The organism is Mesorhizobium sp. M0870 (assembly GCF_040319775.1).
Classification (GTDB): Bacteria; Pseudomonadota; Alphaproteobacteria; order Rhizobiales; family Rhizobiaceae; genus Mesorhizobium.
Genome location: NZ_JAMYOI010000006.1, coordinates 1 through 56561 on the forward strand (window position 1 = coordinate 1; position 56561 = coordinate 56561).

The 56561-nt window shown below is 63.0% G+C and carries 52 protein-coding genes (1 of these 52 running past the window's edge); 32 read left to right on the plus strand and 20 right to left on the minus strand.

Features of this window, described 5'->3' with window-relative positions:
- Positions 1 to 153: 153 nt before the first annotated feature.
- From NKH97_RS09090 to NKH97_RS09115, 6 genes are all read right to left on the minus strand, one after another.
- Positions 154 to 1170: a zinc-binding alcohol dehydrogenase family protein gene (locus tag NKH97_RS09090; RefSeq protein WP_352796268.1), complete on the minus strand. Its 1017-nt coding sequence runs from the start codon at positions 1168 to 1170 to the stop codon at positions 154 to 156.
- Between the two features lie 66 nt (positions 1171 to 1236).
- Complete coding sequence (locus tag NKH97_RS09095; protein ID WP_023812479.1) at positions 1237 to 2202, minus strand: ABC transporter permease; 966 nt, start codon at positions 2200 to 2202, stop codon at positions 1237 to 1239.
- The gene (locus NKH97_RS09100; RefSeq protein WP_352796272.1) at positions 2199 to 3752 is read right to left on the minus strand and encodes a sugar ABC transporter ATP-binding protein; all 1554 of its coding nucleotides are present in this window, start codon (positions 3750 to 3752) and stop codon (positions 2199 to 2201) included. The genes NKH97_RS09095 and NKH97_RS09100 overlap by 4 nt, the downstream gene beginning before the upstream one ends.
- 183 nt (positions 3753 to 3935) lie before the next feature.
- Positions 3936 to 4928 carry an ABC transporter substrate-binding protein gene (locus NKH97_RS09105; RefSeq protein WP_023812481.1) on the minus strand — a complete coding sequence of 331 codons (993 nt, stop codon included), beginning with the start codon at positions 4926 to 4928 and terminating at the stop codon, positions 3936 to 3938.
- Between the two features lie 300 nt (positions 4929 to 5228).
- On the minus strand, positions 5229 to 6227 hold the full coding sequence (locus NKH97_RS09110) for an aldo/keto reductase (RefSeq protein ID WP_023812482.1): 999 nt from the start codon (positions 6225 to 6227) through the stop codon (positions 5229 to 5231).
- 61 nt (positions 6228 to 6288) lie between these two features.
- The gene (locus tag NKH97_RS09115; RefSeq protein WP_352774966.1) at positions 6289 to 7794 is read right to left on the minus strand and encodes a UxaA family hydrolase; all 1506 of its coding nucleotides are present in this window, start codon (positions 7792 to 7794) and stop codon (positions 6289 to 6291) included.
- A gap of 229 nt (positions 7795 to 8023) precedes the next feature.
- Between NKH97_RS09115 and NKH97_RS09120 the strand changes: the two genes are divergently transcribed.
- The 6 genes from NKH97_RS09120 to gnd all read left to right on the plus strand — a co-directional run bounded on the left by NKH97_RS09120 (position 8024) and on the right by gnd (position 14021).
- Positions 8024 to 8926, plus strand: a complete 903-nt coding sequence (locus tag NKH97_RS09120) for a GntR family transcriptional regulator (RefSeq protein WP_352774964.1) — start codon at positions 8024 to 8026, stop codon at positions 8924 to 8926.
- Positions 8927 to 9122: 196 nt separating this feature from the next.
- Complete coding sequence (locus NKH97_RS09125) at positions 9123 to 9479, plus strand: DUF2946 family protein (RefSeq protein ID WP_023812485.1); 357 nt, start codon at positions 9123 to 9125, stop codon at positions 9477 to 9479.
- Positions 9480 to 9576: 97 nt separating this feature from the next.
- Positions 9577 to 10116: a copper chaperone PCu(A)C gene (locus NKH97_RS09130; protein WP_023812486.1), complete on the plus strand. Its 540-nt coding sequence runs from the start codon at positions 9577 to 9579 to the stop codon at positions 10114 to 10116.
- 30 nt (positions 10117 to 10146) lie between these two features.
- Positions 10147 to 10665, plus strand: coding sequence for a YcnI family copper-binding membrane protein (locus NKH97_RS09135; RefSeq protein WP_023812487.1), 519 nt, complete (start codon positions 10147 to 10149; stop codon positions 10663 to 10665).
- Between the two features lie 53 nt (positions 10666 to 10718).
- Complete coding sequence (locus NKH97_RS09140; RefSeq protein WP_023812488.1) at positions 10719 to 12359, plus strand: copper resistance CopC/CopD family protein; 1641 nt, start codon at positions 10719 to 10721, stop codon at positions 12357 to 12359.
- Positions 12360 to 12593: 234 nt separating this feature from the next.
- The gene (gene gnd, locus NKH97_RS09145; protein ID WP_023812489.1) at positions 12594 to 14021 is read left to right on the plus strand and encodes an NADP-dependent phosphogluconate dehydrogenase; all 1428 of its coding nucleotides are present in this window, start codon (positions 12594 to 12596) and stop codon (positions 14019 to 14021) included.
- A gap of 9 nt (positions 14022 to 14030) precedes the next feature.
- Here the strand turns inward: gnd and NKH97_RS09150 are convergent, their stop codons facing one another.
- On the minus strand, positions 14031 to 15086 hold the full coding sequence (locus NKH97_RS09150; RefSeq protein ID WP_023812490.1) for a LacI family DNA-binding transcriptional regulator: 1056 nt from the start codon (positions 15084 to 15086) through the stop codon (positions 14031 to 14033).
- Positions 15087 to 15488: 402 nt separating this feature from the next.
- Here NKH97_RS09150 and NKH97_RS09155 point away from each other — a divergent pair, with 402 nt between their 5' ends.
- From NKH97_RS09155 to mgrA, 7 genes are all read left to right on the plus strand, one after another.
- Positions 15489 to 16727, plus strand: a complete 1239-nt coding sequence (locus NKH97_RS09155) for an ABC transporter substrate-binding protein (RefSeq protein ID WP_023812491.1) — start codon at positions 15489 to 15491, stop codon at positions 16725 to 16727.
- An 81-nt stretch (positions 16728 to 16808) separates the two neighbouring features.
- Positions 16809 to 17696 (plus strand): carbohydrate ABC transporter permease, encoded by an 888-nt coding sequence (locus NKH97_RS09160; protein ID WP_027037757.1) that lies wholly within the window; start codon positions 16809 to 16811, stop codon positions 17694 to 17696.
- Positions 17693 to 18631, plus strand: coding sequence for a carbohydrate ABC transporter permease (locus tag NKH97_RS09165; protein ID WP_023812493.1), 939 nt, complete (start codon positions 17693 to 17695; stop codon positions 18629 to 18631). Before NKH97_RS09160 ends, NKH97_RS09165 begins: the two co-directional genes overlap by 4 nt.
- A gap of 5 nt (positions 18632 to 18636) precedes the next feature.
- Positions 18637 to 19734, plus strand: coding sequence for an ABC transporter ATP-binding protein (locus tag NKH97_RS09170; RefSeq protein WP_023812494.1), 1098 nt, complete (start codon positions 18637 to 18639; stop codon positions 19732 to 19734).
- Positions 19735 to 19787: 53 nt separating this feature from the next.
- Positions 19788 to 20534: a sugar phosphate isomerase/epimerase family protein gene (locus tag NKH97_RS09175; RefSeq protein ID WP_128303236.1), complete on the plus strand. Its 747-nt coding sequence runs from the start codon at positions 19788 to 19790 to the stop codon at positions 20532 to 20534.
- Between the two features lie 11 nt (positions 20535 to 20545).
- Entirely contained in the window at positions 20546 to 21688 is a 1143-nt protein-coding gene (locus NKH97_RS09180; RefSeq protein ID WP_023812496.1) for a Gfo/Idh/MocA family protein, read from the plus strand.
- Positions 21689 to 21808: 120 nt separating this feature from the next.
- On the plus strand, positions 21809 to 22855 hold the full coding sequence (gene mgrA / locus NKH97_RS09185; protein ID WP_023812497.1) for an L-glyceraldehyde 3-phosphate reductase: 1047 nt from the start codon (positions 21809 to 21811) through the stop codon (positions 22853 to 22855).
- 72 nt (positions 22856 to 22927) lie between these two features.
- Here mgrA and NKH97_RS09190 read toward each other — a convergent pair whose 3' ends face one another.
- Positions 22928 to 24025, minus strand: coding sequence for a S1 family serine peptidase (locus NKH97_RS09190; RefSeq protein WP_023812498.1), 1098 nt, complete (start codon positions 24023 to 24025; stop codon positions 22928 to 22930).
- Positions 24026 to 24422: 397 nt separating this feature from the next.
- Between NKH97_RS09190 and NKH97_RS09195 the strand changes: the two genes are divergently transcribed.
- Positions 24423 to 25517, plus strand: a complete 1095-nt coding sequence (locus tag NKH97_RS09195) for a trypsin-like serine peptidase (RefSeq protein WP_352761591.1) — start codon at positions 24423 to 24425, stop codon at positions 25515 to 25517.
- 60 nt (positions 25518 to 25577) lie between these two features.
- Here the strand turns inward: NKH97_RS09195 and NKH97_RS09200 are convergent, their stop codons facing one another.
- The 3 genes from NKH97_RS09200 to NKH97_RS09210 form a co-directional block, all read right to left on the minus strand.
- A complete protein-coding gene (locus NKH97_RS09200; protein WP_023812500.1) occupies positions 25578 to 26285 on the minus strand; it encodes a DUF4760 domain-containing protein in 708 nt (235 codons plus the stop codon).
- Entirely contained in the window at positions 26282 to 26662 is a 381-nt protein-coding gene (locus NKH97_RS09205; protein ID WP_031213534.1) for a hypothetical protein, read from the minus strand. Before NKH97_RS09205 ends, NKH97_RS09200 begins: the two co-directional genes overlap by 4 nt.
- Before the next feature lie 110 nt (positions 26663 to 26772).
- Positions 26773 to 28968: a caspase family protein gene (locus tag NKH97_RS09210; RefSeq protein ID WP_023812502.1), complete on the minus strand. Its 2196-nt coding sequence runs from the start codon at positions 28966 to 28968 to the stop codon at positions 26773 to 26775.
- Between the two features lie 245 nt (positions 28969 to 29213).
- Between NKH97_RS09210 and NKH97_RS09215 the strand changes: the two genes are divergently transcribed.
- On the plus strand, positions 29214 to 29618 hold the full coding sequence (locus NKH97_RS09215; protein WP_013529546.1) for a Fur family transcriptional regulator: 405 nt from the start codon (positions 29214 to 29216) through the stop codon (positions 29616 to 29618).
- Between the two features lie 82 nt (positions 29619 to 29700).
- Here NKH97_RS09215 and polA read toward each other — a convergent pair whose 3' ends face one another.
- Positions 29701 to 32652: a DNA polymerase I gene (polA, locus tag NKH97_RS09220; RefSeq protein ID WP_352796601.1), complete on the minus strand. Its 2952-nt coding sequence runs from the start codon at positions 32650 to 32652 to the stop codon at positions 29701 to 29703.
- A 415-nt stretch (positions 32653 to 33067) separates the two neighbouring features.
- On the opposite strand from polA, the gene NKH97_RS09225 reads away from it, so the two are divergent.
- The 7 genes from NKH97_RS09225 (at position 33068) to NKH97_RS09255 (ending at position 39404) form a co-directional block, all read left to right on the plus strand.
- Positions 33068 to 34453 carry a M20/M25/M40 family metallo-hydrolase gene (locus NKH97_RS09225; protein ID WP_352610150.1) on the plus strand — a complete coding sequence of 462 codons (1386 nt, stop codon included), beginning with the start codon at positions 33068 to 33070 and terminating at the stop codon, positions 34451 to 34453.
- Between the two features lie 124 nt (positions 34454 to 34577).
- A complete protein-coding gene (locus NKH97_RS09230; protein ID WP_031213535.1) occupies positions 34578 to 35198 on the plus strand; it encodes a ribonuclease D in 621 nt (206 codons plus the stop codon).
- A 100-nt stretch (positions 35199 to 35298) separates the two neighbouring features.
- On the plus strand, positions 35299 to 35502 hold the full coding sequence (locus tag NKH97_RS09235; protein WP_023812506.1) for a hypothetical protein: 204 nt from the start codon (positions 35299 to 35301) through the stop codon (positions 35500 to 35502).
- 110 nt (positions 35503 to 35612) lie between these two features.
- On the plus strand, positions 35613 to 35867 hold the full coding sequence (locus tag NKH97_RS09240) for a GlsB/YeaQ/YmgE family stress response membrane protein (protein WP_013529551.1): 255 nt from the start codon (positions 35613 to 35615) through the stop codon (positions 35865 to 35867).
- A gap of 25 nt (positions 35868 to 35892) precedes the next feature.
- Positions 35893 to 36039, plus strand: coding sequence for a hypothetical protein (locus tag NKH97_RS09245; RefSeq protein WP_013529552.1), 147 nt, complete (start codon positions 35893 to 35895; stop codon positions 36037 to 36039).
- A gap of 18 nt (positions 36040 to 36057) precedes the next feature.
- The gene (locus NKH97_RS09250; RefSeq protein WP_023812507.1) at positions 36058 to 36972 is read left to right on the plus strand and encodes a hypothetical protein; all 915 of its coding nucleotides are present in this window, start codon (positions 36058 to 36060) and stop codon (positions 36970 to 36972) included.
- A 170-nt stretch (positions 36973 to 37142) separates the two neighbouring features.
- Positions 37143 to 39404 carry a transglycosylase domain-containing protein gene (locus NKH97_RS09255; protein ID WP_023812508.1) on the plus strand — a complete coding sequence of 754 codons (2262 nt, stop codon included), beginning with the start codon at positions 37143 to 37145 and terminating at the stop codon, positions 39402 to 39404.
- Positions 39405 to 39413: 9 nt separating this feature from the next.
- On the opposite strand, the gene NKH97_RS09260 is transcribed toward NKH97_RS09255, so the two are convergent.
- A complete protein-coding gene (locus NKH97_RS09260; RefSeq protein ID WP_023812509.1) occupies positions 39414 to 39776 on the minus strand; it encodes a nuclear transport factor 2 family protein in 363 nt (120 codons plus the stop codon).
- Positions 39777 to 39940: 164 nt separating this feature from the next.
- On the opposite strand from NKH97_RS09260, the gene NKH97_RS09265 reads away from it, so the two are divergent.
- Positions 39941 to 40693 carry an SDR family NAD(P)-dependent oxidoreductase gene (locus NKH97_RS09265; RefSeq protein ID WP_023812510.1) on the plus strand — a complete coding sequence of 251 codons (753 nt, stop codon included), beginning with the start codon at positions 39941 to 39943 and terminating at the stop codon, positions 40691 to 40693.
- 13 nt (positions 40694 to 40706) lie between these two features.
- Here the strand turns inward: NKH97_RS09265 and NKH97_RS09270 are convergent, their stop codons facing one another.
- On the minus strand, positions 40707 to 41627 hold the full coding sequence (locus NKH97_RS09270; RefSeq protein ID WP_023812511.1) for a zinc-binding dehydrogenase: 921 nt from the start codon (positions 41625 to 41627) through the stop codon (positions 40707 to 40709).
- 198 nt (positions 41628 to 41825) lie between these two features.
- Between NKH97_RS09270 and NKH97_RS09275 the strand changes: the two genes are divergently transcribed.
- Positions 41826 to 42635 (plus strand): AraC family transcriptional regulator, encoded by an 810-nt coding sequence (locus NKH97_RS09275; RefSeq protein ID WP_023812512.1) that lies wholly within the window; start codon positions 41826 to 41828, stop codon positions 42633 to 42635.
- Between the two features lie 70 nt (positions 42636 to 42705).
- Here the strand turns inward: NKH97_RS09275 and NKH97_RS09280 are convergent, their stop codons facing one another.
- Together NKH97_RS09280 and NKH97_RS09285 are read right to left on the minus strand one after the other, a co-directional pair.
- A complete protein-coding gene (locus tag NKH97_RS09280; RefSeq protein WP_352610164.1) occupies positions 42706 to 44502 on the minus strand; it encodes a cation:proton antiporter domain-containing protein in 1797 nt (598 codons plus the stop codon).
- Positions 44503 to 44725: 223 nt separating this feature from the next.
- Positions 44726 to 45175, minus strand: coding sequence for a baeRF12 domain-containing protein (locus NKH97_RS09285; RefSeq protein WP_023812513.1), 450 nt, complete (start codon positions 45173 to 45175; stop codon positions 44726 to 44728).
- Between the two features lie 420 nt (positions 45176 to 45595).
- Between NKH97_RS09285 and cysG the strand changes: the two genes are divergently transcribed.
- The 6 genes from cysG to NKH97_RS09315 all read left to right on the plus strand — a co-directional run bounded on the left by cysG (position 45596) and on the right by NKH97_RS09315 (position 52136).
- A complete protein-coding gene (gene cysG / locus NKH97_RS09290) occupies positions 45596 to 47047 on the plus strand; it encodes a siroheme synthase CysG (RefSeq protein ID WP_023812515.1) in 1452 nt (483 codons plus the stop codon).
- Positions 47044 to 47337, plus strand: coding sequence for a DUF2849 domain-containing protein (locus NKH97_RS09295; protein ID WP_023812516.1), 294 nt, complete (start codon positions 47044 to 47046; stop codon positions 47335 to 47337). Before cysG ends, NKH97_RS09295 begins: the two co-directional genes overlap by 4 nt.
- A gap of 43 nt (positions 47338 to 47380) precedes the next feature.
- Entirely contained in the window at positions 47381 to 49051 is a 1671-nt protein-coding gene (locus NKH97_RS09300; protein ID WP_023812517.1) for a nitrite/sulfite reductase, read from the plus strand.
- Positions 49026 to 49790 (plus strand): phosphoadenylyl-sulfate reductase, encoded by a 765-nt coding sequence (locus NKH97_RS09305; protein ID WP_023812518.1) that lies wholly within the window; start codon positions 49026 to 49028, stop codon positions 49788 to 49790. The genes NKH97_RS09300 and NKH97_RS09305 overlap by 26 nt, the downstream gene beginning before the upstream one ends.
- Positions 49791 to 49901: 111 nt before the next feature.
- Positions 49902 to 50435, plus strand: coding sequence for a DUF934 domain-containing protein (locus NKH97_RS09310; RefSeq protein WP_023812519.1), 534 nt, complete (start codon positions 49902 to 49904; stop codon positions 50433 to 50435).
- Between the two features lie 96 nt (positions 50436 to 50531).
- The gene (locus NKH97_RS09315; RefSeq protein ID WP_023812520.1) at positions 50532 to 52136 is read left to right on the plus strand and encodes a GMC family oxidoreductase; all 1605 of its coding nucleotides are present in this window, start codon (positions 50532 to 50534) and stop codon (positions 52134 to 52136) included.
- Positions 52137 to 52253: 117 nt separating this feature from the next.
- Here NKH97_RS09315 and NKH97_RS09320 read toward each other — a convergent pair whose 3' ends face one another.
- The 3 genes from NKH97_RS09320 to NKH97_RS09330 form a co-directional block, all read right to left on the minus strand.
- Positions 52254 to 53276 carry a fatty acid desaturase gene (locus NKH97_RS09320; RefSeq protein ID WP_023812521.1) on the minus strand — a complete coding sequence of 341 codons (1023 nt, stop codon included), beginning with the start codon at positions 53274 to 53276 and terminating at the stop codon, positions 52254 to 52256.
- Positions 53277 to 53404: 128 nt separating this feature from the next.
- Positions 53405 to 53782: a hypothetical protein gene (locus tag NKH97_RS09325; protein WP_023812522.1), complete on the minus strand. Its 378-nt coding sequence runs from the start codon at positions 53780 to 53782 to the stop codon at positions 53405 to 53407.
- A 97-nt stretch (positions 53783 to 53879) separates the two neighbouring features.
- Positions 53880 to 54080 (minus strand): hypothetical protein, encoded by a 201-nt coding sequence (locus tag NKH97_RS09330; protein ID WP_023812523.1) that lies wholly within the window; start codon positions 54078 to 54080, stop codon positions 53880 to 53882.
- A 239-nt stretch (positions 54081 to 54319) separates the two neighbouring features.
- On the opposite strand from NKH97_RS09330, the gene grpE reads away from it, so the two are divergent.
- Positions 54320 to 54955: a nucleotide exchange factor GrpE gene (gene grpE / locus NKH97_RS09335; RefSeq protein ID WP_352610173.1), complete on the plus strand. Its 636-nt coding sequence runs from the start codon at positions 54320 to 54322 to the stop codon at positions 54953 to 54955.
- A 134-nt stretch (positions 54956 to 55089) separates the two neighbouring features.
- Entirely contained in the window at positions 55090 to 55722 is a 633-nt protein-coding gene (locus NKH97_RS09340; protein WP_352440853.1) for a trimeric intracellular cation channel family protein, read from the plus strand.
- Between the two features lie 148 nt (positions 55723 to 55870).
- Here NKH97_RS09340 and olsB read toward each other — a convergent pair whose 3' ends face one another.
- A protein-coding gene (gene olsB / locus NKH97_RS09345; protein ID WP_023812526.1) for a l-ornithine N(alpha)-acyltransferase crosses the window boundary here: on the minus strand, positions 55871 to 56561 show its 3' portion. Its footprint extends 185 nt past the window's final position; 691 of the gene's 876 nt are visible here — the last part of the coding sequence; its start codon lies beyond the right edge, outside the window; its stop codon occupies positions 55871 to 55873.

A 56561-nucleotide genomic window follows, 5' to 3' on the forward strand; every position in this document is an offset into this window, starting at 1 on the left:
CTCGTCGAAACCATCGAGGCAGCCGAATGCAAGAACTACTTCGAAAACGCAGGCTACGCTTCCGTCAAAATATGAAACGCTCTAGTCGCCAAAGCATCAGATCTATCAAGTTGGGCGCTCAACGATCTCCGAATTCGTGTCGAACAGGCGCCTCTATCCGACCTCGATCACAGCCTTGATCAGGCCGGATTTCTCGTGTGCCCAACGAGCCAGATCATGCGGCGTGCCGGCGAGTGTGGTGCGGTGGGTGACGAGCTTAGCCAAGGGAACGGTGCCGTTGCGGATCGAGGCGGCGACGTGATCGAAGTCGGCGCGCAAGGCGTTGCGGCTGCCGATCAGCGTCATCTCGCGCTTGTGGAATTCCGGATCGGAAAAGCTGATGTCGTCCTTGACGACGGAGACCAGCACCAGCGTTCCGCCATGCGCGACATGGGCGAAAGCCGACTGCACCGATTGGGTGTTGCCGGTGGCGTCGAAGACGACATCGAAGCCTTCGCCTGATGTCGCTCCCTTGACCAGATCGGGCACCGCGCCGCGCGACCCGTCGAGGGTCTGGAAACCAAGCTCATTTGCGGCGAAGGCGAGCCTTTCACTGCTCATGTCGAGCAGCGTCACGTCGAGCCCGGCGATGCGGGCGAAGATGGCGGTGCCGAGCCCGATCGGGCCAGCGCCGATGACCAGCGTGCGGGCGCCGGGGTCGGCGCGGGCGCGCCGCACTGCATGCGCGCCGATGGCCAGGAACTCGACTGCGGCGGCGTCGGCCAGCGAAAGGCCGTTGGCGGGATAGAGATTTTGCGCCGGCACCAGAATCCGTTCGCACATGGCGCCGTCTCGATGCACGCCCAAGACCTCGATCCTGACGCAGCAATTGGGCTTGCCGTGCCGGCAGGCGATGCACTTGCCGCAGGAAAGATAGGGGTTGATCACCACGGGCTCACCAACGGCAAGATCGACGCCGTCGCCGGTCTCGACGATCGTTCCCGACACCTCATGGCCCATGATGCGGGGATAGGCGAGGAACGGGTGCTTGCCCTCGAAAATGTGGTAGTCGGTGCCGCAGATGCCGACATGGCTGACCGCCACCAGCGCCCAGCCGGCAGGCGGTGCCTCTGGTGCGGGCCGGTCTTCAAGGACAAGATCGCCGGGCGAACGGCAGAGGACGGCTTTCATGCGCTAATCCAGTCATGAAATCGCCGGCCCGTTGGTGTGGCGGGCCGGCGGTTGATTGCGGGATCGCTACTTGCCGCGGCGGCGCAGGCCGTCGAAGTAGACGATGATGATGATCAGCGCGCCAGTGATGATGCGCTGCCAGAACGAGTTGACGTTGAGCAGGTTGGCGCCGTTGTTGATGGTGGCCAGGATGAAGGCGCCGAGCAGCGGCCCATGCACCGAGCCGACGGCGCCGAACAGCGAGGTGCCGCCGATGACCGAAGACGCGATCGCCTGCAGCTCCCAGCCCTCGGCCTGCGTCGGGTTGCCGATGCCGATGCGGGCCGCCAGCAGCACGCCGACAAAGGCGGCGCACAGGCCCGACAGCGTGTAGGCCATGTAGATGGTGCGCTGGACATTGACGCCGGACAGGCGCGAGGCCTCGGCGTTGGAGCCGACCGAAAACAGGTATCGGCCCCAGCGGCTGTGGTGCAGGAAAATATAGGCCGGAATGCCGACCAGGATCACCATCCAGAACAGGTTGGGGATGCCGATGAAGGAATTGCGCGAGAAGGCGGTGAAGGTGTCGCTGTTGATGTTGATCGAATTGCCGTTGGTCATCAAAAGGCCGATGCCGCGCAGCGAGGTCAGCGTTGCCAGCGTGATGATGAAGGGCGGCAGGCCCATCTTGACGATGCCGAAGCCGTGGAACATGCCGATGGCGACACCGACCAGCAGCGTCACCAGAATGGCGAGCCAGATGGGGAAGCCGGCATTGATCATCATGGCCACGACCACGGTGGCGAAACCGACCACGGCGCCGACCGACAGGTCGATGCCGCCGGTGATGATGACGAAAGTCTGGCCGACCGCCATGATGGCGATCATCGAGCCCTGGCGCAAGAGATTGGCCATGTTGTTGGCGGAGGCGAAGCTCGTCGTCGCCACGGAGAGAAGGATCCAGAGCAGAACCAGCAGCGCCAAAAGCGTCAGCCCAAACAGGACATTATAGTTGCGCTTCGGTTTTTCGACGGCAATCGCCTCGGTGCTCATATTTGTCCTCCCAGCTTTTCTTGTTTCTCGGCGAGCGCCTGAGTAAGAATATCCTCGTGGCTGGCGGCGTGAAAACCGTGCGTCGCCACCAGTTTGCCGCGCCGGAACACATGCAGCGTGTCGGCGAGTTCATAGACTTCCGGCAGATAGGACGAGATCAGGATGATGCCGGCGCCCTTTGACAAAAGTGCGCCGAACAGGCGGTAGATCTCGGCCTTGGTGCCGACATCGACGCCGACCGTCGGCTCGTCGAAGATGAACAGCTTGGCGCCGTGCGCCAGCCATTTGCCGATGACGATCTTCTGCTGGTTGCCGCCCGACAGGCTGGATGCCAGCGCGCCGCGCGTCGGTGTCTTGATGCGCAGATCGGCGATCTGGCGATCGGCCTGCGTCTTCTCCTGCGCGCTCGAAATCAGCAGATTGTTCGAGATTCGCTTGTAGATCGGCAGGTTGAGGTTGAAGCCGACCGGCAGGTTGAGGCAGAGGCCCTGGTCGCGGCGGCTTTCCGGCGCCAGCGCCATGCCGAGCTTGATCGCGTCATGCTCGGAATTGACCTGCACCTCCTTGCCTTCCCAGAGGATCTGGCCGGCGGATTTGCGGTGGCGGCCGTAAAGCGTGGTGACGAACTCGCTGCGTCCGGCACCGATCAGGCCATAAAGCCCGACGATCTCGCCGGCGCGAACCGTCATCGAGACATTTTCGAAGCCCTTGCCGGACAGGTTCCTCGCCTCGATAATGGCGGCGCCCGGCGTGAAATGCTCCTTGTGATATACCTGCTCGATCGAGCGGTTGATCATCATCTTGACCAGCTCGGCATCGTTGGTCTCGGCGATGTTGCGGGTGCCGACCAGCGTGCCGTCGCGCAGCACGGAAACACGGTCGGCGAGCTCGAACACTTCCTCCATGCGGTGGCTGATGTAGATGATCGTCACGCCTTCGCCCTTCAGCCGACGGATTAGGGTGAAAAGCTGGTCGGCCTCCTTGCGGGTGAGGTAGGCGGTCGGCTCGTCGAAGATCAGGAATTTGGTGCCGCGCACGGTGGCGCGGGCGGCGGCAATCAGCTGCTGCTGGCCGATGGTCAGGTCGCCAAGCGTGACATGCGCCGGCAGGTCGAAGCCGAGGTCGTCGATGATCGTCTGTGCTTGCCTGACCATGGCGCGCTGCTGCAGGATGCCGAAGCGTGAATTCTCCTCGCCGAGGAACATGTTGGCGGCGACCGTCAGGTGACGGCACAGCACGACTTCCTGGTGCACGGCATTGATGCCGAGCGCCATCGCCTCGTGCGGTGTCGCCAGGGCGGCCGGCTGGCCCTCCCAGGCAATCTCTCCGGAGGTGCGCGGCATGACGCCGGTCAGAAGCTTGATGAGCGTGGATTTGCCGGCGCCGTTCTCACCGACGATGGCGTGGATCTCACCGGACTTGAAGGCGAGGTCGACCGGCTTCAGCGCGTGGGTGCCGGGATAGCGCTTCTCCAGCCCGCGCAATTCGAGGATGGTCCGCCCCGGTTCCAGAACGGGTGTGGGATGCAGTTCCTGCGCCGTCGAAATCATGACAATCCTCCCAGATTGGCCTCCCGGATTGGCTTCCCAGGCTGGCCTCACGATTGGCACGCGGCGAGGCAAGGATATGCCTCGAAAACAGCCTAGCTCAGGCGTGCGGATTGCCAAGCCGTTTGTGCGGCAGCTTGTGTCTCCGGGGCGAGGTGCCCCGGAGACGATTGCGGATGCGACGGCTCAGAGCTTCGGATTGAGCAGCGCGTCGATCTTGGGGTCTTTCATGTTGTCCTTGGTCACCAGATTGGCGCCGGTGTCGACATTGGCTTCGACCTTCTCGCCTTTGGAGGCGGCGAGTGCGGTCTTGATGCCGTCATAGCCCATCCGGTACGGATCCTGGACGACGAGGGCGGAAATGACGCCGTCGTTGAGGAACTTGATCAGCTTCTCGTCGCTGTCGAAACCGACCAGCGCCAGTTTGCCGCCAAGGCTGTTTTCCGCGACAGCCTGGCCGACGCCCTGCGCCATGATCAGGTTGGAAGCGAAGATGCCCTTGAGGTTCGGGTTGGCGGTGATCAGGTCGGTGGCGATGTTGAGGCCGGTGGTGGCCTGGCCGTCGGCGTATTTATCGGCGACCAGCTTGAGGCCCGGATATTTGGCGGCCAGCTGTTCGGTGAAGCCCTGCTTGCGCTGTTCGAGCGAGCCGGCGCCCGGTGCGTTGGTGATCAGGGCGACGTCGCCCTCGATCTTGCCGCCGTTGGCGGCGCCGATGGCGGCTGCGAGGCCGTCGGCAGCGACGCGGCCGCCCTGGACGTTGTCGGTGGTCAGGAACGAGGTGAAGGCCTTGGAGTCGGCGCCGGAGTCGATGCCGATGACCTTGACCTTGGCAGCGGCTTCATCGATCGGCTTGCCAAGCGCCTTGAACTCGGTCGGCGCAATGACGATGGCCGCCGGGTTGCTGGCAACGGCGTTCTCGAGGATCGAGACCTGGCCGTTGACGTCGGTTTCAGCCTGGGCACCGAGTTCCGGCACGTTGACGCCGAGATCCTTGCCAGCCTTGCGGGCGCCGGCCAGAACGATCTGCCAGTAGAACGACGTGGTGTCCTTGACGATGATCGGAATGGTGACGTCCGCCGCCGAAACCGGCGCCGAATGCATAACGCCGGCGAGCATCGAAGCTGCTGCCAGCGCCATGACGGCGCGGCGGTTGAGAATGCTGGTCGCGAATTTCATGAGGTTTCCTCCCTAAAGTCGCCCGGTGAACGTTACGGAAGCTCCGTCCGGATAGGCGTGGCCCAAACAGAACTTTATCAATAAAAAACAATTGCCATGTTTTGATAATGCATCGAACAGATCGATGCAAGCGGTGTTTGATCAGTCCTTGCGAGGTCTGGCAGAAGCAAATCCACCGCGCTGCTCCCCATTGACGCCGTCACGCTTCCGTTCCGTTCTGGGAATGTATGGAATATTAATTCCACCATTTCGTCAATATGGAATATCCATTCCTTCGTGTGACCGCAAGAATATGAAGTTTCACGCCAGCTCCTGCACCAGCGTGTGGGGACGATATCTGGCGTATTCCGTCTCCGGCACGTCGATGTCGAGCAGTTGGAGGTTACGCGTCAGGTTCGCCAGCTTGGCGGTGCCGGTCAGCACGGTGGCGACGGCAGGTTCATGCAAGGGGAATTGGAACGCGGCGGCGGCGAGCGGATAGCCACCCTCGGCGGCGATCCTTTCCATTGCGCCGACGCGGTCGAGCACGTCATGGCTGGCAGGGCGGTAGTCGAAATGTGCGCCTTGCACCGGCCCGGTCGCCAGGATGCCGGAGTTGAACACGCCGCCAATGACCAAGGAGGTCTGCCGCGCCCGGCATAGGGGCAGCAACTCCGCTTCGGCACTGCGGTCGAGCAAGGAATAGCGGCTGGCGAGCAGGATGCAGTCGAGCGGCGCCTCGCGCATCACGTCCAGACAGATCTGCACCTCGTTGACGCCAAGCCCATAGGCGGAAATGACGCCGGACCGTTTCAGCTCTTCGAGTGCCTTGAGGCCGCCGTCCATCAGGTCGCGAAAGTGCAGCTTGGTCTTCTCGACACCATGGGTGTAGGCGCCGATGTCGTGGACAAACAGGATGTCTATCCTGTTTAGGCCAAGCCGCGCATAGCTGAACTCGACCGACCGCATGATGCCGTCATAGGAATAGTCGTAGTCGAGCGCGAAGGGCAGCGGATCGACATAGGAGTGATCGGGAACCTGATCCTCCGACACCGGGCGGAACAGCCGGCCGACCTTGGTCGACAGCACATAGGAATCGCGCGGCTTGTAGCGCAGGAAGTCGCCGAAGCGGCGCTCCGACAGTCCGAAACCGTAAAAGGGTGCGGTGTCGAAATAGCGCAGGCCGGCATCCCAGGCGCCCTGCAGCGTCTCCATCGCCGCTTCGCGCGAACAGGCGCGGTAAAGGCCGCCAAGTGCAGCGCCGCCAAAGCTGACCTCGGTGACTTCCAGCGCTGTCTGGCCGATGCGGCGTCTTTCCATGCACAACCTCCCCGTGGCCAGCCAACTGGCCGGCGCGCAGTCTACTTTATATCAGTAAAATCTAAAGTGTTGCGCCCAGATGCCAGGGCACGAACTCGTTGTCGCCGTAGCCGAAGTCCTCGCTCTTGGTCTTGCGGCCGGAAGCCGTTTCGACGATCAGTTCGAAGATCTCGCGGCCCATGCCGGCGATGGTCTTTTCACCCGAGGCGATGACGCCGCAATTGACGTCCATGTCCTCCTCCATCTGGTGGTACATCGTCGAGTTGGTGGCGACCTTGATCGACGGCGTCGGACGGCAGCCGAAGCAGGAGCCACGGCCGGTGGTGAAGACGATGACGTTGGCCCCGCCCGCCACCTGGCCGGTCGCCGAAACCGGGTCGTAGCCGGGCGTGTCCATGAACACCAGGCCGCTGCCAGTGACTTTTTCGGCGTAGCCGAAGACGCCGTTGAGCGGCGTCTGGCCGCCCTTGGCGACCGCGCCGAGCGACTTCTCCAGGATGGTGGTGAGGCCGCCGCGCTTGTTGCCGGGCGAGGGATTGTTGTCGATCGAGGCGCCGTGCTTGGCGACATGGTCCTCCCACCATTTCACGAAGCCGTCGAGCTTCTGCGCGATCTCCGGCGTTGCCGCGCGGTAGGCAAGCAGATGTTCGGCGCCATAGATCTCCGTCGTCTCGGAGAGGATGCCGATGCCGCCGACGCCGGCCAGGATGTCGACAGCCGCGCCCAGCGCCGGATTGGCTGTGATGCCCGACATGCCGTCGGAGCCGCCGCATTGCAGGCCGACGATGATCTCGCTGACCGGGATCGGCTCACGCTTCAGCTGGCCGACTTCCTCGGCGATCTCGGCCAGCACGCCCATCGCCTTTTCCACCGATTTGCGCGATCCGCCGGCGTCCTGGATGTTGAAATGGCGCTTGCCGGCAGCGACGCCCTTTTGGCCGTAGAGGGTGAGCTGGTTGACCTCGCAGCCGAGACCGACCATCAGCACGCCGCCGAAATTCGGGTGGCGGGCGTAGCCGGCGAGTGTACGGTGCAGCACCATCATGCCGTCGCCGGTGCCGCTCATGCCGCAGCCCTGGCCGTGCACGATCGGCACGAAGCCGTCGATGCCGGGATATTTCGGCAAAAGCGTGCGGTTGGCGGTGTCGGCGATGGAATGGCAGACGGTGGCCGAGCAATTGACGCTGGCGACGATGCCGATGAAGTTGCGCGTGCCGGCGCGGCCATCGGCGCGGCGATAGCCCATGAAGGTGCGGGTGCGGTCGGCCTCCGTCGCGTGCTCGGCCTCGCTCGGCGGCACGACCGGCAAGCGGCCGGATTCGAACACCAGATTGTGCGAATGCACGTGCTCGCCCGGCGCGATGTCCTGTGTCGCGCGACCGATCGCCTGGGCGTATTTCACCACGGCCTCGCCGGCGGCGATCGGCTTGATCGCCACCTTGTGGCCGGGCTCGATCAACACACTGGCGACGGCACCGCCCGGCAGCGCGGTGCCGATCTCGATGCGGCCGTTGGCGACGGCGACATTGTCGGCGGGGGATAGAAGAATGCAGTTGGAGGCGTTCACGGGCGGTTTCCTGGGTGATCCTGGGTTGCGCGGACGGATTGACACGCGTCTGTTTAGAGATATTGTCTTTTATCGTGAAAAAACAGTTTTGCGTCAATGGTTTTTTCACTGGGGAGTTCCGCATGTCTCCGGGTTGTTCCGGGAAGCAATTTCGCTTCTCAGAGCCATGCGAACGTCATATTGCGCTTCAAACCGTCCGCCGCAAGCGACGGCGTGCAACGGGTCAGGGATGTCGAAGAGCAACAACGTCTACAAGGATGCCTACAACCGCTGCCTGCGGCAGCTCGACGAAACGCGCAGCCTGCCTTCGGAGCCGGAACTGGGTACCTTGCTTGGCGTCAGCCGTACCACGGTGCGCACCATTCTCGCGCGCATGGAAGAGACTGGGCTGATCGCCTGGAACAAGCGCGCCAAGACGGTGCTGCGCGAGACGCGTCCCGATGATTTCTTCCCCGAGGAAGAGACCGACACGCTGGCCGAGATCATCGAACGGTCGTTCATGCGTCGGTTGCTCGCCGGCGGCGCCGAAGCCGGCATGCAGATCAACGAGCTCGAACTGGCGCGTGAGATCGGCGTCGGCACCACCAGCGTGCGCGAGTTCCTGATCCGCTTCTCCCGCTTCGGCCTGATCGAGAAGCGCCGCAACAGTCACTGGGTGCTGAAGGGCTTTACGCGTGCCTTCGCGCTGGAGCTGACCGAAATCCGCGAAATGTTCGAACTGCGCTCGGCGGCCGCCTTTGCCGTTTTACCGCAGGACAGCGCGGTCTGGACCGATCTCGACCGCCTGGAAGACGAGCATCGCCAGTTGGCAAACGACATCGCCACCCGCTTCACCGAGTTCTCCGAACTCGACGAGCGCTTCCACCGGCTGATCCACCGGGCGTCGCGCAACCGCTTCATCGTCGATTTCTACGATGTCATCGCCATGATCTTCCACTATCATTACCAGTGGAACAAGGCGCAGGAACGCGAGCGCAACGAAGTCGCCATCGGTGAGCATCTGGTCTACATAGAGGCGCTGAAATCACGCGATCTCGGCAAGGTCGACGCCGCTTGCCGCAAGCACCTGAAATCGGCGCGCCAGACATTGCTGACCTCGATCCCGGAGAGCCGGTCGCTGCAAAAATCCTGAGCCGCATCGCGGCTTGGAGCCTTGTTTCATGCATGTCGTTGTCCCAAAACCGCTATACGCTTTTGGGCGGCATGCGTTGAGCCTGCCGCGTCGGCGCCGCGGCGATTTGGCGATTTTCCACCCGCCAGCCCCGTGCTAGATATGGTTCGTTGCTGCGAGAGGCAGGGCTTTGGGCGTATCGAGGAGACGATGGAGCATGCCGGTCGCGCTTGTCGCGGCCTATCTGCTGTTGCTCCAGTCGACGCTTGGTGCATTCGCCTTCGGCGCCGGTCCCAATGCATCGCAGCTCGACGCCTTCGGCAACGTCATCTGCACCCATGAGGGCGCAACCCAGCTTCCCGGCGACAACCAGCCGCCGTCCCATCTTCCGGCATGCTGCGTGCTCGGCTGCAGCATGGTTTCGGCGGCCTTTGCGCCGCCGCCCGGTGCTGGCCTGGCGCTGGGCAGCCTTTCCTTCAAAACGGTCGCCTTTGTTTTTCCGGCGGCCATCCATCTCGACTTTGCGCGTGAGCGCTCGCCGTCGAACCCGCGCGCGCCGCCGCTGACGGCCTGAGCCTGTTTGCCCGGCGGAACCTTTCGTGGGCGTACCCATCCAAAGATCAAACTGCTCGCGACCGGCAACGGCGCGACCTTCACTTCATGGAGCAACCATGTCCTATTTTTTCCCCGACGCGGCGCGTCTTATGCCCGGCGGCATTCTACGCGGCATCGAAGAGCGTGTCGGCATTGCCGTGCTGGCTCTTGCGCTGCTGTTCACAGGCGCCCAGTCCGTCCTCGCGCATGAGTTCAAGGTTGGCGATCTCGAGATCGGCCACCCCTGGTCGCGCGCCACGCCGGCCGGCGCCAAGGTCGCCGGCGGCTATTTCACCATCACCAACAACGGCAGTGCGCCGGACCGGCTGGTGTCGATTTCCTCCGATGTCTCTGAAAAGGCCGAGCTGCATGAGATGGGCGTCAAGGACGGCGTCATGACCATGCGTCCGGTTGCCGGTGGCCTGGAAATTCCGGCCGGCGGCAAGGTAGCCCTTGCGCCTGGCGGCTATCATTTGATGTTCATCGGCCTGAAGCGACAACCCAAACAGGGTGAAAAGTTCTCAGCCGTCCTGACCTTCGAAAAGGCCGGCGCCGTCAGCGTCGATTTCGCTGTCGAAGGCATGGGCGGTGGCGCCATGGACGATCACGCCAATTGACCCGGCCAGTTTGAAATTTGAGGGACCATCATGAACAAGTATCTTTTGTCGGCCGCAGTACTTCTCGTGCTCGGAACCAGTGCCGCCTTCGCGCATATCACGTTCGAAACGCAGGAAGCGGCCGTTGGGTCGACCTACAAGGCCGTTTTGCGCGTGCCGCATGGTTGCGAGGGCAAGGCGACGATCGCCGTGCGCGTGCAGATTCCGGAAGGGGTGATCGCGGTGAAGCCGATGCCGAAGCCTGGCTGGACGCTGCAGACCAAGAAGGGCAAGTACGACAAATCCTACCAGCTCTATGGTCAGGCGGTTGCCGACGGGGTCAAGGAGGTCGACTGGAGCGGCGGCAGCCTGCCAGATGAATTCTACGACGAGTTCGTCTTCCGCGCGACGCTGACGGCGGATCTCCCTGTCGGCCAGAAGCTTTACTTCCCGGTTGTGCAGGAATGCGATGGGGCCGCCGACCGCTGGATCGAAATCCCGGCAGCCGGCCAGGATGAGGACGCGCTGGAAAACCCGGCACCCGGCATCAAGCTGTTGCCGAAGAAATGATCTCCAAGGCGGCGCGCTAATTCGCGCGCGCCGCTCTTTTTCGTGGCGGTGACATGAGCACGACCCCCCTCCTGCAAACGGCTTCCATGGCCTGCAAACCTGCCGGCCGGCTTGCCGCCGGCCTGTTGGCCGTGATCGTGTTTCTTGCCAGCCTTGCCGTGTCAGATCAGGCCTTTGCCCATGCCGCGCTGATCAAGACCGATCCGGCCGACGGCGCGGTGCTGGAACAGGGGCCGGCACAGTTCTCGCTGACCTTCAGTGAGCCGGTCTCGCCGCTGGTGCTGACCTTGGTGAAGCCCGACGGCACGCCGGTTGCTCTGACGTCATTCCGGCTCAGCGACCAGACGCTCGAGATCGACAATCCGCAACCGCTCAAATCCGGTACGCATGTCTTGAGCTGGCGCGTCATCTCCGCAGACGGTCATCCCGTCGGCGGATCGCTGCTGTTTTCCATCGGCGCGCCCAGCGAGCCGCCCGCCGTGTCCGAAGCCGTCGACTGGCCGTTGCGGTCGGCGATCTGGCTCGGCAAGGTTTTTCTCTACCTCGGCCTTTTTCTCGGCGTCGGCGGCGCTTTCGCCCTCGCCTGGCTGTCCCAAGGTGGCCGCGCCGGACAGCGCTTCGTTGCAGCCGCAATCCTGGGCGGACTTGTCGCGGCGCCCTTGTCGCTCGGCTTGCAGGGGCTTGATGCGCTCGGGGCACCGCTCTCCCATCTGGCACAGGCGGTTATCTGGCGGACCGGACTCGGCACCAGTTTCGGCTGGACGGTGCTGGTCGCGCTGATTGCGCTGGGGCTTGGCCTGCTGTCGCTGGCCGGCCCCCGCGCCACCGCCAAACCACTTGCGCTGGCAGGTCTGGCCGGGGTGGGGGTTGCCCTTGCCGCCAGCGGCCATGCCAGTGCCGCCGAACCGCAATGGCTGACGCGGCCGATGGTGTTCCTGCACGGCGTAGGCATCGCGTTGTGGGCCGGCGCATTGGTCCCACTCGGGCTGGCGCTGAAGGGGCAATCGGCGGGGGCCACGCCATTCCTGCGGCGGTTTTCTTGGGCGATCCTGCCGGTGGTGGCCGTGCTTGCCTCTGCCGGCATCGTGCTTGCCGTCATCCAGGTGCAAACACCCGCGGCATTGGTCGACACCGCCTATGGAAGGCTGCTGCTGATCAAACTCGGGCTGTTGGTCTTTCTGTTCACGCTCGCCGCCGTCAACCGCTGGAAACTCACGGCATCGGCCGAGGCGGGATCGACGGAAGTTCAACGCAGGCTGGTCCGCTCGATCGGCGTCGAGATGTTGATCGTGTTGGCGATTTTCGGCGTTGCCGCGGGCTGGCGCTTCACGCCGCCGCCACGAGCCCTCGCGATTGCGGCAGCGCAACCGGTGTCGGTCCATATCCACGCGCTGAAAGCGATGGCCGATCTCAGCATCACGCCGGGCCATGCCGGACCGGTCGTCGCCTCGATGATCATCATGAGCGGCGATTTCGGCCCGCTCGACGCCAAGGAGGTGACGCTTGTGCTGTCGAAACCCGATTCGGGCATCGAGCCCTTGAAGCGCGCGGCGGCCAAGCCCGGCGACGGCAGTTGGCGTGTCGACAACCTCGTCATCCCGGTGGCCGGCCGGTGGACGGTGCGCATCGACATACTGGTCTCGGACTTCGAGATGGTGAAGATCGAGGCGCCCGTCGACATCCGCGCCGAGTGATATTCAGGTGATGCCGGCCTGCGAACGGCGGCTTCCTGCGCTTCCGGTGCTCACGTACTTTAAGTACGCTCCGCTCCGGTTCTCGGAAACCACCATTCTCGACTCGGCCTGACCTGAATCTCACACGCCGCGGCATCAACACAATTCGGCGGGGCGGTTGACGCAGCCCGAAAGGCCCGTCAATCATCGCGGCAAAACGCGATCTCAACAAAATCCGAAGGCAGGAAAAAAACGATGGAAAAAGCCGAAATCGGCCTGATCGGCCTTGGCACGATGGGCTCCAACCTGGCGCTCAACATCGCCGAGCACGGGCATCGCATCGCCGTCTTCAACCGCACCAGGGCGCGCACGGACGCTTTCATCGAGAATGCCGGCGCGCTCAGGGACATGGTCGTGCCCTGCTACAGCCTGGAAGAGCTTGCCGCCGCGATCCGGCCGCCGCGCCCGATCATCATCATGGTGCTGGCCGGCAAGCCGGTCGACGAACAGATCGCGGCTCTGCGCGGCGTGCTGTCGGCCAACGACATCGTCATCGACGCCGGCAACGCCAATTTCCGCGACACGATGCGGCGCTTCTCCGAGCTTTCCGGCTCGGGTCTCACCTTCATCGGCATGGGCGTGTCCGGCGGCGAGGAGGGTGCGCGCCACGGACCGTCGATCATGGTCGGCGGCACGGAGGACTCATGGAAACGCGTCGAGAAGGTGCTGACGGCGATCTCCGCCAAGTTCAAGGACGAACCCTGCGCGGCATGGCTCGGCACCGACGGCGCCGGACATTTCGTCAAGACCATCCATAACGGCATCGAATATGCCGACATGCAGATGATCGCGGAGATCTACGGCATCCTGCGCGACGGCCTGGGCATGGACCCGAAGGAGATCGGCACGGTGTTCGCCAACTGGAACAAGGGCCGGCTCAATTCCTACCTGATCGAGATCACCGCCAAGGTGCTGGCATCAGACGATCCGAAGACCGGCAAGCCGGTGGTCGACATCATCCTTGATCGCGCCGGCCAGAAGGGCACCGGCAAATGGTCTGTCATCGAGGCGCAGCAGCTCGGCATCCCGGCCACCGCGATCGAGGCGGCGGTGGCGGCGCGCGTTCTATCGTCGATCAAGGACGAGCGGCTGGCGGCGGAAAAGGCCTATGGCAACATCGGCGTGACGAAGATTTCCGGTGACAAGGACGCCTTGCTGAAAGATCTGGAACTGGCGCTGTTCGCCGGCAAGATCGCCGCCTACGCCCAAGGTTTTGCGGTGATGAGCGGCGCCTCCAAGGAATTCAACTGGAACCTGCCAATGCCGACCATCGCCAGGATCTGGCGCGCCGGCTGCATCATCCGCTCGCAGATGCTCGACACCATGGCGGAGGCCTTCAGCAAGGGCGGCGCCTCGACCAACCTGCTGATGGCCCCGGCCTTCATTGCGCTGATGCAGGAAGCGCATCCGTCGCTGCGGCGCATCGTGGCGAGGGCTTCGGAGGCCGGCTCGCCGGTTCCGGCGCTGTCTTCCGCACTTGCCTATTTCGACAGCTACCGCCAGGGCCGCGGCACGTCGAACCTGATCCAGGCGCAGCGCGACTTTTTCGGCGCGCACGGCTTCGAGCGTATCGACGACAAAGGCGCGTTCCATGGGCCGTGGGGAAGCGGTGCGGCTGGTTAGCCCAAGGGCCTAAACGGAAACCGGCGGGCTGAACGCCCGAACCTCGCTGGTGGCGACCAGGCGCTGCAACGAGCCGGGTGCGGCGCCGCCGATCCAGCCGAGCACGGAGCGGGCGAGATCGGAGCCGGCCAGGCGGAAGTTCTCGTTGACGACGAGCAATTCCGGCCGGAACAGGTGCAACAGGTCCGACGACTGCTTGGACACGACATCGACGTCGCGGCCAAGCTTGAGGCCGGCATCCTCGATGCCGGCGACGATCGCCAGTGTCGCGGCGGCAGCGCTGCTGACGAAGCCGTCCGGCCTGTTCTCGCGGCGCATCACCTGCGCGGTTCTGGTCCTGATCTGCTCGATCGTGTGATCGATGGAAACGGTGTTGAACGGAATTTCGCTGGCTCCGACCTCGCTTAGCGCATCGGCAAAGCCGTTCAGCGTGTGGCCATAATAGGTCAGCCCGGGCGGCGGCGACAGAAGCGCCAGCTTGTGCCTGCCCATGCTCGCCAGGCGGCGCACGGCTTCCATCGCGAAAACATGGTTGTCGAAGTCATGGTAGGGATGGACGAGGCCCATGTCGGTGCGCCCATGCGTGGCAAAGGGCATGCCGTGCTCGAGCATGTAGCGGGCGCGCGGATCGTTCGGTTGGGTGCGCGAAATGATGACTCCGTCGGCCGAGCCGGTCTCGACGAGATAGCGGATCGGCTCCATCGGATCCTGCGAGCGGGAATAGGGCGTGACGATCAGGTGATAGGGCGTTTCGGCGAGCACTTCCGAAACGCCGTAGATGATGTCCGAGACGAAGCTCATGATCTCGCGGTCGGTGTTGAGCACGAGGCTGATGACATTGGTCCTGCCGGTGCGCAGACGCACGCCGGCGCGGTTCGGCCGGTAGCCGATCTGCTTGGCGACGAGCTGGACGCGACGCCTGGTTTCGGCGCCGATTTCCGGGGCATCCTTCAAGGCGCGTGACACAGTGGTGACGCCGAGCCCGGTCATGAAGGCAAGCGTCTTCAACGTCGGCCGTCCCTGTGCCGAGGTCTCCCCGTTCTTGTCCGTACGCTGTCTGTCCATTCGTCCCGCCCGTCAGGCGCATAGCAGCCGCGAGCCATGTCGGCAATCGCCGCCATAGCGGTACGATATGCGTTCCAGCCCCGGCAAAGCTCAATATACTGAAACGTTACAGATTGCCATATCGAGTTACATGTCCATCGCCACGAGGTGGATGGTTCTTTTGCGAAACGCATTGGGATTCCAGGAGAAATCGCCTCTGCCGCCGCCTTTTGTCCGTATCAGGCGGCATTTCGGTGTTTGCGCCGCAGCAAACCATGCTGCAGTGCATGGGAAGCGCGATCATTCATGCGAATTTGTTCGCGGTCCGAAAAAATATCGAGGGCGCTTCGTTGATGGGTTGCACAGCCCGCGCAATTGCCGTATCGAAAATCTGTAACGTTTCAGATTCTGGGAGGAGCCGAAATGCGATACAAACTTTTGACCGCTGCGCTGGCAGCGACGGCCGCGTTGCAGTTTGCCGGCCAGGCGGCCGCGACGGACCTGGAAGTCACCCATTGGTGGACGTCGGGCGGCGAGGCGGCGGCGGTTGCGGAACTTGCCAAGGCATTCGATGCAACCGGCAACCACTGGGTGGATGGCGCCATTGCCGGCTCCGGCGGCACGGCGCGGCCAATCATGATCAGCCGCATCACCGGTGGCGATCCGATGGGCGCCACGCAGTTCAACCATGGCCGGCAGGCGGAGGAACTGGTGCAGGCCGGCCTGATGCGCGACCTCACCGACGTCGCCACCAAGGGCAAGTGGACTGATGTCGTCCGGCCGAAGAGCCTGCTCGACGGCTGCACCATCGACGGCAAGATCTACTGCGTGCCCGTCAACATCCATTCCTGGCAGTGGCTGTGGCTGTCCAACGAAGCCTTCGCGAAGGCCGGCGTGCCGTTGCCGAAGGACTGGAATGAATTCGTGGCGGCAGCGCCGGCGCTGGAAAAGGCCGGCATCATCCCGCTCGCCGTCGGCGGTCAGGCCTGGCAATCCTCCGGTGCCTTCGACGTCCTGCTTGCGGCTGTGGGCGGTACGGACACATTCCTCAAGGTCTACAAGGACAAGGATGCCAAGTTCGCCGCCGGGCCCGAAGTCGCCAAGGTCTTCAAGGCCGCGGACGATGCCCGCAAGATGGCGAAGAACACCAATGTGCAGGACTGGAACCAGGCGACCAACCTGGTCATCACCGGCAAGGCCGCTGGCCAGATCATGGGCGACTGGGCGCAGGGCGAGTTCCAGGTTGCCGGCAAGACCGCCGGCAAGGATTATACCTGCCTGCCGGGCCTTGGGCTGAACGAGGTCATAGCCACGGGCGGTGACGCCTTCTATTTCCCGCTGCTCAAGGATGCCGACAAGAGCAAGGCGCAGGAGGTGCTGGCCGAGACGCTGCTCGATCCCAAGACGCAGGTTGCCTTCAATCTAAAGAAGGGATCCCTGCCGGTGCGCGGCGACGTCGATCTCAATGCGGCCAACGACTGCATGAAGAAGGGCCTCGCCATTCTTGCCAAGGGCGCCGTCATGCCGTGGACGGACCAACTGCTTTCACAGGACACCCAGAAACAGAAGGAAGACCTTTTCGCCGAATTCTTCGCCAAGCCGGAACTGACCATCGAAGACGCGCAGAAGCGCTTCGCCGACCTCATCGCTTCGGCGGACTGACGCTGGAGGCAACCCGCCTCATTCCCGGCCTTGCGAATGCAGGGCCGGGAATGCACCGCCCTTACCCAGCCGGCTGACGAGATGAGCAAGAGCGAACGCCCCAACCTTCTGTTCCGCAACCTCAATGCGAAGGTCGCCTCGATCCCGATGATCCTCACCGCCATGGTGGTTTTCGTCGGCGGCACCGTTTGGACGGTGCTCTATTCCTTCACCAATTCGAAGCTCCTGCCGCGCCTGAATTTCGTCGGGCTCGACCAGTATTACCGCCTGTGGGCGGCGCCGCGCTGGCTGATCTCGATCGAGAACCTGTTGATCTACGGCGCGATCTCCCTGGTGTTCTCGCTGGTCATCGGTTTTCTGCTTGCCGCGCTGCTCGATCAGAAGATCCGCTTCGAGGACACGTTCCGCACGATCTTCCTCTATCCTTTCGCGCTCTCCTTCATCGTCACCGGCCTGGTCTGGCAGTGGTTGCTCAATCCGGATTTCGGCATCCAGCATGTCGTGCGGGACTTGGGCTGGACGAGCTTCAGCTTCGACCCGCTCTACAATTCCAGCATCGTCATCTACGGCATATCGATCGCTGCGCTGTGGCAAGGCACCGGGCTCATCATGTGCCTGATGCTGGCCGGCCTGCGCGGTATCGACGAAGACATCTGGAAGGCGGCGCGCGTGGATGGGATCCCGATGTGGAAGACCTATCTGTTCATCGTCATCCCGATGATGCGGCCGGTCTTCATCACCACGCTCGTCATCATCGCTTCCGGCATCGTCAAGGTCTATGACCTGGTCGTGGCCCAGACCAGCGGCGGCCCGGGCATCGCATCCGAAGTGCCGGCCAAATACGTCTACGACTATATGTTCTTCGCCCAGAACCTCGGCCAGGGTTTTGCCGCCTCGACCATGATGCTGCTCTCGGTGGTGATCGTCATCGTGCCTTGGGCCTATCTCGAGTTCGGGCGACGCAAATGAGCATTGCAGACATCACCGCTCAAGCAAGCACTGCCGCCGGCGCGCGCCAGGACATCGCCGGGCCCTACGGTCCAAAGCCGCGCCGCGTGATTTCGCGCCGCAACGTCTTCCTCTACGGCACATTGTTCGTCATGGCGGTCTACTACCTCTTGCCGCTCTATGTCATGGTCGTCACCTCACTCAAGGGCATGCCGGAGATCCGGCTCGGCAACATCTTCTCACCGCCGCTCGAGATCACCTTCGAGCCGTGGGTCAAGGCGTGGTCAACGGCCTGCACCGGCCTTAACTGCGACGGGCTCTCGCGCGGTTTCTGGAATTCGGTGCGGATCACCGTGCCGTCGGTGCTGCTGTCGATCGCCATCGCCTCGGTGAATGGTTATGCACTGGCCAATTGGCGCTTCAAGGGCGCCGACACGTTCTTCATCATCCTGATCGTCGGCGCCTTCATTCCCTACCAGGTGATGATCTATCCGATCGTCATCATCCTGCGCGAAATCGGCCTCTACGGCAGCCTCAGCGGGCTGGTGATCGTCCATTCCATTTTCGGCATGCCGATCCTGACGCTGCTGTTCCGCAATTATTTCGCATCGATGCCGGAAGAGCTGTTCCGGGCGGCACGCGTCGACGGCGCCGGCTTCTGGGGCATCTTCCTGCGCATCATGCTGCCGATGTCGCTGCCGATCTTCGTCGTCGCCATCATCCTGCAGGTGACCGGCATCTGGAACGACTTCCTGTTCGGCGTCGTCTACACCCGCCCCGACACCTATCCGATGACGGTGCAGCTCAACAACATCGTCAATTCGGTGCAAGGCGTGAAGGAGTACAACGTCAACATGGCCGCAACCATCCTGACCGGGCTTGTGCCGCTGATCGTCTACTTCATTTCCGGCAAGCTTTTCGTACGCGGCATCGCCGCCGGCGCGGTGAAGGGGTGATGGCGATGACGGCAGCCAACGATACCAGCGTTTCGATCCAGGACCTGTCGCTGAATTTCGGCGCGGTGACCGTCCTGGAGACGCTCAATCTCGATGTCGCCGATGGCGAGTTCATCGTGCTGCTCGGGCCGTCCGGCTGCGGCAAGTCGACCTTGCTCAACTGCATTGCCGGCCTGCTCGATGTCTCCGAAGGCCGCATCTTCATCAAGGGCAAGAACGTCACCTGGGAAGAGCCCAAGGACCGCGGCATCGGCATGGTGTTCCAGTCCTATGCGCTCTATCCGCAAATGACGGTGGAGAAGAACCTGTCCTTCGGGCTGCGTGTCGCCGGCACGCCAAGAGAAGAGATCGCCAAGCGGATCGCGCGGGCGGCTGAAATCCTGCAGATCGAGCCGCTGCTGCAGCGTAAGCCGGCCGCACTTTCCGGCGGCCAGCGCCAGCGCGTCGCCATCGGACGGGCGCTGGTGCGCGATGTCGACGTGTTCCTGTTCGACGAGCCGCTGTCCAATCTCGATGCCAAGCTGCGCGCCGAACTGCGCGTCGAGATCAAGCTGCTGCATCGCAAGCTGCAGAACACCATGATCTACGTCACCCACGACCAGATCGAGGCGATGACGCTGGCCGACCGTATCGCGGTGATGAAGGGCGGCGTCATCCAGCAGCTCGATGCGCCGCAGACCATCTACAACCGTCCGGTCAACCGCTTCGTCGCCGGCTTCCTCGGCTCGCCCGCAATGAACTTCGTCGATGGCCGTCTGGAAGACGCGGACGGCGGCTGGCGGTTCGCGGCCGAGGATATCAAGATCCCGCTCGGCACTTACGACTTTGCCAAGCCTCCGGCTCCAGGCCCCGTCACATTCGGTATCAGGCCCGAGCATGTCAGCCTGAACAGTGGCACCGGCTGGCCGTTCTCGATAGCCGCCAATGTCGAGGTGGTCGAGCCCATGGGCTCCGACACGCTGGTCTGGCTGAAGCTTGCCCAGCAGAATTTCAGCGTCCGGGTGACCTCGGAACGCACGCCCAAGAACGACGAGGCGGTGACGCTTGGCTTCGATCCGATGCGCGCCTCGCTTTTCGACACGGCAACCGGCACACGCATCTAGCTTCCGAGAACCAACCTTCCAACGACAATCCCCAAGCGAAACGGACAGAGACGATGAATTGGTCATTCCAACTTTACAGCGCCCGCAATTTCCAACCCTGGGACGGTGTGCTCGCCACGCTCGGCAAGCTCGGCTACGCTCAGGTCGAAGGTTTTGGCGGCGTCTATGATGATCCCGAGGCATTCCGTGCCGAGCTCGACAAGAACGGGCTTGCCATGCCGACTGGGCATTTCTCGATCGACGCTCTCGAGAACGATTTCGACGGCGTGCGCAGAACCGCCGACGCACTCGGTATCACGCTGCTCATCTGCCCTTTCCTGATGCCCGACCAGCGGCCATCCGACGCCGCCGGCTGGAGCGGCTTTGGTGAGCGTCTGGCAAAGGTCGGCGACGCCGCGAAAAAGGCCGGCTACGGCTTTGCCTGGCACAACCATGATTTCGAGTTCAAGAAACTTGCCGACGGATCGGTGCCGCAGGACCACATCCTGTCATCCGCGCCCGATGTCAGCTGGGAGATGGACGTGGCCTGGGTGGTGCGCGGCGGCGATGATCCGTTGCCGTGGATCGAGAAACACGGCAAGCGCATCAGTGCCGTCCACGTCAAGGACATGGCCAAGCCGGGCGAGGGGCTGGATGAGGATGGCTGGTCGGATGTCGGCCATGGCACCATCGACTGGGCCGGTCTGATCAAGGTGCTGCGTGCCAAGAGTGCTGCCCAATACTACGTCATGGAACAGGACAACCCCAACGACATCGAGCGTTTCGCCCGCCGCTCCATCGCAGCCGCCAAAACCTATTAGGAGCAATCAGCATGGCAAAGAAACTTGGCATCGGCGTCATCGGCTGCGGCAACATCTCGAAAGCGTATTTTTCGCTGGCGCCGCTGTTTCGCGGCATCGAGATGCGTGCCTGCGCCGACATCAACATGGAGGCGGCCAGGGCTCGGGCGAAGGAGTTCAAGCTGCGCGCCGAGACCGTCGAAGACCTGCTCAGGGCCGACGACATCGACATCATCGTCAACCTGACCATCCCGGCGGTGCATTATGAGGTGTCGAAGCAGATACTCGACGCCGGCAAGCACGTTTATTCGGAAAAACCGTTCGTGCTGTCGGTCAAGGAAGGGCTCGACCTTAAGAAGCGGGCGCAGAAAAAGGGTCTTCGGATCGGCTCGGCGCCAGACACTTTCCTCGGCGGCGCGCACCAGCTGGTGCGCAACCTGATCGACACCGGCAAGCTTGGCAAGGTCACGAGTGGTACCTGTCATGTCATGGGCCACGGCATGGAGCATTGGCACCCCAATCCGGATTTCTTCTTCCAGCCGGGCGCCGGTCCCGTGCTCGATATCGGACCGTATTACATCACCAATCTGATCCAGCTGATCGGGCCGGTGAAGCAGGTCGCGGCCTTCGCGACGACGCCGGCCAAGGAGCGGACGATCAGTTCAAAGCCGCGCGCGGGTGAAAAGATACCGGTCAACACGCCGACGACCATCCATGGGCTGCTGGAGTTCGAGAACGGCGCCGTTATCACGCTCAACACCAGCTGGGACGTCTGGGCTCACGGCCACGCGCCGATGGAACTCTATGGCGAGACAGGCACGGTGTTCGTGCCGGATCCGAATTTCTTCGGCGGTGACGTTCGCTTCACCGACGCGGCCAAGCCGGTCAAGAAGCTGCCGAACTGGCCGCATCCGTTCGGCGTGCCCAACGAGATGCATTCGCAAGGCATGATGGCCAACTACCGCACATCAGGCCTCGCCGATATGGCGGTGGCAATCGCGGAAGGCCGGCCGCACCGCTGTTCGATGGAGCTGGCGCTGCACGCCGTCGACGTGATGACCGGGCTGTTGCGTTCCGGCGAAACCGGCAAGTTCGTCGCCATGCAGACCACCTGCGAACGGCCGGCGGCACTTGGCGTCAAGGAAGCCAAGGCGCTTTTGGCGAAGAAGAAATAGGCAGCACACCTCAACCCTCTCCCCGTTTCGACGGAGAGAGGGTAAGGGTGAGGGGCAGAGCCAACTCGCCGCGTTGTCGCGATGCAGCCGACCGGCTCGTTTCCATTTGAGGATTTTCCGATGCCCTACACGCCTGCCGAAAACCGCTATGAAAAGATGATCTACAACCGCTGTGGCCGCTCCGGCCTGAAGCTGCCGGCAATCTCGCTGGGGTTGTGGCATAATTTCGGCAACGACACGCCGCACAAGACCAAGCAGGCGATCGCGCGCAAGGCCTTCGACCTCGGCATCACGCATTTCGACCTCGCCAACAATTACGGTCCGCCGCCCGGTTCTGCCGAGACCGCTTTCGGCGAAATCCTGCGCACCGACTTCGCCGCCTACCGCGACGAACTGATCATCTCGACGAAGGCCGGCTACGAAATGTGGGCCGGCCCCTACGGCGAATGGGGCGGGCGCAAATACATTCTGGCCAGCCTCGACCAGAGCCTGAAGCGCATGGGGCTCGACTATGTCGATATCTTCTATTCGCACCGTTTCGACCCCGACACGCCGCTGGAAGAAACGATGGGTGCGCTCGACCATGCGGTGCGCTCGGGCAAGGCGCTCTATGCCGGCATCTCGTCCTACAATTCGCAGCGCACGCGCGAGGCCGCCGATATATTGAAGCAGCTTGGCACGCCTTGCGTCATCCACCAGCCGAGCTATTCGATGCTGAACCGCTGGGTGGAGGAAGACGGCCTGCTCGACACGCTCGAAGGGCTCGGCGTCGGCTCCATCGTGTTCTCGCCGCTGGCGCAAGGCATGCTGACCAACAAGTATCTCGGCGGCATTCCGGACGGCAGCCGTGCTTCCCAGGGCAAGTCGCTGAAGACAGCCTTCATCAACGACAAGACCATCGCCAACATCAAGGCGCTCGACGCCATCGCCAGCAAGCGTGGGCAGACGCTGGCGCAGATGGCGCTGGCCTGGGTGCTGCGCAAGGGCAGGGTGACCTCGGCGCTGATCGGCGCCAGCCGGCCGGAGCAGGTCGAGGACTGCGTCGGCGCGCTCAAGGTGCTCGACTTCAGCGATGCCGAACTCGCCGAGATCGATACCTACGCCCGGGAGTCCGATATCAATCTGTGGGCAGCTTCGGCCGAGCGCAAAGGCCCGCCGCGAAAATAAACCACTCAAGCCGGCAAAATAAGAGCGGCGGGCACTCCCGCCGTTTTTCATGGGAAGCCAAATGGCCGCGGTTCAGGGCGTTTTCGGTTTCTGCGCCGTGCCGAGTCCCGCCTTGGGTTTGGCAGGCGCCGGAGCAGAGCTTTTCATCTTCGCCTCGATCCAGCCGGTGTAGTTGGCCAGCCGCGTGTAGATGCCGTAGGCGTCCTTGTGGCCGCAGGCCGCACTGCCGTCAGCCGGGCCTTCGCCCCAGCTGACGACGCCGATTTGGACCGGGCCTTCGGCACCGGTCATGAACAGCGGGCCGCCACTGTCGCCGTTGCAGGCATCGCGCACGCCGCTGGTGGTGCCGGCGCAGATCATGTTGCCGGTCAGCGGGTCGGTCATGTCGGCGGCGATCGCATTGGCGGCCGCGTCGATGCCTTTTTCCGAATAGCGCATACGGCGCGACAGATCGCCAAGTGCTGCCTTCAGATCACGCGCATAGATGGCCTTGATGCCGCTGTTGCAGGCCTGGTTCGGCTGCAGGTCGAGATCGGCGACCATCAGCGTGGTCGGAAAGGTGCCGTCCTGCATCTTGCCCCAGCCGGTGACGGTCGTCTTGCCGGTGTCGGGCGTTGCCTCATGGGCGACCTTGATGGTCGGCGCGTCGGCCGGTTCGGCAAGCCGAAGCAGCCCGAGGTCGTTGTCGAGGGTCTGCTCGCTGTAGCCTTCGTTGACGATGACCTCCACCACCTTGTGGCGCTTGCCTTCGCTGAGATCGGTTGCACCGGTCAGCACGGTGACGCTCTCGGGCGAAACCGGCTGGCCCTTGTCGTTGAGGCAGTGTGCTGCCGTCAGCACCCATTGCGGCGCGATCAGGCTGCCGCCGCAGAATTGGGCGTTGGCCTGCGATGCCGGATTCTCGTCCAGCCTGTCGGTGGTGAGCAGCGCGACCTGGAACGGGTAGACTCCCTTTTCGGCCTGGTTGCCGCCATAGACGCGGTCGGCCGCGTCGGGGTTCTCCGCCGCTGCAATCGCCCTGGCTTCCGTCACGCGCTTCATTGGCGAGACCGCTGCCTCCGGTCGGGCGACCGCTTCGTCGGCCTGGGTGAAATTGGCTGCCGCAAGGACGGCCGCGATGCCGAGCAGCGATGCGGCGGCGATCGGCCTGAACCGATGGATGATGTTCACCTGAAGCCCTCCTGAGACATGTACCCGAGCGGACCAGCCCCGGCACATGATCAACGAAACAAGCCTCAGCCTGGGGATCAGACCGCGCAGCACAGTTGTTGCGGCACGGCAGGAACACCAAGTCGGGCACCGCTTCGCGGATCGCGTTCCTGTGCAGACCTCGCTCAAAATCCTATAGCCCCCCACGGGCTATGTGGAAGCGATTTGTCATTCCAATGTTGTATTAATTTAGGCAATATATCCGCGCGAGTGCCTCTGGCGGGACCTCGACAGACTGTAGGGGTAATGATCAGGTCAGGCACCGGTAATCAAAAACTCCTTTTTTGGCCTCACCACGATCTCGACAATATTTCTGTATCTTGATCCAGTCCTTGCTGACTTTTGGGAGAGTCTCACCATGACAAAACTGACAAACGCACTTGTTGCGTCCACATTGCTTTCCACCGCAATGTGGGCGGTTCCAGCTTTCGCCGCCGATCCTGGCTCCGCCAGTGCCGGCAATGGCGAAAGCGCGCGCGACGCGACTTCAGGCGACTACAAGCCCGGGCGGGCAAAGCCAATCGCGCCACCGAAGCTGACCGACGAAGACAGCCGCGCCGCGCCGCTTGCCGACGAGGCAACGGCTGTCAAATCCTACGGCATCGTCGGACGGTCCGCCGATGGCAAGGAGATCAAGATCGAGCCGAGCGAAGCGCTGCGGGAGCTTATCATCAAGGAACTGAACGCTCCGGCCACTGGAAAAGACGGGGCTGAGCGCAAGACCGAGGATCCGGACCTCGGCGAAGGCGAAGCCGGCCGCCAGGTTTTCGGCACCGACGATCGCGAGCAGGTCAAGAACACCAAGACCTATCCGTTCTCGGCAATAGGCTATCTCGAAGCCAAATCGCCGAAGACGGGCAGCTTCGGCAGCTGTTCGGCAACGCTGATCGGTCCGCGAACCGTACTCACCGCCGCGCACTGCCTCTACAGTCATGAGGACAAGGATTGGCTCTCCGACTACCTGTTCGTGCCGGGCCTTAACGGCAGCACGGCCGACGACGCACCGTTCGGCGCCTTCGCCTTCGAAAGCGCCTATGTGCTGCAAGGCTTCATCGACAACTACCAGGGCTATTACGGGTCGGTCCTGCTGTGGGATCTCGGCATCGTCACGCTGAAGCAGGATGTCGGCACCAATCTCGGCTGGCTGGGCTATGCCAACTATGAGGATCTCGGCGATTTCACCGCCAATCTCGTCGGCTATCCCGGCGACAAGCCGATGGGCACGATGTGGAAGGCAAACTGCGAAGTGCACGCCGAAAACATCGCGCCGGAATATTTCCAGTATGACTGCGATACGTTCCCAGGGTCGAGCGGGAGCTCGGTCTATGCTTACGACAACAAGGCCAAGCAGCGCATCGTCACCGGTGTCAACGTGGCGGAAAGCCCCGACGCGAACACCGCCGTGCGCCTGAACGCTGCCAACGTCCAGTGGATCAACAGCCTGTATAAGTAATCGCTGCGCATTCGCGATGGAGACAAAGGCGGCGGCGCAATCCCGCCGCCTTTTTCGCCGCTATTTGGCTGCGGATGCAGGCGGGCCGTTGCGCACATAGTTCTCGATTGCCGAAGCGAAAGTGGGAGAACCCGCCTTGCGCTGCTTGTCTATGTAGCCGGCAAAATAGCTCCAGAAAGAGACGGCATAGTCACGGAAATAAGCATCGGTCACTTTGCGCGAACACAAATCGCCGTCGATGCAGAAGGACAGCCGGTTGAGGAAATAGACGATGCGATCGAAATTCTCGCTGAAATCGGCGAGCGGCATGTCGCCGCCGGAGGCAGTCATCGCCTCGATGCCGATGCGTTGCCGGAACACCTGCTCCTCGGTCGGCGATGGGTTGGCGCTGAGCAGATTGTCATATTTGGCGTTGAGCGCCGTCAGACGATCTTTCAGCGCACGCTGCGCCTGCTGGTAGTCTTTGTTTTCCCAGAGCTCGACAAGCGACATGGTCTGCTCGACGCGCTTCTGCTCCTGGTTGGCCAGGAACTGGTAGACCGAGAACATCAGGGTGAAGATGATGGCGAGGCGCACGGCCATGCCCGACCAGGCATAAACCAGCATGCGCCAGTCGCGGTCGGTGAACGGGTTGCCCTCCTTCTTGATCTCGTGGCTGCTCGGCCACGGAAAGCCTTCCGTGGTTTCCGGCAAGGTCTGTTTCGCCGTTGGCGCCTTTGCAGGCGCGGCAGCCGCTGTTTGCCTGGTGTTGCCCGCCGGCTTCTTCATCCGCAGGTGTCCAGTTCGATGGTGGCGGAGGGATCCAATACGATGCCTGGCGCCTCCAGCTTCTTTTTCAGGCATTCCAGCTGCAGGCGCGAAATCATGAACTGGACATCAGGGTCCGCCGCACCCTTGTTCGGTGACGGCAAGGCTTCGACGACGCCGCGCGAGGCGCAGTTGCTGAGATCGACGACAACCGCGTCGCTGCCGCTTTTGGCGAACTGGTCGTACTGATCGAGAAAACACGTCGCCAGTTCCGAGTTGGTGACGATCTGCTTGACGCACAGGCCGCAGGCATCGTCCGCCGAAGCGTTGGCGATCAGCAGCAGGCCGCCGGCAAGGCCGGCTACCGTTCCACGCCAGGAAAACACAGAATTCTTCACAATCGATCCTATCCGTTTCATCCGGCCGTCATGCGTCAGCGGCCGGGAATGTTCTCATATCGCGCCGATCGCGCAAGAGCCGCCGCAGAGCCCTGCGCGCCGGCATCCGCTCAGGCGCGCGGCACCGTCTCCATCGGGAAGATCATCACCGCGCCCTTCGGGCCGCTCTTGTCGGCAAGCCGCATCACCGAGCGGGTTGCCGGCGCCATGCCGAGATCGGTCAGCATGTCGGAGAAGCCGGCAGAGTCCATTCCGCGTGTCGCCGAGGCGACGCCGTCCTGTGCCAGGAAGCTCAGATCCTGCTTCTCGCTCTCCGGCGGCGCCTCGGTCAAAACCGCGATCATCCGCTCCATGCCGAAACTGGTGTCGGTGAAAGCCAGCAGCCCCTCTTCGAGCATGGCTTGCGGGGCGAGGCGTTCGGCAACGATATGGGTGATCGAATAATCGCTGCCGACATAGAGCACATTGATGTCGACCAGCAGATCCGAACCGTTCTTGGCCAGCACATGCACTTCGTCGCCCGGCGAGACGCGCGGCACCACCGAGGCCTGCAGCGGTTCGAGGCCATTCTTGTCGCGGCGTTTGACCTGGAACTGGACGTCGACCTCGGGCTTGTAGTCTGAGGCCGCCGCCAGCCGCGAAAGCCCGGTGGCACGGAAGATGGTGCGCAGGTTCCTGGTCGTTGCATCGGCCAGTTTCTGGCGGTCGTGAATGATGATCAGCGGCGGTTTGCCGCCCTCCTTCAAGGTCACGTCGCCCGACGCCGGCAGGAACCACAGCGCCGGCTTAGCGGTCGCATCCTTGGCGGCGCCGGGAACGGCATTCTCGCGCATCACCGCGAGGCGGAGGTCGGCGCTCTTGCCGGGCTCGACCAGCTCGATGTTGAAGCCGGTCTCCCTGGCTATGGCCAGTTCGTCGAGAACCGCATTGACCAGAGCGGTTTCCTTCTCAAGTCCCTTGGCCGCGGCCGGCCGCGCCAAGACGAGCTTGTAGTCGACGGCGATCTCCGCCACCCGCGCATAGGAATTGGCGGGAATGTCGACGACTTTGAGCGCCGGCTTCTTGTCGAACTCGACCGGCTTGACGCGGCTTTCCAGGTTTTTTGCCGACTGCACTTCCAAAAATCCGACAGCGTCGGACAGCGGCGATAGCGCCGACGGCAGGATGGCGAGCTTGCTGCCGGGGGTGAGGCGGTGCAGCAGGCCGGCGCCGATCGTCGCTTCGCCGTCCTTGATGACGACAGGCCACTGCATGACCGCGTCGGTCTTGTCGGTGCCGAACACCCGCGCATCCAGTTCGCCCTCGAACAGCGGTGTCGGCCGGGTGCGGCTGTCGGCCGAATATTGCTGCAGCACGGCCTGGCCGAGCTGGCGATAGGTGACGTTGGGATTCTCGGCCAGTTTCGACAGGATGGTGAAGGTGAACAGGCCGAACCGCGGCGCATCCGCGATGCCCTTAGGCAGCGGCATTTCCGGTGTCGTCTCCACCGTCTGCGCGGCATAGAAGGCGACCAGTTTGCCCTTGGTGATCGGTTCGCCACCGGTCGGCGTCAGGGTGAAGGCGGGCTTGCGCGTGCCATTGTCGTCGACGCCGCGCGAGCCGGCGACCGAAATCACCTCGTCATAGGCCTTGATCGCGGCAGCCCGCTCGGCCTCGTTGCCGCCGACCAGGTCGGCGAACTCGACCTTGCGCTCCAACTCGTCATCGACCTCGACGGCGCGTGTCGCGGTGCCGGAATGGCAGCAGTCGAACACGACCCAGACGAAAGCGCCCTTGTCGCGAATGGCGTCGAGTGCCGCGCCGATCTCGTTGTCGATCAGCGCATTGGGCACGCCGGCATCGCGGTTGATCCATTTGCCGATATCGACGGGCAGGAAGATCTCGTCGAGCCCGTCGGTTTCGTCGCCCTTGACCATCTGCGGCTGCTGGGCGCCGTGACCGGACAGATGCAGATAGACGAAATCGTCGCGCTGAACCTTGGCGGCAAGGTCGGCCAATGCGGCCTTGATGGCCGCATGGGTCGGCAGGCCACTGGCGCCGGGGACATCCTTGGCGAGCAGCGTGACGTTCTCCGGCGCGAACCGCACCGGGTCGGGCACATTCTTCAGGAGATAGTCGCGGACGAGGGCTGCGTCGTTCTTCGGCCCGACCAGCCAATTCCTCTGCGGAAGGTTGGGATATTCGGTGCAGGCGACCAGCAGCGCATGATAGGTGCGCGATGCGGCCATGGTCCGGAACGACACCATGCCGGCCATGGTCAAAGCGGACGTGCCGACCAGCAGCGTCCGCCGCGTCAATTTGATCATGATTGCTTCCCCAAGCCCGACCGAAATTCCAAGCGCGGCAATCCTCGCTGAAGATATTGTCAGTATTTTGAACGTTACATCGCAGAGCAACCTGCCTGTTGCCCCGCTCCGATCGATGTTCTCGACCGCCTTGCGGGCAGAATGCTGGAAACAGTAGCAAAAATGCCTGTTCGTCGCTATCTGGATGGGTACATGGATAGTTTGTGCGCGGCGCAAGCGACGGAAGGCGAGTTGGAAACAGGATCATGGCGGCAAGGGATGTGCTGACGAAGAACCAGCTGTGCGTGCTCGAGAAACTCGAGACCGCCAGCGGACCGCTCAGTGCCTATACCTTGCTCGACCAACTGCGCGAGCGCGGTTTTCGCGCGCCTCTGCAGGTCTATCGAGCGCTCGACACGCTGGTGAAGTCAGGTTTCGTGCACCGGCTCGAAAGCATCAATTCTTTCGTCGCCTGCGCCGAGCCGCACGACCACAGCCATTCGATGACCGCCTTCGCGATATGCGACACATGTGGGCAGGTGACCGAAATGTCCGACCACGATGTCGGCCACAGCTTGGACGAATGGGTGCGCTCGACAGGCTTCGCCGCCAAGAAGGCGGTGATCGAGTTTCGCGGGACGTGTGCCAAGTGCCTGGCCGAAGCGGCTTGAGGCCCATCGCTTCGTCATCCTAGGGTCTACGCCGCGTCGCTTCGCTCCTTGCTTCGCCCTAGGATGACGAAGAGGCGGAGCGTCAATGCGCCTCGTCCCAGTTGTTGGCGGCGCGCGCATCGACATGCAGCGGCACCGACATCGATACCGCTGGCATCGCCGCGTTCTCCATGACATGACGGACGACCGGGATCGTCGCCTCGACTTCCGCCTCGACGGTCTCGAAAATCAGTTCGTCATGCACCTGCAGCAGCATGCGTGCGGAAAGCCCTGCTTTTTCCAGCGCCTCCTCCATGCGGATCATGGCACGGCGGATGATATCGGCGGCGGTGCCTTGCAATCGGGCGTTGATCGAGGCGCGCTCGTTGAACGCGCGGATCGAGGGGTTGGACGAGCGGATGTCCGGATAATGGATGCGGCGGCCGAAGATCGTTTCGACAAAACCGTGCTCGCGGGCATAGGCCTTGGTCTCCTCGATATAGTCTCGGATGCCGGGGAAGCGCTCGAAATATTTCTTGATGTAGTTGCCGGCCTCCTCGCGCGGGATCGACAGCTGGTTGGCGAGGCCGAAGGCCGAGATGCCGTAGATAATGCCGAAATTGATCGCCTTGGCGCGGCGACGGACTTCCGAAGGCATGCCCTCGACCGGCACGTTGAACATCTCAGACGCGGTGATGGCGTGGATATCGGCGCCGTCGGCGAAAGCCTGCCGCAATTGCGGGATCTCGGCGACATGGGCGAGCACCCGCAGTTCGATCTGGCTGTAGTCGGCCGAGACCAGCCGATGGCTCTTGTCGGTGATGAAGGCGGTCCTGATCTTGCGGCCTTCGGCGGTGCGCACCGGGATGTTCTGCAGGTTCGGATCGGAGGACGACAGGCGTCCCGTCGTCGTCGCGGCCAGCGCGTAGGAGGTGTGAACGCGCTTGGTGTCGGGGTGGATGAAGCCCGGCAGCGCATCGGTATAGGTCGATTTCAGCTTGGTCAGCTGGCGCCAGTCGACGATCTTGCGCGGCAGTTCGTGACCTTCGGCGGCGAGATCTTCGAGAAGCTGCGCCGAGGTCGACCACTGGCCGGTCTTGGTCTTGGAACCGCCGGGCAGGCCCATGCGTCCGAACAGGATGTCGCCAAGCTGTTTTGGCGAGCCGATGTTGATGCGCTCGCCGATGAGCTGGTAGATTTCCTCTTCGAGGCGAGCGGCGCCCTGGGCCAGTTCGCCCGAGAGCCGCGACAGGATCTGCCGGTCGACCGAGATGCCGCGCTGTTCCATGCGCGCCAGCACCGGCACCAGCGGCCGCTCCAGCCGCTCATAGACCGACACTAGGCCTTTGGCGGCAAGCCGCGGTTTCAGCACCAGCCAGAGCCGCAGCGTCATATCGGCGTCTTCGGCGGCATGAGCGGTCGCCTTGTCGATGTCGACCTGATCGAAACCGACGGAGCTTTTGCCGGAGCCGGTGACGTCCTTGAGCAGGAGAGGGGTATGACCCAGCCATTTCTCGGCTAGCGAGCCCAGGCCGTGACCATGGGGCGTGCCGGCATCGAGCACGTAGGAGATCAGCATGGTGTCGTCGAACGGTGCGACATCGATGCCGTAGCGGCTCACGATGACAAGATCGTATTTAAGATTCTGCGCCACCTTGAGAACCGATCGGTCTTCGAGCAGCGGTTTCAGCACGGCCAGCGCCTCGCGCAGCGGAATCTGGTTTTCGAGCGCGCCACCACCGAGCAGGTCGCCATTGCCGCTCATGTGGGCAAAAGGAATGTAGGCGGCGCGGCCGGGCGCTGTGGCGATGGCCATGCCGATCAGTTCGGCCTGCATCGGATCAGCCGATGTTGCCCTGACATCAAAGGCGGCGATGCCCGCCTCCCGTGCCTCGGCCACCCAGGCTTTCAGGGCCGAGATATCGCGGATGCAGTGATAGGCCGAAGTGTCGATCTTGCCGGTGGCCGCGCGCTCCAGCCTTAGTGCCGCGAGCAGGGAAGGGGTATCGCCTTGTTTTGACGTCTCCGCCGTCCCGCCGGCTTCGTCCGATCCAGTGCCGGACGCGTTTCGGGCAACCGGCGGCAAACCGGCCCCAACATCCGGGCCATGGGCATGGTCGGCGCGTTCGACGGTGACCGCGACGGCCTGGACATCGCCGGCCTCGGTGCTGGTCGCCTCCGCGACACGGCGGGTCAGCGAGGTGAATTCCATGGTCTTCAAGAAACCGATCAGCTTCGGGCCGTCCGGCGCGTGCAGGACGAAATCCTCCAGTCCCTCGGTCACCGGCACATCGTTCATCAGCGTCACCAGCTGACGCGAAATGCGCGCCTTGTCGGCGTTGGCGATGATCGATTCGCGCCTCTTGTCCTGCTTGATCTCGCCGGCCCGGGCCAGCAGCGTGTCGAGGTCACCGAACTGTTCGAGCAGTTGCGCCGCCGTCTTCGGCCCTATGCCGGGCACACCAGGCACATTGTCGACCGAATCGCCGGTCAGCGCCTGCAGATCGACCATCTTTTCCGGCGGCACGCCCCATTTCTCGATCACCTCCGGGATTCCGATCTGGCGGTCCTTCATCGGGTCGTACATGGCGACCGTGTCGCCGACCAGCTGCATCAGATCCTTGTCGGAGGAGATGATGGTGGTGTCGCCGCCAGCTTCGCAGGCCAGCCTCGCATAGGTGGCGATCAGATCGTCGGCCTCGTAGCCTTCGATCTCGACGCAGGGCAGGTTGAACGCCCTGGTCGCCTGGCGGATCAGGCCGAATTGCGGGATCAGATCTTCCGGCGGTGCCGAGCGGTTGGCCTTGTATTCGGGGTAGAGGTCGTTGCGGAAGGTCTTCGACGAATAATCGAAAATGACGGCGAAATGCGTCGGCACAATGCCTACATCGGTGTTGCGGGCGTCGAGCATCAGCTTCCACAGCATGTTGCAGAAGCCGGAAACGGCGCCCACCGGCAGGCCGTCGGATTTGCGGGTCAGCGGCGGCAGCGCGTGATAGGCACGGAAGATGTAGCCGGAGCCGTCGACAAGGAAGAGATGATCGCCTTTTTTCATGTCGGCAGGGATAGCGCGGCGCGGCGGCTTGGTCCATGCCAAAGGCAGCCTCGACTATCGGTTCCGGCAACACCCTGACAGATCGCCGTCACCCCGCTCACGCCTATGTTACAAAACTGTAATTTTCGTGCCCTTGAATCGCCACGTTCAGAGACCCAAATACACGTCATCGGCAGTTTTCGCCGAGTCCGGAGCAAGGCCCGTCCCCCGCCTATCCCGGACACCTGCGGCAGCCTATCCCCCCTCTCCGGGCTGCCGCATCGTTTCGAGTAGAAGGCCGCCGTGGTTCCCCCTCCACCACGGCGGTCTTTTTTATCCCAGACAGACGTTTGCAGCCCGTGGTCCAATGATCGCGGGCTTTTCGTTTTGCTGTCCTGCCTTTACGGTTCGGGTTCTGAATCGAAAGGCTTCACATATGTCCGCAGTTTCCCCCGTCCTCGACCGTCTCGACAAGAATCTCGACCAGAGCCTCGAACGCCTGTTCGGCCTGCTCAGGATCAAGTCGATCTCCACCGATCCGGCCTATGCCGCCGACTGCCGCAAGGCGGCCGAATGGCTCGTGGCGGAGCTCAAGCTGATCGGCTTCGATGCCAGTGTGCGCGACACGCCCGGACACCCGATGGTGGTCGCCCATCACGATGGCCCGGCCGGTTCGCCGCATGTGCTGTTTTACGGCCATTATGACGTGCAGCCGGTCGATCCGATCGAATTGTGGGAAAGCGACCCGTTCGCGCCTGCTGTCAAGGAGGTCGGGCCGGACCACAAGGTGATCACTGGTCGGGGATCGGCCGACGATAAGGGCCAGTTGATGACCTTCGTCGAGGCTTGCCGCGCCTGGAAACAGGTGCACGGCAATCTGCCTTGCCGCATCACCATCCTGTTCGAGGGCGAAGAGGAATCCGGCTCGCCCTCGTTGAAGCCGTTCCTCGAAGCCAATGCCGACGAACTCAAGGCCGATTTCGCGCTGGTCTGCGATACTGGCATGTGGGACCGCGACACGCCGTCGATCTGCGTCGGGCTGCGCGGGCTGGTCGGTGAGGAGATCACGGTGAAGGCGGCCGATCGCGACCTGCATTCGGGCCTCTATGGGGGTGCCGCCGCCAACCCGATCCGCATCCTGGCCAAGGTGCTGGCCGATATCCACGACAAGGACGGTCACATCACCATTCCCGGCTTCTATGACGGCGTCGAGGAAACGCCGTCGCAGATCCTGAAATCTTGGGAGACGCTGGGCGAGACCGCCGAGACGTTCCTGGGACCGGTCGGCCTGTCGATCCCGTCGGGCGAAAAGGGCCGCTCCGTGCTGGAGTTGACCTGGGCGCGGCCGACGGCCGAGTTCAACGGCATCATCGGCGGCTACACCGGCAAGGGCTTCAAAACGGTGATCGCGGCGGAAGCCTCGGCGAAGGTGTCGTTTCGCCTCGTCCACAAGCAGGATCCCAAGAAAATCCGCGCCGCGTTCCAGAAGTTCGTCAAGGAGCGGATTCCGGCCGACTGCTCGGTCGAATTCCATCCGCATGGCGGCTCGCCGGCAATCCAGCTTTCCTACGACTCGCCCTTCCTGGCCAAGGCCAAGGATGCGCTGTCCGACGAATGGCCGAAGCCGGCGGTGACGACGGGCAGCGGCGGGTCGATCCCGGTGGTCGGCGACTTCCAGACCTATCTCGGCATGGAATCGCTGCTGGTCGGGTTCGGCCTCGACGACGACCGCATCCACTCGCCCAACGAGAAATACGAGCTCAGCTCCTTCCACAAGGGCCAGCGCTCCTGGGCGCGGATTCTCGATGCGCTGACCCGCTGACGCGGCGTGAAAATCAACTTTCAGTTGATTTTTCAGCGGAACGCGGCGAGGACGGGCCACAAGACAAAGCGCTACAGCGTCCCTTGCGGGTCAAGGGACGCGCAAGGCTCGACCGGAGAAGACAATGGCCGATATCCGTTTCCACAAGCATGATCTGCCCGACCTCTCGCACTACAATGTCGGGGCAGTGGCCATCGACACCGAAACGCTGGGGCTCAATCCGCATCGCGACCGGCTGTGCGTGGTGCAGATTTCGCCTGGCGACGGCACGGCCGATGTGATCCAGATCGCGCCCGGCCAGAAGAAGGCGCCGAACCTCGTCAGCCTGCTGCGGAACCGCGGCGTAACCAAGCTGTTCCACTACGGACGCTTCGACCTTGCCGTGCTCTACAATGCGTTCGGCGTCATGCCCGAGCCGGTGTTCTGCACCAAGATCGCCTCGCGGCTGACCCGCACCTACACCGACCGCCACGGGCTGAAGGACATCTGCTTCGAGCTTCTTGGCGTCGGCCTCTCCAAGGCGCAGCAATCGTCGGACTGGGCGGCCGAGACGCTGTCGCCCGAACAGCTCGAATATGCAGCTTCCGATGTGCTCTATCTGCACCGGTTGCGCGATGTGCTTGCCGGACGGCTGGCGCGCGATGGGCGGATCAAGGAAGCCGATGCCTGCTTCCGCTTCCTGCCGACGCGTGCCAAGCTTGACCTGATGGGCTGGGACGAAGAGGATATCTTCGCCCATAGCTGACGGTCGTCAGCGCGCTCCGCGGCCGGTGAGCGTTTGGAACCGGATGCAGGCCGCCGCGTTCTGTCGGCTCAGTTTGTCGGTGCAATTGGGGGATGATGACATGGCGGACAGAAAGCCGATTGCGACCGCACCGACAGATGGCTCCAAGGTCTCCGTGACCTGGAAGGACAGCGACGGCGTCATCAACGAATCCATCGCGCAATATCGCGACGACGGCTGGTGGGTCTATATCGACAGTCACACGCGAAAGAAGGTCGAGCCGACCAGTTGGCGCCCTGCCGCAAGCGACGATGACGATCAATGATGGCGCCGCTGGTGAGGCCGGCCGCTTTCGAATAGCCTGAAGCTGTTGATATCGAGGCCGATTCGGAGCTTTCCGTTCCGCCGTCGTCCTCTTGCTCGGAGGAACTCTCTATGGGTGTCGAAAGCCTGCTCGTCTTCATCATCATCGGTGCCATCGCCGGCTGGCTCGCCGGTCTTATCGTTTCCGGCTTCGGCTTCGGTCTGATCGGCAACATCATTGTCGGTATCGTCGGCGCGTTCATCGCTGGCTGGCTGTTCCCGAGGATCGGATTTTCCATCGGCGGCGGCACTCTCGCCGCGATCATCCATGCCACAATCGGCGCCATCATCCTGCTGGTGCTGGTCAAGGTCCTGAAACGAGCCTGAAGCTCGACAACGCAAAGAGCGCGCCATGAAACAGAATACGCTCTATCTCGTCATTGGCGCGCTCGTCGTCGTGGTCATTGCGCTCGGCATCTACGTCTATCGCGAGCAGACCAAACCCAAAGGCGTCGAACTCAAGATCGACGACAAGGGCATTTCGATCCAGCAGAACTAAGCCATGCGGGAGCGCGACATGGTTGCTTCTGACGCCCCGGAAGGCGTCGATCAGCCTGGGATTACCGTGGCGGAATGGGAGAGGCTGAACAGGCCGCCGAGGCGCGAGGCGCTGTTGCGCTATCATTGGCGGGTGTTTCGCTTCCTGAGAGCGTCCGCGCCGGTCAGCGAATTGCAGGGGCAAGAGCAGGTATTCCGTGATGCGGTCGTCGCCACCGTGGCCTTCAACCGGCCAGACGTGATCGAATGGCAGATCCACCTGGTGCGCCGATACCTTGCCGAGCACGAGAGCTACATCGTCTTCGACAACAGCAAGAAGGACGAGGCGAGGCAAGCAATCCGCGATCTCTGCCGTCGTCAGCATGTCCCCTATGTGGCATTGCCGAGGAACAGGCTGGTCGTCAGCAGATCGCACGGCCAAGCGCTCAACTGGATCGTGCGGAATTTCTTGCCTGGGTTCGGGCCGAAGCTGTTCGGCTTCATCGATCATGACATCTTTCCGACTGAACCATTTTCGATCCGCGCCCGGATGGAGGACAAAAGCCTCTACGGCAGCGTGCGGCGCGATACGCCGACGCCAGGGGGCTGGTTCCTGTGGCCCGGCTTCTGTTTTTTCGATGGAAGCCTGTTGCGGCGGCGGCTGGATTTCGCCCCGAGCTACAAGTTTCATATGGATTCCGGCGGCGGCAACTGGCCGGTGCTCTACAGGTCGATCGATCCGGCGCTGGTTCGGTTCGCTGAAAACAAATCGCTTCGCTTCGGCGCTGGACATGATCAATCCGAGGATTTTTTCATGGTGGTCGATGGCTGGCTGCACGTGACGAACGCCTCAAACTGGAGACGACAGCAGCTTGACAGGGGCGAACACATTCTCGCGCTGTTGCGGCAAGCCGGCGGTCCCGACCAGCCGGATGTGAAGTTCGAGCCCATCTGAACGAGACACCGAACAGCGTGGTGGCAGTGACCTGCAAAGAGCAGACGCTGGCCTTTTTGGCTGCCCAACCCCCAAGGCCGGCATTCGAACACGACTTAACCCGCCCTTAAATCGCCGCATCTACTCTTCAACCCGAACGCCATAGGCATCGGGGATATCAAGCACAGCGCATGGCGAACCGCAGAGACAGTCGCATCGAACCCAGTTTCGAGGGGCCGCCGCAGGCGCGGTCCTCGGCGGGTCTTTCGGTGAACGAGGAGGATCGCGTCGTGCCGAGCAATCGCAAAGTCTCCGCAAAACGCAAGCCGGCCAAAGGGAAATCGTCGCGGGCCAAGCGCGGCAGAAGCCGGCGCGGCCTGTTCGGTGTGCTCGGCCGGCTGTTCTACTGGTGCTTCGTGTTCGCCATCTGGGGCGGCATCGCGGGGGCCGGCATCGTCATCTACTATGGCGCCAAGATGCCGGCGGCGACGACCTGGTCGATCCCCGACCGCGCCCCCAACATCAAGATCGTCTCTGCCGACGGCCAATTGCTCGCCAATCGCGGCATGAGCGGTGGCGAGGCCGTCGGCCTGCATGAAATGTCGCCCTATATCCCGGAAGCCGTGATCGCCATCGAAGATCGGCGCTTCTACTCGCATTTCGGCATCGACCCGATCGGGCTTTCTCGCGCCATGGTCACCAATGTGCTTGGCGGGCATTTCTCGCAGGGTGGCTCGACGCTGACCCAGCAATTGGCCAAGAACCTGTTCCTGACACCCGACCGCACGCTGGAGCGCAAGGTGCAGGAGGTGCTGCTGGCGCTGTGGCTGGAGCACAAGCACACCAAGGACCAGATCCTCGAAATGTACCTCAACCGGGTCTATTTCGGTTCCGGCGCCTATGGCGTCGAGGCCGCCTCGCGCCGCTATTTCGGCAAGAGCGCGCGTGACGTCACCCTGTCGGAAGCCGCATTGCTTGCCGGCCTGTTGAAGGCGCCGTCGCGGCTGTCGCCGGCACGTGATCCGAAGGCCGCCGAGGAACGCTCGCAACTGGTGCTTGCCGCCATGCGCGACGAGGGAAAGATCAGCGCCAATGAACTGACCTCGGCAATGAGCGCGCCGGCAACGCGTGCGCCGTCCTACTGGACCGGCTCGGAGAATTACGTCGCCGACACCATCATGGAAGAATTGCCCGACCTGATCGGCGACGTGCGCGGCGACATCGTCATCGACAGCACCGTCGACCTGAACCTGCAAAAGCTCGCCGAACAGTCGATCCGCAGGCTGATCGACGACAGCGGCAAGAAGCTCAACGTCAGCCAGGGCGCCCTGGTGTCGATCGACGATTCCGGCGCGGTGCGCGCCATGGTCGGCGGCTACGACTATTCGACGAGCCAGTTCGACCGTGCTTCGGAGGCACGTCGCCAGCCGGGCTCGGCGTTCAAGCCGTTCGTCTATATGGCCGCGCTCGAAGCCGGTCGCACGCCCGACAGCATCCGCAACGATGCGCCGATCAAGATCGGCAATTGGACACCCGACAATTACGGCGGCAAGTATTTCGGCAAGGTGACGCTGGCCACCGCGCTGGCCAAGTCTCTGAACTCGGTGGCCGCGCAGCTGACCATGGAGGTCGGGCCGAACGCGGTAGTCGAGGCGGCCCACCGCATGGGCATCCAGTCCGACCTGATAGCCAACACCTCGATCGCGCTCGGCACTTCGGAAGTGACGCCGCTGGAGCTGACCTCGGCCTATGTCCCATTCGCCAATGGCGGCTACAAGCCCGACATCCACTTCATCCGGCGCGTGACGACCACCGAGGGCAAAGTGCTTTACGACAGCGGCGGCGGCAGCGCGCCGCGCGTCGTCAAGCCTGAGATCGTGGGCATGATGAACTCGATGATGACGGGCACGGTTGAGATCGGCACTGCCCGGAAAGCGGCTTTCGCCTGGCCATCGGCCGGCAAGACCGGCACCAGTCAGAATTCGCGCGACGCCTGGTTCGTCGGCTACACCGCCAACCTCACCACCGGTGTGTGGTTCGGCAATGATGATGGCAGCCCGATGAAGAAGGTCACCGGCGGCGCACTGCCGGCGCAGGCCTGGCACGAGTTCATGGTTGCGGCCCACGAGGGTGTGCCGGTGCGGCCGCTGCCCGGCACCTGGAAATCGACGCCGGCCGACACAATCGTCCCCGACGAGATCCCCTCGGCGAACAACACGGCGCCGGTTCCGCCAACGTCGGTCGGCCAGCAGGCTCCGGCGCGGCCAGCAGCGCCGGTTGCCCAAGCGCCGTCCCGCGCGGCCCGTCCCGCCCAAACCGTCGATGCCGATGGCCTTTCCATGCCAGAGGATGACGGCGCCACCGCATCGATCAAGCACCCGGTGCCGCCAGGCGACGTCGGCGGTCCGCGCAAAAAGCGGCAGACCTCGATCCTCGACCTCCTTGGCGGCTGATCCGATCCGTTAATTCCGTGGTTTGGCGTTGCCCAATTTCTTGCTGTCAAAGGTCAGTTTGTCGCTGTGAATCTTGCCATCGCGGACGGTAAGGTGCTTGGCGCAGGAAAGCGCGCCGGACGACTTTGTCATCAAGTCATACATCAGCAGCGCCTGGTGATCGTCGCCGAAAGCAGCGATCATGCGCACACCGGTCACATCCTGTGAAAGTTTGGTCAGGCCCTTCAGGTAGGGGGCCTTGCCGGTCGATTGCTGCATCGGCCCATCAAAAACGACGTCGTCGGCGACATAGGATGCTGCCTTTTCGAGGTCGTGGCCTGTCCACGCCTTGGTGAAGGCCGTGGCGATGTCGAGGGGTGCTGTCTGTGTCATGGCTCTGTCCGATTGATTTGATGTGAAACCCCGCACCCTTGTCCTGCACTCCCGAACCAACGGCGAGTTGGCTTCCCGGTTCCTCCTTTGACGTGAATGGTGACATTTCGGCCTCTCGCCACCTCGGCGGCGTTCGGCTACATCTGCCGGCCGGAGACCTTGAAATGACTGAACTCGACACCAGAAAGACCATCGTGCTGACCGGCGCCAGCCGCGGCATCGGCCACGCCACCGTCAAGCGTTTTTCGCGCGAGGGCTGGCGCGTCATCACCTGCTCCAGGCAGGCTTTCGCCGAGGATTGCCCGTGGCCGGCCGGGCCGGAAGACCACATCAAGGTCGATCTCGCCGATCAGGAGGATGTCGGCATCGCCGTCTCCGAAATCCGCCACCGGCTGGAAGCGCATGGCGGCCAGTTGCATGCACTGGTCAACAATGCCGGCATTTCGCCGAAGCTCAAGGACGGCAACAGCCGCATGGATTCGATCGACACGCCGATGCATGTCTGGCGCGACGTGTTCCAGGTCAATTTCTTCGCGCCGATCATGCTGGCGCGCGGCCTGTTCAAGGAACTGGCGGCGGCCAAGGGCTCGATCGTCAACGTAACCTCGATCGCCGGAACCCGCGTGCATCCCTTCGCCGGCACGGCCTACGCCACATCGAAAGCGGCACTCGGCTCGCTGACGCGCGAGATGGCACATGATTTCGGCCCGCACGGCATCCGCGTCAATGCCATTGCGCCCGGCGAGATCGACACCGCGATCCTGTCGCCGGGCACTGACAAGATCGTCGAGACCATTCCTCTCAGGCGCCTTGGCACCACGGCGGAAGTCGCCGACATCATCTTCTTCCTGTGTTCGCAGCAGGCGTCCTACGTGACCGGCTCGGAAATCCACATCAATGGCGGTCAGCACGTGTGACAAAAGAGGGTGCTCATCCGGTTATTGTGAGAACGGCTTTGCCGCTGAAGCTGCGCTGTCGCAGTGCGTTCAGCGCTTGGGCGATGTCTGTCCACGGCACGGTCAAGGCCACGCGCGTTTCGAGCCGGCCGGCTGCGACCAGAGCGAGCAGCGAGGCGATGTCCTCGCCAATGCCTGGACCAGACGTGTAGTACGCGAAAGTCTGAAGCCTCGCCCCTTCGTGATTCGGAACGAACTGGCGAAATCCAATGGGCGTCAGTTCGCCGCTGCTCGAACCGAACATGACGATGGTCCCGCCAGGGGCGACGCGCTCGATCGCGTGAGCGAGGCTTTTGCCGCCCACCGACTCCGTGATCAGCGAGAACGGTCCCTCGGCCAGATCGATCGCTTCGACAACCTGCTCGGCTCCAAGGCCGCGGAGATCCTCGGCGTGCCGGGCGGCGGCGACAGCGGTCACGAATCCGCCCTGATGGCGGGCGAGCTGGATCTGGAAACGACCGACCGCACCGCTTGCGCCGGTGATCAAGACCTGCTGGCCGGCGAGGTCCCCGCCATGGCGTAGAGTCCTCAGCGCCGTCGTACCGGCGACCGGAAGCGTAGCTGCGGAAACGAAGCTGACGTCATCCGGCAGGACGGCGAGACGGTCGGTTGGGACTGCGATGCGTTCGGTCCAACCAGCCTCGTCGACCAACGCGACAACCCGGGCGCCGACGGTTGGCCCGGAACCATCGGCTGCTCTTCGTTCGACAATCCCCGCAATGTCCTGGCCGGGTATCCAACCCTTGGGGCGTATGGCAAGCAGGCGCAGTTCGCCGCGATTCAACGAAGTCGCGTGGACCGAGACAAGTGCTTCATTCGAGGCCGGTTGAGGCTCGGCGACGTCGGCGAGCCTCAACCCGGTCGCGTTTTCTGGAGAGATGACCAGGGCAAGCATGGGCGTACCTTGTTGCTGGCTTGTCGGTGCCAGCTTGCGTTGGAAAGCACTGCAAGCTGAGTACCCACGTAGGTAGCGGGCCATACCGCCGGGGGCGCGCAGCGTCACGAGATCAACCCTGCGCGAACCGAAGCCTATCGACTTTCGCGGTTAAAGAATTTAGCTATCGTGGCGTTTCATCGCTAATAACAGTCAATCATGAGACAGCCCCTCAGCTACCCCTGGCTCGATCTCGATGTGGATGACCCAGCCGCGCTGGCGATTGCCGTGCGCGTCGACATCCCCGACACCCGAGCGGAAGTCCCCGCCCATCGGCACCGCAAAGGCCAGCTCGTCTTCGCGCTCGGCGGCGGCGTCACATGCCGCGTTCCAAGCGGTCTATGGATGGTGCCGCCGCATTGCGGGGTGTGGATCCCCGGCGGCATGGAGCACAGCAATGTCGCAACCGCCAACGCCCGGATTTTTTTCGTCTACATAGAGCCGGGCGCCGCCGACCTGCCGGAGCGGTGCTGCACACTTTCGATCTCGCCACTGCTGCGCGAATTGATCATCGAGCTTTCCGATCGGCTGCAGGACGACGAGGCGAGGGGCGAGCTCTTGACCAAGATACTGCTCACCGAGTTGCCACGCATGCCTGTCCAGCAATTGCACCTGCCGATCTCATCCGAGCCGCGCTTGAACAGGATCGCCGAAGCGTTGGCGCAGGACCCCGCCGACCGCAGCACACTGGCGGAATGGGCCAATCGCGTCGCGCTCAGCGAAAGCAGCCTCGCCCGCCTTGTGACAAAGGAGACAGGGCTGAGTTTCGGGCGCTGGCGCCAGCAATTGCACTTGATCGTTGCAATTCGGGAACTGGCTTCCGGCAAGAGTGTCCAGCAGGTCTCGGGCGATCTCGGCTATGGTTCCGTTACGGCCTTCATCACCATGTTCAAGAAGGCGCTTGGGAAGCCGCCGGCCAAATACCTCAGTGGTATCGCGCAAAATGGCGGCTCTGCATTCGTGGCGTGATGCTCGCTTGAAAGGGTGGTCGAGCCGATCACGGTGCCAGCGTGCGAGAGTGCAGCCTGGGCTTTGGAACTCAGGCCACCGATGGCTCGGCGGTTTCGCGCCTCAACTCCGGTTTGGGACCGAGAACTTCTTCCACAATCCCGCGCGCAATCTCGCGTTCACCCATGATCACCGTATCGGCGCCCAAACCCTTGAGATGTTCGACCTCGGCGTCGGAATGGGCACGAGCGATGACGTTGATGCCAGGGTTGGCGGTGCGGGCTCGGAGCACGATCTGGCCGGCTTCGAAGGCATTGGGGATGGCAAGGATCAGCCGGCTGGCGCCTTCGGGATTGGCGGCGGCGAACACTTCGGCATTGGCCGCATTGCCGGCGACGGTCTCGATGCTGTCCGCTTTCAATTTCGCCAGCGTCTTGTCGGCGTCCTCGATGACCAGGAAGGGCATTGCCGCGTCTTTCAGCGCCGAGCCGACCAGGCCACCGACACGGCCGTAGCCGATCAGGATAGCATGGCCGGTGAGTGCCGTCTTTGGAGGCGGGCCGTCCTCCTTTTTCGTCGTTGCCGCGACAGAGGCTACCTGGCCCGGCTCCGTCGCCGGACCAACCGGTTTTGCCTCGACCGGTGGTGCCGTCCTGGCGGCGCGCCGTTCCAGCCACGGCTTCATCCAGTCGATGGCCAGGAACATCAGCGGGTTGAGGACAATCGACAGGATCGCACCGGCCAGAATGAGGTCGCGGCCCTGTTCCGGCAGCAGCTTCAGCCCGACGCCGAGTTCAGCCAGAATGAAGGAGAATTCGCCGATCTGGGCAAGGCTTGCCGAAATTATCAGCGCCGTGGCGATGGGATAGCCGAAGGCGACAACGATGGCGAATGCGGCCAGTGATTTGCCAATGACGATGATGGCCAGCGTCGCCAGGATCGGCCAGCCATTGCTGATCAGGCTGAACGGGTCGAACAGCATGCCGACCGAGACGAAGAACAGCACGGAGAAGGCATCGCGCAGCGGCAGCGATTCCTCGGCGGCGCGGTGGCTGAGCTCGGACTCGCTCATGATCATGCCGGCGAAGAAGGCGCCCAGCGCCAGCGAGACACCGAATAGTTTTGCCGCACCGAAGGCGACGCCGAGCGCGATGGCCAAAACCGCCAGCCGGAACAGTTCGCGCGAGCCGGTATGGGCGACGTAATGCAGGATCCAGGGAATGACCCGGCGGCCGACCACCAGCATGACGATCACGAAAGCGGCGACCTTGGCCAGCGTGATGCCGACGACGCCCCAGATGCCGTAGCTGGCCGGCAGCGACAGCAGGCCGCTCGCATGGGCGTCAGCCTGCTCCTGACCGCCGAGCACGCCGGCCAGCGCCGGCAGCAGCACCAGCGCCAGCACCATGGCCAGATCCTCGACGATCAGCCAGCCGACGGCGATGCGGCCGCGCTCGGTCTCGATCATCCGCCGTTCCTGCAGGGCACGCAGCAGCACCACGGTCGAGGCCACCGACAGCGCCAGGCCGAACACCAGCCCCGCGCCCATCGACCAGCCAAGCATCCAGGCAAGACCGGCGCCAAGTGCGGTGGCAAAGCCGATCTGGACGATGGCGCCCGGCACGGCGATGGCACGCACCGACAGCAGATCCTTGAGCGAGAAGTGCAGCCCGACGCCGAACATCAGGAGGATGACGCCGATTTCGGCCAGTTCGTTGGCAAGGCCGGCATCGGCGACGAAGCCAGGCGTGTTCGGCCCGACCAGCACGCCGGCTACGAGATAGCCGACCAGCGGCGGAATGCGGAAGCGATTGGCGAGAGCCCCGAAGACGAAAGCCAGCCCCAGACCGGCGACGATGGTGGCGATAAGGGGCGTGTCATGCGGCATTGTCTATGGAGCGCCTTTCAAAAACAGCGATGTTGGATGAGCGCCGCCCAAAGCCGCCGCCTGTTTGCAATATGGTGGATGGTATGTCGGCGATGCAACCCGCAAAGCCATGAAATCGACGGCGCTGCCGCAAATATTTGACCGGCAGCCGAGAAAGCTGCCGGTCAAATCGGAATTTGTGCGGTGCTATTCGTCTCGATCGGTCAGGGCCGATCGACAATGATCAGGCTGCCTGCAGCAAGGCCTCGATTTCCGGTATGGCATGGTTGGTCAATGTCTTGGGAATTTCGGCGGTCACCTTGTCCCCGACCTCCTTATGCAGCTTTTTGCGCATTGTCCCAAGCACCACCGGCGGTGCGACGAGCACGATCTCGCTGAATTCGCCGTCATGCGCGAGCTTGTAGAGCCGGGCGGCGATTTCATCGGCGAAACGCTCCTTGCCGATGCGGTGCCAGTCCGTATCCTCGACTGCGCTGCGGTGTACGGAGGGACCATCATTGTATCGGCCCGGGCTGTCACTGCCTTGCTCGCGGGTGGGCGGGTTGTCCTGCTGCATTTCCTGCACCACCTCGAGATTCGGATATTTGTTGTCGCCGGCGTTTCGGAGGAAAAGCGCCTTCTCGCCATCGGCCACCATGACCCAGATACCGTGCTTGAGTATGATTGTGTTCATGATGACAGGCTCCTTTTCAGCCGCGTGGTGGCCTTTCGTGGCGTTCCGCAGCCGGGGTTTCGATCCGATATGACAGGCCTTTTGAGAACGCGCCCCGAGCCACTAATGTTCCAGTCGGCAGCCGCGTCGGCGTTGGACATTCTGGCTATCCAGAGTTCGCGGCTTTAATCTACTAATTTGGTAGAATTTAGAAAAAACGGTTTTGCGGCTTTTCTCCCCGGGCGCTAAAAGACCCGGAAAACAAGGCCTGCGACAGCAGCTTGAATCCGCTCCATCTGTAAACGAGAAATATTTTTCTCTTGGCCGGGATGCTTTCAGAAAAGCAATTGCATCCCGATAAGGGATGCGCGAGTGCGTTCCTTCTGGTTTCTCGCGCCCGCGCGTAGAACTGCAAGCTCATTCAGGATTCCGCTCGCGTCCATGTCGCACACTGCTCCCAAGCTCAATGCCTTCCCCGTGTTCATGCGGGTCGAGGGCGAAGCTGTGGCCATCGTTGGCGGCGGCGAAGAGGCGCTGGCCAAGGCGCGGCTGATCGGACAGTCGAGTGCGGTCCTGCGGATTATCGCGGAACACGCCGAGCCTGACCTGCTCGCCTTCGTCGCCCAGGCCGGCGCGAGCCATTTTGCCGCCGCTTACGACGCATCGCAGCTCGAAGGCGCGATCATGGTGTTTGCCGCCAGCGGCGACGAGGAACTCGACCGTCGGGTGGCTGCGGATGCGCGCCGCCTAAGCATTCCGGTCAATGCCGTCGATCGGCCTGAGCTTTGCGATTTCTTCACCCCGGCGCTGGTCAACCGCGCGCCAGTCGCCATCGCCATCGGCACCGAAGGCGCCGGGCCGGTGCTTGCGCAGATGCTGCGCGGCCGCATCGACCGTATGCTGTCGCCGTCGCTCGGGCCGCTGGCAACGCTTGCCGCTTCGTTTCGCGGGGCTGCCGAGAAGCTGCTGCCGAGAGGCAATGCCCGGCGCCGCTTCTGGAATGATTTCTTCACTGGTGCTCCTGCACGCGCGGCTGAAATCGGTCAGCTTTCGCAGGCGCATGATGCTGCCGTCGATCTCCTGCTTTCGAATGCGCCGGCTCGCGGCCACATCGCGCTGGTCGGTGCCGGTCCGGGCGCCGAGGATCTTCTGACCTTGCGCGCACACCGCCTGCTGATGGAAGCCGATGTCATCGTCCATGACGCGCTGGTGCCGGAGGCGGTGGTTGCCATGGGTCGCCGCGATGCCGAGCGTCTGCCGGTCGGAAAGCGCAAGGGCTGTCACACCAAGAGCCAGGCTGAGATCAATGCGCTGCTGGTCGAGCTTGGCCGTGAAGGCAAGCGTGTCGTGCGGCTGAAGTCAGGCGATCCGCTGGTGTTCGGCCGGGCCGGCGAAGAGATGGCGGCACTTCGCGATGCCGGCATCGCCTATGAGGTGGTTCCGGGCGTCACCGCGGCCTTTGCCGCCGCCGCCGATTTCGAACTGCCGCTGACCTTGCGCGGTGTCTCCTCGTCGATGGTGTTCACCACCGGCCACGACCTCAAGGGCAATTCGCTGCCCGACTGGGCCAAGCTCGCCATTTCCGGCGCCACCGTCGCCGTTTATATGGGCCGCTCGGTGGCCGCCGAGGTTGCCGGACGGCTGATCGAGGCGGGTCTGTCGCCAGATACGGCGGTGGCCGTGGTCGAGAATGCCAGCCTCGCCAACCGGCGTCGCTTCCACGGCACGCTTGCCGACCTGCCGTCGCTGGAAACGCGCGCCGATCTTTCCGGCCCGGTCATGACCATCATCGGCGATGCGGTCGCCGGCGCCAACTTTGAACGGTCCGAGCCGCTGGCGGCACACAGGCATGAAGGCGCGTCCAGTTCGGTCGCCGAAGGAGTTCAGCAATGAAGATACTGACCGCCAACCGCCTCACCGACGGTATTGCCGTCTGGTACGCCGATGGCGGCTGGGCCGAGACGGTGGACCATGCCGACCTCGCCCATGACAAGGCAGCCGAGGACAGGCTCGAGGCGACCGGCGCCAAGGCCTATGCCGCCAACGAAGTGGTCGACGTCAATTTGATCGACGCTGAAGTCGTCAACGGCGTCGTCCAACCGGTGCGGCTGCGCGAGAAGATCCGCGCCGCCGGCCCGACCATTCGCAACGATCTCGGCAAGCAGGCTGCGCGGGCAGCATAACCAAGACACCAGGCATGGGCGGACGCGCCCTGAAAGACCAAGCATGTACCGTTACGATGAGTTCGACCACGATTTTGTCCAGGCCCGCGTTGCCGAGTTCAGCGACCAGGTGCAGCGTCGTCTTGCCGGCGAGATCACCGAGGACCAGTTCCGGCCATTGAGGCTGATGAACGGCGTCTATCTTCAACTGCATGCTTACATGCTGCGCATCGCGGTGCCGTACGGCACGCTGAACGGCAAGCAGTTGCGCATGCTTGGCCACATCGCCCGCAAATACGACAAGGGCTACGGCCATTTCACCACGCGCCAGAACATCCAGTTCAACTGGCCGGCGCTGTCTGACATTCCGGCGATCCTGGCGGATCTCGCGAGCGTTGAGATGCATGCCATCCAGACCAGCGGCAATTGCATCCGCAACGTCACCGCAGACCACTTCGCCGGCGCTGCCGCCGACGAAGTCGCCGATCCGCGTCCCTACGCGGAAATCCTGCGCCAGTGGTCGTCGGTGCATCCGGAATTCTCGTTCCTGCCGCGCAAGTTCAAGATCGCGGTGACGGGCGCCGAGCGCGACCGCGCCGCCATTCAGACCCACGACATCGGCCTGCACCTGAAGAAGAACGCCGCCGGCGAACTCGGTTTTGCCGTCTATATCGGCGGCGGCCAGGGCCGCACGCCGATGGTTGCCCGGAAAATCCGCGACTTCCTGCCGGAAGCCGATCTTTTGTCTTACTGCACGGCGATCCTGCGCGTTTACAACCTCTATGGCCGCCGGGACAACAAGTACAAGGCGCGCATCAAGATCCTCGTCCATGAGACCGGCGTCGAGGAGATCACCCGTCAGGTCGAGGCCGAGTGGCTGGAGTTGAAGGACGCCGAGCTGAAGCTGCCGGAAGCCGACATCCGCGCGATCGAGGCCTATTTCGCGCCACCGGTGCTCGCTGGGCGGCCGGAAGGCGACCAGGCGGTCAAGCTGGCGCGGCTCGATTCCAAGGGGTTTTCGGAGTGGCTCGACCAGAACGTCGTGACGCACCGCCATCCCGACTATGCGGCGGTGACGATCTCGCTGAAGGGCATCGGCGAGGTGCCCGGCGACGCTTCGGACAGCCAGATGGAAGCGATCGCCGACATCGCCGAGAAATATGGCTTTGACGAGCTGCGTGTCAGCCATGAGCAGAACCTGATCCTGCCGCATGTGGCCCGCGCCGACCTCAAGGCGGTCTATGATGCGCTGGTCGGCATCGGTCTGGCGACAGCCAACTCCAACCTGATATCGGACATCATCGCTTGCCCGGGCCTCGATTATTGCGCGCTGGCCACGGCGCGCTCGATCCCGATCGCGCAGGAAATCTCGCAACGCTTCGCCTCGCTGGAACGGCAGCGCGAGATCGGCGAACTGAAGCTGAAGATCTCCGGCTGCATCAACGCCTGCGGTCATCACCATGTCGGCCACATCGGCATCCTCGGCGTCGAGAAGAAGGGCTCCGAACTCTATCAGGTGACGCTGGGCGGCTCGGCAGACGAGAACACCTCGGTCGGCGAGATCATCGGCCGCGGCTTCTCGTCGGAAGAGATCACCGACGCCATCGAACAGATCGTCGAGACCTATCTCGGCCTTCGGCTCGACCCACAAGAGAAATTCATCGACGCCTACCGCCGAGTCGGTCCCGCGCCGTTCAAGGAGGCGCTCTATGCTGGCGAAGCCAAGGCCGCTTGACCGTATTGGAGACGTCGATGACGGCATCGCCGCCAAAGCGGCGGGGCTCGATGCGCTCTACGGTCATCTGAAGCCGCTCGAGATCATCGAACGCTCGGCCCGCGAACTGTTCCTTGACGAGATCGCTGCGGTGTCGTCGTTCGGCGCGGATTCGGCTGTGCTGCTGCACATGATCGCCAAGATCGACCGGACACTGCCGGTCATCTTCCTCGACACCGGCAAGCATTTCGAGGAGACGCTCGGCTATCGCGACGCGCTCGCCGCCGATTTCGGGCTGACCAACATAAGGGTGATCAAACCCGAGGAAGCAGCACTCGAACGGATCGATCCGACGGGCAATCTGCATCAGAGCAACACCGACGCCTGCTGCGACGTGCGCAAGGTGGAGCCGCTGGCGCGCGGTGTCGCGCCATTTCGAGCCTGGCTCACCGGCCGCAAGCGTTTCCAGGCCGCGACGCGGGCAGCGCTGCCGGTGTTCGAGGCGGTCGGTCCACGCATCCGCATCAATCCGCTGGCGCATTGGACGACATCGGACCAGGCCGACTATATGCGCGCGCATGCGCTGCGCGAAAATCCACTGGTCGCCTATGGCTATCTGTCGATCGGCTGCTTCCCGTGCACGCAGCCGGTGCAGCCGGGCGAGGACGCGCGCAGCGGCCGCTGGGCCGGTCATGCCAAGACCGAGTGCGGCATTCACCTGTCGGGGCTGGAGAAGTCGCTGACCGACGCATCACTATAGGGTATGCTGAAATTCAGCCGGCCTGCAAACGGCGACCTTCGTCCGGAGACCGCCGGCTTTGCGTGGGATGGACTTTCAGCGGACCTGGATCTTGGGGCTTTAGGAATCTTTATGACTGGACCGACGACACCGGAGACCCGACTCTGGACCACTGCGGGTTTTCACGAGGATGAGTGGACGCATGCCGAAAGCGCCGATGCGCTGTCCGGCAACGGCCGCTTCATCCTGCCGTTGCAAGCCTTCCTCGATCTCGATCCGGAGGTACGCCGCTCGGCCAAGGAACGGCTCGGCGTCGTGCTGCAGCCGGGTGATCAGCTCGAGAAGATTGCCGACCTGCTCGACCAGCTGTCGCTGGTGGCATTGGCCTTCCCGGCCTTCAGCGACGGCCGCTCGTTCTCCAAGGGAGAACTGCTGCGCGGCCGCTACCATTTCGAAGGTGCCGTTCGCGCCACGGGCCAGGTGCTGGTGGACCAGCTGCCGCATATGCTGCGGCTGGGCTTCGACGAGTTCGAGATTTCCAATCCGGTGCTGTTGAAGCGCCTGGAGGAGGACCGTACCGGCGGATTGGGGCTCTACTACCAGCCAGCCGCCGTGCCGGAACCAAAAGGCCCGAAATACTCCTGGCGGCGCGTTCGCAGCAGCTGACGTTGCGGTAATTCCGCGCGTCTTTACATCAGTCGTGTTCAGGCCTTTTCTTGATCATCCGGATGGAAATCCGTGGACGATCGGGGAGGGGTCTTCATGCGTTACGACTATGTCATAGCCGGCGGTGGGTCCGCCGGCTGTGCGCTTGCCGCGCGGCTTTCGGAAGATCCATCGAAAACGGTCTGCCTGATCGAAGCTGGCGGCGAGGGCAGGGATATGCTGATCCGCGCTCCTGCTGGCATTATCAGCATGCTTTCCGGCCGGCCCAGAATCAACAACTGGGCCTTCGAGACCGTGCCGCAGCAAGGTCTTGGCGGCCGCAAGGGCTACCAGCCGCGCGGCAAGGCGCTGGGCGGCTCCAGCGCAATCAATGCAATGCTCTATGTCAGGGGCCATCGCAGCGACTATGACGAATGGGCAAATCTAGGCTGCGAGGGCTGGTCGTGGGATGAGGTGCTGCCCTATTTCCGGCGCGCCGAGGGCAATGAGCGCGGCACTGATGCGTTGCATGGCGGGGACGGCCCGCTGAAAGTGTCGAACCAGCGCTCGCCGAGGCCGATCGCCAAGGCCTTCATAGAGGCTTGTGGCGAAAACCAGATTCGCGCCTCGGACGATTTCAACGGACCGGAACAAGAGGGCGCCGGCTATTTCCAGGTGACCCAGTTTGCCGGTGGCGCCCGTAATGGCGAGCGCTGTTCGACTGCCGCCGCCTATCTCCATCCGGTGATGCAGCGGACCAATCTGACCGTGGTCACGCGGGCGCACGCCACAGGCATCGTCCTTGACGGCAAGCGCGCCACCGGCATCCGCTACCGGACACGCAAAGGCGAGACAGTGGCACAGGCGTCGCGCGAGGTGATCCTCTGTGGCGGTGCCTTCGGTTCGCCGCAGCTTCTGTTGCTATCGGGTATCGGCCCGGCGGCCGAACTTGCCGTGCATGGCATTCCCGTCGTCCACGAATTGCCGGGCGTCGGCAAGAACCTGCAGGATCACCTCGATTTCATCGTCGGCTGGAGATCGAAGGACACCGATATGCTTGGCATGAGCCCGCGCGGCGCGTTGGGTTTCCTCAGGCACATCGCGCAGTGGCGCCGGGATGGAACCGGGCTGATCGCCTCGCCGGCGGCCGAGAGCGGCGCTTTCGTCAAATCCGACCCGGCGCTTGAACGCCCTGACCTGCAGCTGCAATTCGTCATCGGCCTGGTCGAAAACCATGCGCGCACGCTGCACTACGGCTTCGGTTTTTCCTGTCATGTCTGCATATTGCGGCCGCACTCACGTGGCGAGGTTGGGCTGGCCAGCGCCGATCCATTTGCCGCGCCACGCATCGATCCGCGCTTTCTCGGCGACCAGCGCGATGCGGAACTGCTGCTGAAAGGCGTGAGGATCACCCGGCAGGTGCTGGCTTCGCCGGCGCTGACGCGCTACCGGCACAAGGAAATGCACATCGCCGGCGAGCCGAGCGATGCCGATCTGATGACCCATATCCGTACCCGCGCCGACACGGTCTATCACCCGGTCGGCTCCTGTCGGATGGGGGTCGACGAGATGGCGGTGGTCGATCCGCAACTCAAGGTGCGCGGGCTTGAAGCCTTGCGTGTCGTGGACGCCTCGGTGATGCCGACACTGATTGGTGGCAACACCAATGCCCCAACCATCATGATCGCCGAAAAGGCCGCCGACATGATCAGGGCTGCCTGATCGGAGCTCCAGGCCGCGGCGCCCATAGCGCGGCGGTCCTTTTGTTATGACGCAATTGCCCAGGGAAAACGTTACGCGCTTTCCCTGGGAAACCGTTCAAACTTCTCCTGGAATTGCTTAAGCCGCCGCCCGTGCCTCGCGGAACGACACCAGCTTGCGGCGGTTTTCGTCCCACAATGCCAATTTGACGCAGCGCAAGCTTTCGAGCAGCGTGACACGGCCGATGTCGCGCAACTCGGGATAATCCCGCAGCACTTCCTGCAACCGGTAGCACGGCACCTTGGCGGAGAGATGATGGACGTGATGGACACCGATGTTCCCGGTGAGCCAGTTCAGCACCGGCGGTAGATCGTAATAGGACGATCCGTGCAGGGCAGCGTGCTGGAATTCCCAGTCGGCATCCTTCGCCCATTCCGTTTCCTCGAACTGGTGCTGGACGTAGAACAGCCAGATGCCGGCCGAACCGGCGAGGATGACGATCGGCAGGTGGACCACCAGGAAAGCGCCTGGGCCGACGAACCAGATGAGGATGGCTGCCGCGACCGCGATGCCAAGATTGGTGGTCATCGACGACACCCAAGGGGTCAGGCCGCCGCGCATCATGCCGACGGGGAGCCTTTGCTCGAAGATGAACAGCCAGATCGGACCGAGCCCGAACATCACCAGCGGGTGGCGATAGAGACGGTAGGCGAGGCGGCCTCGCCACGACATCTGCCGGTATTCTGCAACGGTCAGCGTCCGGATGTCGCCCATGCCGCGTTCGTCAAGATTGCCGGCGCTGGCGTGGTGCGTCGCGTGGGCACGCCGCCAGCAATCGTAGGGCGTCAGCGTCAGGATGCCGAGCGCGCGGCCAATCCAGTCGTCGGCGTAGCGATTGGCGAAGAAGGAGCCGTGGCCGCAGTCGTGCTGGATCATGAAGATGCGCACCAGAAACCCGGCCGCGGGAAGGATGAGGACCAGTCCCCACCAATGGCCATAGGCATAGGCCGCCGAGGACAGTCCCCAGAGTATGGCGAATGGAATGAGGGTGATGGCGAGTTCGACGGCGCTGCGCCGCCTGTCGGGCTTCTTGTAGCGGGCGAGAATCTTCAGCCAGGCGCGCTTGCTGTTGGCCACCGCCTCAGGGGAAATCATGTTCATCAGGAAGCATAGGCGCGGTGCCTCGCCGCCGCAAGGCAACATCACGCAAAATTACTGTGCGTAATTGTCGCGTGGCTTGGCGGTCGAGCCAGCCAACCGCCAGCTCAACCTGCTGATGACGTCGACCGCTATTCGCGATCGAGGATAGGACAGCCGCGCTCGGTGCCAAAAGTCACGCGCACGCGGTCGCCACCCTGTCTGCCGCGGACCGTGATCTCCCGGCGGCCGATGGACTCAATTCTTGCGCGGCGGATGCCCATTCGCTCTGCCTTGTCGAGAGCCCGGTCTTCCGTGCAGCCTCGTTGACGCCGGTCGCGCCGATCGTCGCGACGGGGACCTTCGCAATCGTCGTAGGCGGGGTCGCAATCTTCCATGAGCTTCAGCCGCGGGCCATGTTTGCCCAATTGCAGCTGCAGATTGTCTGCTTGTGCCGGAAAGGCCGCCAAAGTTATGGCGCCGAGGCCGACAAGCGCCATCAGCGATGAGGTAATCGAAACCTTGCGCATTACGTCCTCCATTTGAACCAACCCATCTATCCTTAGATGGTTCGGCTCTCCCCGGCTATTGCCGATAGGAGGTTTGCTGCCAAGATCGATTGTTGCGTTACGGCCGGCGCCAGCCGATGTCACCGCGCTCCGCCCCATCGAGGCGGTCGAGCAGTTCTCTGAGCCGGTCGGGGATGTCGGCTTCGGTGCGGAAGGCCGGCAAGGTGCGCAGAAAGCGGGTCACCGCCTCGGCGCCGAACTGGCGCCTGATCTCGATGGCCAGCCCCTCTGCCTTTTCGCCCATGTTGCGGGTCATCATCTCAAAATCCTGTCTCGGCTTCGAAACTCCTGCAGCAAGAGAATGGTTCCCCCATCATGCCTGTGTGGCAAGCAAAGCCGGCGGTTAAGGTAAAATTTGAATTAAAGTCGAAATGTCTTGCCTGTCATTGTCCCGCCTTGGCCGGCGGCTTCCATAGTCGCTTACCCCTTGATTTTTGGCCGCCAAACATCGATATCGGGCACAAAATCCACATCATTCGAGATTGACGGGAAACGGCGATGAGCGACCAGGCAAAAGACGAACGCGCGCCCGATGAAGTCGAGGCGACCGAGCCCACAGTCGAGCGCACGGAAGGCAGCACCGACGGTGATTATGAAGCCCTTGTGCGGCTGCTGAAGGAAAATGAAGAGCTGAAGGACCGCGCGCTGCGCGTGGCGGCCGAGATGGAAAACCTGCGTCGCCGCACGGCGCGCGATGTGCACGATGCGCGCACCTACGCGGTCGCGAATTTCGCCCGCGACATGTTGTCGGTGTCGGACAATCTGCGCCGCGCGCTGGATGCGATTCCCGCCGAGGCCAAGGCATCGGGTGACGCCGGCTTCAAGGCGCTGATCGAAGGCGTCGACCTCACCGAGCGCGCCATGCTGTCGGCGCTGGAACGGCATGGGGTCAAGAAGCTCGCGCCTGAAGGCGAGAAGTTCGATCCCAATTTCCACCAGGCGATGTTCGAAGTGCCCAATCCGGATGTCCCGGCCAACACCGTGGTCCAGGTCGTGCAGCCGGGCTATTCGATCGGCGACCGCGTGCTGCGCCCGGCCATGGTGGGCGTCGCCAAGGGCGGGCCAAAGTTCGCCGCCGCTGAAGCACCGGTTGAGCCGGGGCCGGTGAACGAACAGGCCGAGAAAGATGCGTGAGGCAGGGAATAGGCAGTAGGCAGTAGGCAGTAGGCAGTAGGAAACTAGGGCAGTCGTATCATCGCGCGGCTTCGTGCTATTCATACTGCCTAATCCCTAATCCCTAAATCCCTAATCCCTACTGCCTTGGCCTCATGAACCCTATCGCGCTTCTTGACTATGCCGGTGTCGCCGTCTTCGCGGCGACCGGGGCGCTGGCGGCTTCGCGTAAGCAGCTCGACATTATCGGCTTCCTGTTCCTGGCCAGCGTCACCGGGATAGGCGGTGGCACGCTTCGCGACGTTATCCTCAACCTGCCGGTTTTCTGGGTCGCCAACTCCGGCTATGTGCTGGTCTGCGCCGCGGTTGCGGTGCTGGTCTTCTTCAGCGCGCATCGTGTCGAATCGCGCTGGAAATGGCTGCTCTGGCTCGACGCCGTCGGGCTCGCCGCTTTTTCGGTGATGGGCGCGGCCAAGGGGCTTGCGATTACCGGTTCGCCGGTCGTCTCCGTCATCACCGGCGTGCTCACCGCCACTTTCGGCGGCATTCTGCGTGATCTCCTTGCCGGCGAGCCATCGGTGCTGCTCAGGCCCGAAATCTACGTTACGGCGGCCCTTGCGGGTGCCGGCCTTTACACGCTTGGCGAACTTGCCGGACTGCCGCCGCTCGCCTCGGACCTCGCCGGTTTTGCGGCGGCGTTCCTCGTGCGCGGTGGTGCGCTCAAATTCGGCTGGTCGTTTCCGTCCTACAAGAGCCGACCCGGCAGGCGGCCGGAAGATATTCCGTGAAGAGAGGAATAGGGAATGGGGAATAGGGAATAGGGAATAGGGAATAGGGAATAGGGAATAGGGAATAGGGAATAGGGAATAATCAGTAGTCACAGGAGCTTAATCGTGGCGTCATCACTACTGCCTACTGCCTACTGCCTACTCAATCTCACGCCGCGAAGCGCTGGGCTTCGCCGCCATAATAGTTGACGTAGCGTGCGCCGATCTCCTTGACCGGCATCACGACGAACACATCGACCGTCGAGAATTCGCGATCGATGACGCAACCATCGCCGATGCGGGCACCGACGCGCAGATAGCCCTTGACCAAAGGCGGCATCGCGGCGATCGCCGCCTTGGCATTGACGGCCTCGATCGGCATCAGATCCATCGAGCAATAGCGCCCGGACACCGCGCGCACGTCCCAGGCCGAGTTCGTCCGGCAGTGGTGGGCTAGGTAGGTGAGCGCCTCGGCATGCGCCGCCGGCACGGTGCCGTGAAAGGACGCGCAGCCGGTCATCACACCGATTTCGTAATGATTGATGTAAGCCCAGATGCCTTGCCACAACGCCTCGATGGTGCGCTTCGAGCGGTATTCCGGCAACACGCAGGAGCGGCCGAGTTCAAGGAAACGCTGACCGGGGTGGCGGGCGATGAGCTTGGTCAGCTCGAATTCACCTTCGGAATAGAAGCCACCGGCCGTGGCCGCGATTTCTTGCCGCAGCAGCCGATATGTGCCGACGATGCGGCGATGTTCGGGACCGGAAAGCGTGGTGTCCAAAACCAGCAGATGGTCGCAGAGCGGATCGAACCGATCGGCGTCCCGGCGGTCATGGGCCTGGAACAGGTCCTTCCTGGCG

Excerpts from the sequence above, each read along its gene's own strand:
- NKH97_RS09090 (WP_352796268.1), bottom strand. The coding sequence starts at position 1,170 with ATGAAAGCCGTCCTCTGCCGTTCGCCCGGCGATCTTGTCCTTGAAGAC.
- NKH97_RS09095 (WP_023812479.1), bottom strand. The coding sequence starts at position 2,202 with ATGAGCACCGAGGCGATTGCCGTCGAAAAACCGAAGCGCAACTATAAT.
- NKH97_RS09100 (WP_352796272.1), bottom strand. The coding sequence starts at position 3,752 with ATGATTTCGACGGCGCAGGAACTGCATCCCACACCCGTTCTGGAACCG.
- NKH97_RS09105 (WP_023812481.1), bottom strand. The coding sequence starts at position 4,928 with ATGAAATTCGCGACCAGCATTCTCAACCGCCGCGCCGTCATGGCGCTG.
- NKH97_RS09110 (WP_023812482.1), bottom strand. The coding sequence starts at position 6,227 with ATGGAAAGACGCCGCATCGGCCAGACAGCGCTGGAAGTCACCGAGGTC.
- NKH97_RS09120 (WP_352774964.1), top strand. The coding sequence starts at position 8,024 with ATGTCGAAGAGCAACAACGTCTACAAGGATGCCTACAACCGCTGCCTG.
- NKH97_RS09125 (WP_023812485.1), top strand. The coding sequence starts at position 9,123 with ATGCCGGTCGCGCTTGTCGCGGCCTATCTGCTGTTGCTCCAGTCGACG.
- NKH97_RS09130 (WP_023812486.1), top strand. The coding sequence starts at position 9,577 with ATGTCCTATTTTTTCCCCGACGCGGCGCGTCTTATGCCCGGCGGCATT.
- NKH97_RS09135 (WP_023812487.1), top strand. The coding sequence starts at position 10,147 with ATGAACAAGTATCTTTTGTCGGCCGCAGTACTTCTCGTGCTCGGAACC.
- NKH97_RS09140 (WP_023812488.1), top strand. The coding sequence starts at position 10,719 with ATGAGCACGACCCCCCTCCTGCAAACGGCTTCCATGGCCTGCAAACCT.
- gnd (WP_023812489.1), top strand. The coding sequence starts at position 12,594 with ATGGAAAAAGCCGAAATCGGCCTGATCGGCCTTGGCACGATGGGCTCC.
- NKH97_RS09150 (WP_023812490.1), bottom strand. The coding sequence starts at position 15,086 with ATGGACAGACAGCGTACGGACAAGAACGGGGAGACCTCGGCACAGGGA.
- NKH97_RS09155 (WP_023812491.1), top strand. The coding sequence starts at position 15,489 with ATGCGATACAAACTTTTGACCGCTGCGCTGGCAGCGACGGCCGCGTTG.
- NKH97_RS09160 (WP_027037757.1), top strand. The coding sequence starts at position 16,809 with ATGAGCAAGAGCGAACGCCCCAACCTTCTGTTCCGCAACCTCAATGCG.
- NKH97_RS09165 (WP_023812493.1), top strand. The coding sequence starts at position 17,693 with ATGAGCATTGCAGACATCACCGCTCAAGCAAGCACTGCCGCCGGCGCG.
- NKH97_RS09170 (WP_023812494.1), top strand. The coding sequence starts at position 18,637 with ATGACGGCAGCCAACGATACCAGCGTTTCGATCCAGGACCTGTCGCTG.
- NKH97_RS09175 (WP_128303236.1), top strand. The coding sequence starts at position 19,788 with ATGAATTGGTCATTCCAACTTTACAGCGCCCGCAATTTCCAACCCTGG.
- NKH97_RS09180 (WP_023812496.1), top strand. The coding sequence starts at position 20,546 with ATGGCAAAGAAACTTGGCATCGGCGTCATCGGCTGCGGCAACATCTCG.
- mgrA (WP_023812497.1), top strand. The coding sequence starts at position 21,809 with ATGCCCTACACGCCTGCCGAAAACCGCTATGAAAAGATGATCTACAAC.
- NKH97_RS09195 (WP_352761591.1), top strand. The coding sequence starts at position 24,423 with ATGACAAAACTGACAAACGCACTTGTTGCGTCCACATTGCTTTCCACC.
- NKH97_RS09200 (WP_023812500.1), bottom strand. The coding sequence starts at position 26,285 with ATGAAGAAGCCGGCGGGCAACACCAGGCAAACAGCGGCTGCCGCGCCT.
- NKH97_RS09210 (WP_023812502.1), bottom strand. The coding sequence starts at position 28,968 with ATGATCAAATTGACGCGGCGGACGCTGCTGGTCGGCACGTCCGCTTTG.
- NKH97_RS09215 (WP_013529546.1), top strand. The coding sequence starts at position 29,214 with ATGGCGGCAAGGGATGTGCTGACGAAGAACCAGCTGTGCGTGCTCGAG.
- polA (WP_352796601.1), bottom strand. The coding sequence starts at position 32,652 with ATGAAAAAAGGCGATCATCTCTTCCTTGTCGACGGCTCCGGCTACATC.
- NKH97_RS09225 (WP_352610150.1), top strand. The coding sequence starts at position 33,068 with ATGTCCGCAGTTTCCCCCGTCCTCGACCGTCTCGACAAGAATCTCGAC.
- NKH97_RS09230 (WP_031213535.1), top strand. The coding sequence starts at position 34,578 with ATGGCCGATATCCGTTTCCACAAGCATGATCTGCCCGACCTCTCGCAC.
- NKH97_RS09235 (WP_023812506.1), top strand. The coding sequence starts at position 35,299 with ATGGCGGACAGAAAGCCGATTGCGACCGCACCGACAGATGGCTCCAAG.
- NKH97_RS09240 (WP_013529551.1), top strand. The coding sequence starts at position 35,613 with ATGGGTGTCGAAAGCCTGCTCGTCTTCATCATCATCGGTGCCATCGCC.
- NKH97_RS09245 (WP_013529552.1), top strand. The coding sequence starts at position 35,893 with ATGAAACAGAATACGCTCTATCTCGTCATTGGCGCGCTCGTCGTCGTG.
- NKH97_RS09250 (WP_023812507.1), top strand. The coding sequence starts at position 36,058 with ATGGTTGCTTCTGACGCCCCGGAAGGCGTCGATCAGCCTGGGATTACC.
- NKH97_RS09255 (WP_023812508.1), top strand. The coding sequence starts at position 37,143 with ATGGCGAACCGCAGAGACAGTCGCATCGAACCCAGTTTCGAGGGGCCG.
- NKH97_RS09260 (WP_023812509.1), bottom strand. The coding sequence starts at position 39,776 with ATGACACAGACAGCACCCCTCGACATCGCCACGGCCTTCACCAAGGCG.
- NKH97_RS09265 (WP_023812510.1), top strand. The coding sequence starts at position 39,941 with ATGACTGAACTCGACACCAGAAAGACCATCGTGCTGACCGGCGCCAGC.
- NKH97_RS09270 (WP_023812511.1), bottom strand. The coding sequence starts at position 41,627 with ATGCTTGCCCTGGTCATCTCTCCAGAAAACGCGACCGGGTTGAGGCTC.
- NKH97_RS09275 (WP_023812512.1), top strand. The coding sequence starts at position 41,826 with ATGAGACAGCCCCTCAGCTACCCCTGGCTCGATCTCGATGTGGATGAC.
- NKH97_RS09280 (WP_352610164.1), bottom strand. The coding sequence starts at position 44,502 with ATGCCGCATGACACGCCCCTTATCGCCACCATCGTCGCCGGTCTGGGG.
- NKH97_RS09285 (WP_023812513.1), bottom strand. The coding sequence starts at position 45,175 with ATGAACACAATCATACTCAAGCACGGTATCTGGGTCATGGTGGCCGAT.
- cysG (WP_023812515.1), top strand. The coding sequence starts at position 45,596 with ATGTCGCACACTGCTCCCAAGCTCAATGCCTTCCCCGTGTTCATGCGG.
- NKH97_RS09295 (WP_023812516.1), top strand. The coding sequence starts at position 47,044 with ATGAAGATACTGACCGCCAACCGCCTCACCGACGGTATTGCCGTCTGG.
- NKH97_RS09300 (WP_023812517.1), top strand. The coding sequence starts at position 47,381 with ATGTACCGTTACGATGAGTTCGACCACGATTTTGTCCAGGCCCGCGTT.
- NKH97_RS09305 (WP_023812518.1), top strand. The coding sequence starts at position 49,026 with ATGCTGGCGAAGCCAAGGCCGCTTGACCGTATTGGAGACGTCGATGAC.
- NKH97_RS09310 (WP_023812519.1), top strand. The coding sequence starts at position 49,902 with ATGACTGGACCGACGACACCGGAGACCCGACTCTGGACCACTGCGGGT.
- NKH97_RS09315 (WP_023812520.1), top strand. The coding sequence starts at position 50,532 with ATGCGTTACGACTATGTCATAGCCGGCGGTGGGTCCGCCGGCTGTGCG.
- NKH97_RS09320 (WP_023812521.1), bottom strand. The coding sequence starts at position 53,276 with ATGAACATGATTTCCCCTGAGGCGGTGGCCAACAGCAAGCGCGCCTGG.
- NKH97_RS09325 (WP_023812522.1), bottom strand. The coding sequence starts at position 53,782 with ATGCGCAAGGTTTCGATTACCTCATCGCTGATGGCGCTTGTCGGCCTC.
- NKH97_RS09330 (WP_023812523.1), bottom strand. The coding sequence starts at position 54,080 with ATGATGACCCGCAACATGGGCGAAAAGGCAGAGGGGCTGGCCATCGAG.
- grpE (WP_352610173.1), top strand. The coding sequence starts at position 54,320 with ATGAGCGACCAGGCAAAAGACGAACGCGCGCCCGATGAAGTCGAGGCG.
- NKH97_RS09340 (WP_352440853.1), top strand. The coding sequence starts at position 55,090 with ATGAACCCTATCGCGCTTCTTGACTATGCCGGTGTCGCCGTCTTCGCG.